General features: G+C 42.6%; 46 protein-coding genes and 3 pseudogenes. 35 read left to right on the top strand and 14 right to left on the bottom strand.

Annotation, left to right across the window (positions count from 1 at the left end):
* Positions 1 to 110: 110 nt before the first annotated feature.
* The 3 genes from ltrA to moaA form a co-directional block, all read right to left on the bottom strand.
* A complete protein-coding gene (gene ltrA / locus ACFFAP_RS04240) occupies positions 111 to 1,910 on the bottom strand; it encodes a group II intron reverse transcriptase/maturase (RefSeq protein ID WP_375510054.1) in 1,800 nt (599 codons plus the stop codon).
* Between the two features lie 1,137 nt (positions 1,911 to 3,047).
* Positions 3,048 to 3,542 (bottom strand): quercetin 2,3-dioxygenase, encoded by a 495-nt coding sequence (locus ACFFAP_RS04235; RefSeq protein ID WP_375510053.1) that lies wholly within the window; start codon positions 3,540 to 3,542, stop codon positions 3,048 to 3,050.
* A 434-nt stretch (positions 3,543 to 3,976) separates the two neighbouring features.
* Entirely contained in the window at positions 3,977 to 4,963 is a 987-nt protein-coding gene (moaA, locus tag ACFFAP_RS04230; protein WP_375510052.1) for a GTP 3',8-cyclase MoaA, read from the bottom strand.
* Between the two features lie 162 nt (positions 4,964 to 5,125).
* On the opposite strand from moaA, the gene ACFFAP_RS04225 reads away from it, so the two are divergent.
* Entirely contained in the window at positions 5,126 to 6,157 is a 1,032-nt protein-coding gene (locus tag ACFFAP_RS04225) for a hypothetical protein (RefSeq protein ID WP_375510051.1), read from the top strand.
* 631 nt (positions 6,158 to 6,788) lie between these two features.
* On the opposite strand, the gene ACFFAP_RS04220 is transcribed toward ACFFAP_RS04225, so the two are convergent.
* Positions 6,789 to 9,179, bottom strand: a complete 2,391-nt coding sequence (locus ACFFAP_RS04220) for a filamentous hemagglutinin N-terminal domain-containing protein (protein ID WP_375510050.1) — start codon at positions 9,177 to 9,179, stop codon at positions 6,789 to 6,791.
* Positions 9,180 to 10,172: 993 nt separating this feature from the next.
* Here ACFFAP_RS04220 and ACFFAP_RS04215 point away from each other — a divergent pair.
* Both ACFFAP_RS04215 and ACFFAP_RS04210 read left to right on the top strand, forming a co-directional pair.
* A complete protein-coding gene (locus ACFFAP_RS04215; protein WP_375510049.1) occupies positions 10,173 to 10,439 on the top strand; it encodes a hypothetical protein in 267 nt (88 codons plus the stop codon).
* A gap of 346 nt (positions 10,440 to 10,785) precedes the next feature.
* Complete coding sequence (locus ACFFAP_RS04210; RefSeq protein ID WP_375510048.1) at positions 10,786 to 10,914, top strand: hypothetical protein; 129 nt, start codon at positions 10,786 to 10,788, stop codon at positions 10,912 to 10,914.
* Positions 10,915 to 11,221: 307 nt separating this feature from the next.
* On the opposite strand, the gene ACFFAP_RS04205 is transcribed toward ACFFAP_RS04210, so the two are convergent.
* The 3 genes and pseudogenes from ACFFAP_RS04205 to ACFFAP_RS04195 form a co-directional block, all read right to left on the bottom strand.
* The gene (locus tag ACFFAP_RS04205) at positions 11,222 to 13,666 is read right to left on the bottom strand and encodes a filamentous hemagglutinin N-terminal domain-containing protein (protein ID WP_375510047.1); all 2,445 of its coding nucleotides are present in this window, start codon (positions 13,664 to 13,666) and stop codon (positions 11,222 to 11,224) included.
* A gap of 165 nt (positions 13,667 to 13,831) precedes the next feature.
* Positions 13,832 to 14,095: a hypothetical protein gene (locus ACFFAP_RS04200; protein WP_375510046.1), complete on the bottom strand. Its 264-nt coding sequence runs from the start codon at positions 14,093 to 14,095 to the stop codon at positions 13,832 to 13,834.
* Positions 14,096 to 14,522: 427 nt separating this feature from the next.
* Positions 14,523 to 15,350 (bottom strand): annotated as a pseudogene (locus ACFFAP_RS04195) (carbohydrate ABC transporter permease).
* 175 nt (positions 15,351 to 15,525) lie between these two features.
* Here ACFFAP_RS04195 and ACFFAP_RS04190 point away from each other — a divergent pair.
* The 5 genes from ACFFAP_RS04190 (at position 15,526) to folE (ending at position 20,387) form a co-directional block, all read left to right on the top strand.
* Entirely contained in the window at positions 15,526 to 16,224 is a 699-nt protein-coding gene (locus tag ACFFAP_RS04190) for an aldehyde oxygenase (deformylating) (protein WP_375510045.1), read from the top strand.
* A gap of 171 nt (positions 16,225 to 16,395) precedes the next feature.
* Positions 16,396 to 17,415, top strand: a complete 1,020-nt coding sequence (locus ACFFAP_RS04185; protein ID WP_375510044.1) for a long-chain acyl-[acyl-carrier-protein] reductase — start codon at positions 16,396 to 16,398, stop codon at positions 17,413 to 17,415.
* Between the two features lie 100 nt (positions 17,416 to 17,515).
* Positions 17,516 to 18,496 carry an acetyl-CoA carboxylase carboxyltransferase subunit alpha gene (locus tag ACFFAP_RS04180; protein WP_190895596.1) on the top strand — a complete coding sequence of 327 codons (981 nt, stop codon included), beginning with the start codon at positions 17,516 to 17,518 and terminating at the stop codon, positions 18,494 to 18,496.
* A gap of 352 nt (positions 18,497 to 18,848) precedes the next feature.
* Positions 18,849 to 19,574, top strand: a complete 726-nt coding sequence (locus ACFFAP_RS04175) for an SDR family oxidoreductase (RefSeq protein WP_375510043.1) — start codon at positions 18,849 to 18,851, stop codon at positions 19,572 to 19,574.
* Positions 19,575 to 19,679: 105 nt separating this feature from the next.
* Positions 19,680 to 20,387 carry a GTP cyclohydrolase I FolE gene (gene folE / locus ACFFAP_RS04170; RefSeq protein ID WP_375510042.1) on the top strand — a complete coding sequence of 236 codons (708 nt, stop codon included), beginning with the start codon at positions 19,680 to 19,682 and terminating at the stop codon, positions 20,385 to 20,387.
* 88 nt (positions 20,388 to 20,475) lie between these two features.
* Here the strand turns inward: folE and ACFFAP_RS04165 are convergent, their stop codons facing one another.
* A complete protein-coding gene (locus ACFFAP_RS04165) occupies positions 20,476 to 21,108 on the bottom strand; it encodes a phosphoribosylanthranilate isomerase (protein WP_375510041.1) in 633 nt (210 codons plus the stop codon).
* Positions 21,109 to 21,219: 111 nt separating this feature from the next.
* Here ACFFAP_RS04165 and psaK point away from each other — a divergent pair, with 111 nt between their 5' ends.
* From psaK to ACFFAP_RS04095, 14 genes and pseudogenes are all read left to right on the top strand, one after another.
* The gene (gene psaK, locus ACFFAP_RS04160; RefSeq protein WP_375510040.1) at positions 21,220 to 21,474 is read left to right on the top strand and encodes a photosystem I reaction center subunit PsaK; all 255 of its coding nucleotides are present in this window, start codon (positions 21,220 to 21,222) and stop codon (positions 21,472 to 21,474) included.
* A gap of 278 nt (positions 21,475 to 21,752) precedes the next feature.
* Positions 21,753 to 22,020 (top strand): annotated as a pseudogene (locus ACFFAP_RS04155) (photosystem I reaction center subunit PsaK).
* 309 nt (positions 22,021 to 22,329) lie between these two features.
* Entirely contained in the window at positions 22,330 to 23,526 is a 1,197-nt protein-coding gene (locus tag ACFFAP_RS04150; protein WP_375510039.1) for a site-2 protease family protein, read from the top strand.
* Positions 23,527 to 24,346: 820 nt separating this feature from the next.
* Complete coding sequence (gene der / locus ACFFAP_RS04145) at positions 24,347 to 25,717, top strand: ribosome biogenesis GTPase Der (RefSeq protein ID WP_375510038.1); 1,371 nt, start codon at positions 24,347 to 24,349, stop codon at positions 25,715 to 25,717.
* Between the two features lie 195 nt (positions 25,718 to 25,912).
* On the top strand, positions 25,913 to 26,830 hold the full coding sequence (locus tag ACFFAP_RS04140; RefSeq protein WP_375510037.1) for an energy-coupling factor transporter transmembrane component T family protein: 918 nt from the start codon (positions 25,913 to 25,915) through the stop codon (positions 26,828 to 26,830).
* Positions 26,831 to 26,954: 124 nt separating this feature from the next.
* Positions 26,955 to 28,475 (top strand): anthranilate synthase component I, encoded by a 1,521-nt coding sequence (locus ACFFAP_RS04135; RefSeq protein ID WP_375510036.1) that lies wholly within the window; start codon positions 26,955 to 26,957, stop codon positions 28,473 to 28,475.
* A gap of 593 nt (positions 28,476 to 29,068) precedes the next feature.
* Positions 29,069 to 29,347: a transcriptional coactivator PipX gene (gene pipX, locus ACFFAP_RS04130; protein WP_375510035.1), complete on the top strand. Its 279-nt coding sequence runs from the start codon at positions 29,069 to 29,071 to the stop codon at positions 29,345 to 29,347.
* Positions 29,344 to 30,012, top strand: coding sequence for a YggS family pyridoxal phosphate-dependent enzyme (locus ACFFAP_RS04125; RefSeq protein WP_375510034.1), 669 nt, complete (start codon positions 29,344 to 29,346; stop codon positions 30,010 to 30,012). Before pipX ends, ACFFAP_RS04125 begins: the two co-directional genes overlap by 4 nt.
* 361 nt (positions 30,013 to 30,373) lie before the next feature.
* Positions 30,374 to 30,976, top strand: a complete 603-nt coding sequence (locus ACFFAP_RS04120) for a cell division protein SepF (RefSeq protein WP_375510033.1) — start codon at positions 30,374 to 30,376, stop codon at positions 30,974 to 30,976.
* Positions 30,977 to 31,196: 220 nt separating this feature from the next.
* A complete protein-coding gene (proC, locus tag ACFFAP_RS04115; protein ID WP_375510032.1) occupies positions 31,197 to 32,015 on the top strand; it encodes a pyrroline-5-carboxylate reductase in 819 nt (272 codons plus the stop codon).
* A gap of 173 nt (positions 32,016 to 32,188) precedes the next feature.
* Positions 32,189 to 34,867: a DEAD/DEAH box helicase gene (locus tag ACFFAP_RS04110; RefSeq protein WP_375510031.1), complete on the top strand. Its 2,679-nt coding sequence runs from the start codon at positions 32,189 to 32,191 to the stop codon at positions 34,865 to 34,867.
* Between the two features lie 372 nt (positions 34,868 to 35,239).
* On the top strand, positions 35,240 to 35,470 hold the full coding sequence (locus tag ACFFAP_RS04105; RefSeq protein ID WP_375510030.1) for a hypothetical protein: 231 nt from the start codon (positions 35,240 to 35,242) through the stop codon (positions 35,468 to 35,470).
* Between the two features lie 164 nt (positions 35,471 to 35,634).
* Positions 35,635 to 36,573, top strand: coding sequence for a helix-turn-helix transcriptional regulator (locus ACFFAP_RS04100; protein WP_375510029.1), 939 nt, complete (start codon positions 35,635 to 35,637; stop codon positions 36,571 to 36,573).
* A gap of 129 nt (positions 36,574 to 36,702) precedes the next feature.
* The gene (locus ACFFAP_RS04095; RefSeq protein ID WP_375510028.1) at positions 36,703 to 39,423 is read left to right on the top strand and encodes a TonB-dependent siderophore receptor; all 2,721 of its coding nucleotides are present in this window, start codon (positions 36,703 to 36,705) and stop codon (positions 39,421 to 39,423) included.
* Positions 39,424 to 39,502: 79 nt separating this feature from the next.
* Here the strand turns inward: ACFFAP_RS04095 and ACFFAP_RS04090 are convergent, their stop codons facing one another.
* The 3 genes from ACFFAP_RS04090 to ACFFAP_RS04080 form a co-directional block, all read right to left on the bottom strand.
* Positions 39,503 to 39,763 carry a DUF4351 domain-containing protein gene (locus ACFFAP_RS04090; RefSeq protein WP_375510027.1) on the bottom strand — a complete coding sequence of 87 codons (261 nt, stop codon included), beginning with the start codon at positions 39,761 to 39,763 and terminating at the stop codon, positions 39,503 to 39,505.
* A gap of 44 nt (positions 39,764 to 39,807) precedes the next feature.
* Complete coding sequence (locus ACFFAP_RS04085) at positions 39,808 to 39,936, bottom strand: hypothetical protein (RefSeq protein ID WP_375510026.1); 129 nt, start codon at positions 39,934 to 39,936, stop codon at positions 39,808 to 39,810.
* A gap of 211 nt (positions 39,937 to 40,147) precedes the next feature.
* On the bottom strand, positions 40,148 to 40,528 hold the full coding sequence (locus tag ACFFAP_RS04080; protein WP_375510025.1) for a hypothetical protein: 381 nt from the start codon (positions 40,526 to 40,528) through the stop codon (positions 40,148 to 40,150).
* 574 nt (positions 40,529 to 41,102) lie between these two features.
* Between ACFFAP_RS04080 and ACFFAP_RS04075 the strand changes: the two genes are divergently transcribed.
* From ACFFAP_RS04075 to ACFFAP_RS04020, 12 genes and pseudogenes are all read left to right on the top strand, one after another.
* A complete protein-coding gene (locus ACFFAP_RS04075) occupies positions 41,103 to 43,097 on the top strand; it encodes a heavy metal translocating P-type ATPase (protein ID WP_375510024.1) in 1,995 nt (664 codons plus the stop codon).
* Between the two features lie 95 nt (positions 43,098 to 43,192).
* Positions 43,193 to 43,870, top strand: a complete 678-nt coding sequence (locus ACFFAP_RS04070) for a hypothetical protein (protein WP_375510023.1) — start codon at positions 43,193 to 43,195, stop codon at positions 43,868 to 43,870.
* A 200-nt stretch (positions 43,871 to 44,070) separates the two neighbouring features.
* On the top strand, positions 44,071 to 45,057 hold the full coding sequence (locus ACFFAP_RS04065; protein WP_375510022.1) for a hypothetical protein: 987 nt from the start codon (positions 44,071 to 44,073) through the stop codon (positions 45,055 to 45,057).
* Positions 45,042 to 45,356: pseudogene (locus ACFFAP_RS04060) on the top strand (AAA family ATPase); the annotation flags it as partial. The gene ACFFAP_RS04065 and the pseudogene ACFFAP_RS04060, both read left to right, overlap by 16 nt.
* 377 nt (positions 45,357 to 45,733) lie before the next feature.
* Positions 45,734 to 46,060, top strand: coding sequence for a hypothetical protein (locus ACFFAP_RS04055; protein WP_375510021.1), 327 nt, complete (start codon positions 45,734 to 45,736; stop codon positions 46,058 to 46,060).
* Between the two features lie 12 nt (positions 46,061 to 46,072).
* Positions 46,073 to 46,285 (top strand): hypothetical protein, encoded by a 213-nt coding sequence (locus ACFFAP_RS04050; protein ID WP_375510020.1) that lies wholly within the window; start codon positions 46,073 to 46,075, stop codon positions 46,283 to 46,285.
* 11 nt (positions 46,286 to 46,296) lie between these two features.
* A complete protein-coding gene (locus ACFFAP_RS04045; RefSeq protein ID WP_375510019.1) occupies positions 46,297 to 47,529 on the top strand; it encodes a CHASE2 domain-containing protein in 1,233 nt (410 codons plus the stop codon).
* A gap of 153 nt (positions 47,530 to 47,682) precedes the next feature.
* Positions 47,683 to 47,865, top strand: coding sequence for a hypothetical protein (locus tag ACFFAP_RS04040; RefSeq protein WP_375510018.1), 183 nt, complete (start codon positions 47,683 to 47,685; stop codon positions 47,863 to 47,865).
* A gap of 85 nt (positions 47,866 to 47,950) precedes the next feature.
* Entirely contained in the window at positions 47,951 to 48,196 is a 246-nt protein-coding gene (locus ACFFAP_RS04035) for a UPF0175 family protein (RefSeq protein WP_375510017.1), read from the top strand.
* On the top strand, positions 48,193 to 48,525 hold the full coding sequence (locus tag ACFFAP_RS04030) for a hypothetical protein (protein WP_375510016.1): 333 nt from the start codon (positions 48,193 to 48,195) through the stop codon (positions 48,523 to 48,525). Before ACFFAP_RS04035 ends, ACFFAP_RS04030 begins: the two co-directional genes overlap by 4 nt.
* A gap of 31 nt (positions 48,526 to 48,556) precedes the next feature.
* A complete protein-coding gene (locus ACFFAP_RS04025; RefSeq protein ID WP_375510015.1) occupies positions 48,557 to 48,685 on the top strand; it encodes a DUF3368 domain-containing protein in 129 nt (42 codons plus the stop codon).
* Positions 48,666 to 48,989 (top strand): hypothetical protein, encoded by a 324-nt coding sequence (locus ACFFAP_RS04020; RefSeq protein WP_375510014.1) that lies wholly within the window; start codon positions 48,666 to 48,668, stop codon positions 48,987 to 48,989. Before ACFFAP_RS04025 ends, ACFFAP_RS04020 begins: the two co-directional genes overlap by 20 nt.
* 426 nt (positions 48,990 to 49,415) lie before the next feature.
* Here ACFFAP_RS04020 and ACFFAP_RS04015 read toward each other — a convergent pair whose 3' ends face one another.
* Positions 49,416 to 50,504, bottom strand: a complete 1,089-nt coding sequence (locus ACFFAP_RS04015) for a Rieske 2Fe-2S domain-containing protein (protein ID WP_375510013.1) — start codon at positions 50,502 to 50,504, stop codon at positions 49,416 to 49,418.
* Between the two features lie 349 nt (positions 50,505 to 50,853).
* On the opposite strand from ACFFAP_RS04015, the gene ACFFAP_RS04010 reads away from it, so the two are divergent.
* On the top strand, positions 50,854 to 51,288 hold the full coding sequence (locus tag ACFFAP_RS04010) for a heavy metal-responsive transcriptional regulator (RefSeq protein ID WP_375510012.1): 435 nt from the start codon (positions 50,854 to 50,856) through the stop codon (positions 51,286 to 51,288).
* A 260-nt stretch (positions 51,289 to 51,548) separates the two neighbouring features.
* On the opposite strand, the gene ACFFAP_RS04005 is transcribed toward ACFFAP_RS04010, so the two are convergent.
* The gene (locus ACFFAP_RS04005; RefSeq protein WP_375510011.1) at positions 51,549 to 51,776 is read right to left on the bottom strand and encodes a hypothetical protein; all 228 of its coding nucleotides are present in this window, start codon (positions 51,774 to 51,776) and stop codon (positions 51,549 to 51,551) included.
* Between the two features lie 19 nt (positions 51,777 to 51,795).
* Positions 51,796 to 54,147, bottom strand: coding sequence for a heavy metal translocating P-type ATPase (locus ACFFAP_RS04000; protein WP_375510010.1), 2,352 nt, complete (start codon positions 54,145 to 54,147; stop codon positions 51,796 to 51,798).
* Positions 54,148 to 54,216: the final 69 nt, after the last annotated feature.

Here is a 54,216-nt window from a genome sequence, read left to right as displayed (position 1 = left end):
ATTCGCAATTTCTTTAGTAAACTCAACGAGGTTGTCACCAACCCCGTTGGTCTTCAAAACCGTGCTTAATAGTTTCCCATTACACGGCTCCTCAATGAATCGGCACATTGTCATGTGTACTTCACAACTGAACCATCCTCAGTTGTCTTTTCATCGTGGCAGTGTTTATGTAATATCTGAAGATTTTTGTATTCGTCTTTGCCTCCCAAACTTTTGGGGGCTATGTGGTCAATCTCCAGTACATCTTCTTCTCGAAAGTACAATCTGCAGTGGGTACACTTCCCTTTTTGTTTCTTTAAGAGTGTTGCCATTCTCGTAGTCGTTTCGGGGTGTTCTCCCATTCTTGAACTCCAGTAAATTAGGTTGCCATCGTAAGGACTGGCATCGCCTTTGACTTTCACATGACGGATGATCTTTGTTTCCGTGTGTGACCGTAACCGCATCGGGTTTTTACCCTCTTGTCTGGTTGCGAATACCCAATTATCATCGCCTATGGTTTGCCAATATTTCTTTGACACCCATCCCCTAGATTTCTTGGGGTGGCGGTGTTGCGCCCAAGCCTTTAGCTTTGAATACATGAGGTTATCTAAGTCAGCGAAGACAACCTTACTTACTGATGTTGAGTAGTAGTTAGACCATCCTGTTATTACCGGATTTAATCGGCTGATTAACGCCACTTGTGGCGCTGCTTTATGGTCATTGATGATACTTGCTACTCGGTCGTAATGTATCTTTTGCTTTTCCTTGCTTGGGGTGATGATTGTCTTGAAACCTTGTTTTGAGTCGTATTTACTGACTTTCCACTGTCTTATGTTAAAACCGAGAAAGTTGAACCCCGGTTTTTCTGACTCATACTCGTTTAGAGTGTGGGTTAGACGTGTTTTGGAAGGTTTCAATTCAAGACCCATGTCTATTAACCATTCAGAGATTATCTCCCTGCATCTTTGGACAACGGTTATGTCTTTGTGGAAAATCACAAAATCATCGGCGTATCGGATAACTTGAGGGCTTCTGAACTTTGTACCTTTTTTGTGATACCAAGTTTCCCTCATGGTTTGAGACATTTTTGGGAATGCCTTATTTATCCGTTCTTCCATCCCGTGAAGGGCGATATTGGCTAGTAATGGGGAAATTACCCCACCCTGCGGCGTACCCTCAGATGTTGGAAACAACTGCTTACCATCCATCACCCCCGCTTTTAACCATGCTCGAATTTGTCGGCGGATGGTGGGGGATGTATTTAATTTTCTTAGCAGTGCTTCCTGGTCGATGCGGTCAAAGCATTTGGCAATGTCGGCATCAAGCACATATTTGCTTTTCTGCACAATTGCATTAAATATTGCCTCTCTTGCATCATGACATGAGCGCCCAGGTCTGAACCCGTATGAATTAGGTTCAAATCGCGCTTCCCATTCTGGCTCTAATGCCAGCTTGACAAGTGCTTGCAAGGCTCGGTCGTTCATTACGGGAATACCTAAAGGTCGTTTTTCATCCGTTCCTGGCTTGGGAATCCAAACCCGTCGTGTCGGTTTTACCTTTGAGTTAGGTTTTAATTTGGCAACCAGTTCTAAACGTGCTTTTGGGGATAGTGATTTAATACCGTCCACTCCTGCCGTCTTTTTACCTTGGTTATCTTGTGTTACCCGACGAACCGATAAACACTTTGCTGCCCAGGAATTCATCAGCGTCTTTTGGAGTCTGCGAAATGCTTTAACATCACCACGACGAGATGCTTTGTAAATTCGTTTTTGCAACTTAAAAACACGTCTTTCTAACTTACGCCAGTTGATGTGTTTCCATTCCACCATCGATTCGTTACTCAAAACCTTCCTAATTGGATTAGTCTTAGCGGGAAGAAAACCGTTTTTATTGGGTTTGGGAGCAACTTGTCGTGTATTAGACTTTTGCATTGCTACTCATAACTTTACGTTCCAAATCATCGTAAGTCCGTCAGCATATCCCTGCCATTACAGCAAAGCATTAGCTTCTGACTCAATCTCTCCTAGTCGTTGCATACGGTTAGCACCTACTCAGTTATCGACCTTACTGAGAGCAAACGAAAGGTTACTTCGTTCCGAATAACCATTGTTAGAACCCTTAGAGTGATGCTTTCCACCGGGTTTATTGGGAGTGCAACTGGTCAAATGGGGATTTGCCAGCCCCTTTTATCCTTTGCCTTTTGGCTCCAACGCATTAAGCCTTATTTCGTTGGTTTTCAGTCACGATGGTTCGGCGCATCTTTGCTTTTGCTATTCATAGATTCATGCTCGGAGGGGAACCAGCTTAGGCTGCCAGTTGTTCCTCCTTTTCATCCCGCTTTACGGATTGATGGCTAGTCGCTGCCGTAGGGATGATGCTGTTACCGTTGCACCTACGGAGAGGGACTTCTCCTTAATTTTCCTTCGGAGTCACCCTCATGGTTATTCAGTTATCATCTGAGAGAGATTAAAGTGCGAACTCCACCCATTAAGGGTTATCTCTCAAATGTCACTCATCCCTGAATATTTCTATTCATTTCGAGTGAACGAATCGCACCCCCATGCCTAAAGGCAGGGGCTTGAATATAGGATTCATATTTGATTTTTGAAATACACGTAGGGTGCGTTATGCCTCTGGTTAACGCACCATCAGATAGTTTGGTGCCGTACTCTTGGCGATAACACACCCTACATATACTTAAATTTTTTCATAAATCAAATCAGATTCCTATATTGATAGTACGTGTTTTTATTTTTTCCTCAATTAATTTTGGGGCTTGTATCCTAAATGAATCAATTATCAATTATGTCCGCAATTGCGAATTGCGAATTGCGAATTGTTTGGTCACTGTAAAACCATCTATTACTTTCACATTATGACCACAAGATAAATCGTGTGTTGGTACTTTATCTTCTATATTTTGTGCAGATAAGTTAAATTTTTTTCAACAATACTTCTGGCAATATTAGACTGTGCTTGGCAATATGCACTCGTATCAGTTGAACAATTTCTACTTCTTGCCCTGCTAAATATCCAATTATTTTCGGTATTGAATCAAAGCCACAATTTTATGGAGAATTATCAGCTTCAGGAAGAACAATTGTAATTCCATATTCAGGAGCAGTTGCTAATATGCGGTCAATCACTTCTTGAGTTATGGGTAACGGTGGAACTGACGAATTTTCTACTTTAGTTCCGACTTGGGCAAAAAACTTTTCTATTCCACCGGGAGTAGCCCAAATCAGCATTTTGGCTGGTACAGAACCAATATTTTTAAAACTATGGAGTTGGCCTTTAGGAGAATGCAAGAATGTTCCAGGAGTTGCTACAACTGTTTGTTCATCAAGATAAAACTCAATCGAACCCTCTTGAATATAGAATGCTTCATCTTCTCGACTATGAATATGTGGCGGCGGGCCTAATTGGGGTGCAACTACTACGTCAAACAGTGCATATTTACCATCTGTTTGTTCACTGGTAGCTTTAAAGGTGGTTACATCGCCTGCTACTGAATAACTATCACCTTCACCTGGTTGCGATAATATTCCATGATTAATTGTCATTTTTATCATCTCCTGAGTTTCATGACAAAAAGATTGCGCTACTTGCACAAATCAACAAAACACAGTCCAACCATGATTATAAAAGTCCAGTAAAAAAGCTCCAATGGGCTTCTTACGAAAAATGATTCAATTTAAAGCGATCGCTCAAATTATTTCTTTATTTTTAGTGCTTGCTGACTCAATTGCACTACAATATCTTGGGATAATGGCTCGATAACACCATCAGTAGGCAGAGATTTAATAAAAGCTATTACCTCTTTTGTCCAAAATCCAAATTTTTAGCAAGAAGCTTTTTCACCAATTCTGAATCAATCCTAGCGTAGGCTAGCAAGAACCGCAGGCATCGCTGCTGGCCCTGGCGAGTTGAGCAAATCCATAATTTGACACCCCATATAGGAAAAGAGTTTCAGCCTTTAATTGAATATCACCAATGACTATCCGCCAATTTGCGACATCGTACGGGCGTATACACCCTTATTACCAGAATCGCGTGCTTTAAAATTAATTTCTGGCTTGATTGCTAGTAAACGCCTCACTTGCTCTTGTAATTGAGCAGTACTAGTGCCAGAACGCAAAGCAGTTTTCAAGTCGAGTTGACCTGTTTCATTCAATAAACACGGACGCAGCCAACCATCAGCACTCAGGCGCATCCGGTTACAACGATCGCAAAAACATTCCGACATTTGACTAATAAATCCCAGTGTCCCCTTCGCACCGGGAATTTGAAAGACATCAGCAGGGCCAGCACCACGAACTTGTGATTCTGTCAAGCCCCAGCGATCGCGGATAGATTCTCGTAATTCGGCTGAAGATACCCAACCGCGATCGCCAAACAAATGCACATTACCGATGGGCATAAATTCAATAAATCGAACGTGCCACTGTTTGTCAATTGTCAGCGCGGCTAAATCTAGAACTTCGTGGTCATTAACGCCAGGAATCACCACTACATTCAGCTTCAGTGGGTCGAATCCAGCCTGATGGGCAGCTTGAATCCCCTGCCAAACTTGTTGCCAACGAGAACGCCCCTGATTACCAATAATTTGATCAAAAATGTCGGGATCAAGAGAGTCTAGACTAATATTAATTCGTCGCAAACCTGCATTGTAGAGGTTTTGTGCTATCGGAGCTAGCAAAAACCCGTTGGTGGTCATTGAGAGGTCTTGAGTTTGGGGGAGAGTTGCGATCGCCCTTACCAAATCCACCACACGCGGACGCAACAAGGGTTCACCCCCAGTCAACCGAAACCGCTTAAAGCCAACTGGAATAAATACCTCTTGAATTAAAGTGAGTAATTCCTCATCACTCAACATCTGTTGCTTGAGAATATAGTCCAGTTCTACTCCCTCTGGCATACAGTATTGACAACGAAAATTGCAGCGATCAATTAAGCTAATTCGGAGGTAATCTACCTGGTTCATCGTTTTATTTTTATTGTCTCTGATTAATTAAAGACTTTACAAAGGTGGTTTACCTCTTCCTACTATATTTGTTGTAACTCAAAATACCGTACTCCCCCTTAAGTGATAGTCTACAGATTGTGGCATAATAAGCCGATCGCATCCACTAGTTAGTCATCAATCGTGCAAGACACCGACTCCATAAACAACCTTGCTGCTGCTTTACTACAGCCAGCAGATATCAGCTTTGAACTGCCCGATCCAGAAGATGAACAGATTCTAGAGTCAGATTTTCAACAGCAGCTAGAAGTAGCTTGGCAGGTATGCGATCGCTTTGATTTGCAAACTGAAATCTGGCGGGGGCGAATTTTACGGGCTATCCGCGACAGAGAAAAAGTGGGTGGTGACGGACGCGGTACTGGCTTTCTCCGATGGCTAAAAGAGCGGGAAATCAGCAAAAGTCAAGCATATTCCTGGATTCAACTGGCGAATAGTGCCGATACTCTCATCGAAGACGGTAAACTTGATCCCGGAACTGTGAACAACTTCAGCAAACGGGCTTTTGTTGAAACCTCCAAAGCAGTCCCAGAAGTGCAACAGATGGTGAGTGAAGCCGCCCAAAAAGGCGATCGCATCACCAGGCGGGAAGTGCGTCAACTCAACGATGAATGGACAGCCATGTCCTCAGATTTATTACCCGAAGCAGTCAAAGAAAAAGCAGCAGATAACACCCTTCCTCCACGCTACATCGCCCCACTGGTGAAGGAAATGGAAAAACTGCCAGAATCGCACCAAAAATTTATTCAAAAGGAAATAGCTGCTAATCCTGATATGGATACCCTGAGACAGGTAACTACAGAAGCGCGTAACTTGGCCAAATATCTCAAAGGGGCGGCTCAAGTTCAGGCGCTGACGAAAGAAGATATTGATATTGAAACAGCCTTAGAAGAAGCGCAAAGAGTCGGCTGTTTGAGCATAGCTGCTGATTTGGTAAATCAAGCATCGCAAATTGAACAAACGATCGCTAAACTCTACATGACTTGGAAACGCATCAGTAATTTAGCAGATCGATTATATGTAGATACTGGCGCAAGTACACCCAACTTGCGATCGCTCCTGACTTGCTTAGAACCTCTGGGTGGTGAAATCATGGAATTGCAACTTAGTGGTGCGACTGAACACACTATACGTCTGCAAATTCAGGAGACGAATTAGGGAGTCAAGAGTGGGGAGTTAGGAGTTAAGAGTTAGGAGTTAGGACTAGGACAAGAATTATTCTCCCCCTGCTTCCCCTGCTCTTTTCTTTTCCCTCACTGGGGATAAGTTTGGGTTTGTGGGTCAATACGCTTGGGTTAGCGTCAAAAACCTAAACTGTGTAGGTTGGGTTGAGGAAGGAAACCCAACATTATCGGGGGTTTGTTGGGTAACACTAAAGTTCAACCCAACCTACGATTATCCACAAAGCCAAGCGTATTGGTTTGTGGGTCATCAATAATAACATTCACTCATCGTCTGGCTGATCAAAAAGCGCATCTAAATCACGATAGCCAATCGCATTTGTTATATCGGTGATCGCATTTGTTACTTCGGCGACCACATTTGTTACTTCGGCGTTCGCATTTGTTATTTCGGCGTTCGCATTTGTTATTTCGGCGTACGCATTTGCTATATCGGCGATGCCTACATCTGGCTACGCCTACGCATTTGCTGATTGCGTTTATCCTAAAACAACTTAAAACAAAAACCTCTCCCTGGTTTTATTACGCAAAGCCTGTCCCTCTCCAGATCAAAGAGGGACAGGCTTGAACTTTAGTTCAAGGTAGGGAGAGGTTTGTTGAACTCACGTCTAATTAGCAGCGCAAGATGTAGCGGTGAGCAAGGAGTTATGAGGCGACGCAGTGGGTACTTGAGCAACCAGAACCACGTTCCCATTGGCATCTATAACCCATCCTTGGGCTTCCACAATTTGAGTAGGTTCATTGACAGAATTAACTTTCTGTGATTTTTCTTCTGTGTTTTGCTGTGGCTGAACAGCCACTTTTTTCTGAATAACGCCAGCACGATTTTTACTCTCTGGAGAGAGTGTGATCCAATCTGCCAAAACCGCATCATCAGCTATCAATGGCTGCGTAGGATCGGCTACTAGTCCTCCACGCCCAGTTGTAATAAATGAACTCCTTCCTATTTTTCCACCAGAATCACAAGCAGCAACAATTTGCTGCGAAGCATCAACCATATTTGTGGGTAGTTCTACTAATCCTTTACTGGGGTCAACATTTGGTGAGTTGATTTGTATAGTGCCATTTAATATAGGGTTTTGCTGAGAAAATGCGGTGATATCGCTGGTTGGAAGCTCAGTTGGTTTTAATTGATCTGGGTCTTTAGTGTTCAACAGCTTCTCTAGGTCTGTACGGGTGCGGGGCACAAACCCAAAGATGCTCTTAGCAGTGATTGTGATTTTACCACCAGAGCCAAAGTTGGCGTTAGCGGTGATATCGTTATTTTCTAAGGGAGTGGCTACCAGGAAGCCATTAGGTGCATTGATGGTGATATTACCGCCAGTTTTCTCACCTTCTGCATTAGTGGATATTTGACTATTGCCGCGCATCAATAATAAGTCCCGCACCTGTAGTGAAATATTCCCACCCTGACCGGACTGACTATCAGATGTGAGTTTTCCATTAGTGTCTAGAAGTATAAAGCCAGCGCTTACAGTTAGATTCCCTGCTGATCCTAGATTGGGTACACCCCCTTCGTACATTAATGACTTTAAAAGTTGACTGTTTACATTTATTACAGCTTTATCCTCTATAATCAATTTCTGTGTTGAGATGGTTATTTGTCCGGCATTTCCAGAACCTAAAGTCGAAGCAAAGATGCTACTAGGATCACCTATTTTTGGTTTTCCTTTTATCTCTACCGATTCGGAAGCATTTATAGTTAAATTTCCTGCGTTTCCTGTAGCTGCTCTAAATTGTGACATTGAGGGAGTTCCACTAGACTCTGTTGATATCGTTGCCCCATCTTGAATACGCAACCTCTTAGTGTTGATTGTTATATCGCCTGCTCTTCCGCCACCAGCTGTGGTACTAAAAATTCCACTAGAGAAAATAGTACCATCTGGAGTAGTAGAGTTACCAATCAGAGCCACTGACTCGGAGGCATTAATGCTTAAATTTCCCCCCTTACCCCTCTGACCTGTAGTAGAAGTGAGTACTTGTGCGCCATCTTGAACAATTAACTTCCCACTACTAATCGTTATGTCTTCACCATCTTGGTCGCCTGTAGTTTGACTTATCAGGCTCACACTATCGCCAATTAGTTCTATGGAATTTGCCTGCACTTGGATACTACCGCCACCCTTGCCACTAACATCTACAGTAGATGGAGATGAAATATCAGAACCGTTAACAGTCGGATGGAGCAGTTGAATGTTCTGGAATTTCTGAGTACCTTGATATCCCAAAACCCAACCTTGGTCTGTTGATTTAAGGCTGACCAGACTATTACTAGCAACACTTCCCAGCTCAATTCGTCCCGATGCTGCTGTTAAATTTCCGCCCTCCAGTGTTATGTCACCGCCTACAAGCGCTAAGGTTTTACCTTGCTGTACTTGTAGACCAACAGGTTGCTTGAAGATATTAATTGTGACATTAGTTTTGTCGCTATATAAACTAGATGCTTGAGATTTATTGCGGATGGGCGCAGCAGTTGTGCCGAATTGTAAGCCATTAGGAACGCTCACTGTCAGGAGGGGTGGGGTTTGGGGATCTGTAGCACTAAATTTAGTACCATTGGTAAAGTTCAGACTACTGGCAGTACTTGCTACAAATGAACCGCCGATTTCTAAAGAAGCATTGTTACCAAAAATTATCCCATTGGGATTAATGAGAAACAGATTGGCTTTGTATTTAGCTTTAATTATGCCTTCGATATTAGAAACAGACTTCCCTGTTACCCGGCTAATAATATTCTGAACACTTTCAGTATTTCTAAACTCAGCAGTAGTTCCAGGAAGTACGGAAAACTCTTTAAAACTATGGAAGAGATTGCTTCCATCTTGGGAAAGGGTTCCACCTGTAATAATTGTGATAGCATTCCCTTGCTTTTCAACTTGAGAATTAGTAGGTAGAGTAACATCCTCAGTGATTTGGGCAATAGCAGAGTTCCCAGAAAAAACTATTGCAGTAGCTGTTGCAAGTCCTAGCCCTTGGCACCAGATCCAAAGATTATTCATTCCAGATATTACACTCCTTCAAATATCATCTACACTCAAATTAAATAAGACTTACACAAAAAGTTTTGTGTAAGTCACGCTGAACATAGCGGAGTATATTGAAACATCATATTATATTAGAAACTTTTTGCTCCAATATTCCTATGCTCTAACATAAACTCCTTTTCGTTCCTATTAAAGCTTAATGACATTCACAAGGACGCCCATTACACAAGCAATTAAAACGTATAATAATAGGTCTATCTGAAACTGTTAGGAAGGAATTTACATCTGTTGATTCATTTGAAGTCAGGTGGACACTGCACTGAATTTTTAGAACCTTTTCACCCGATATACTACAATTTTCTAGTATCTTATTTAAGTTAGACTTATTTAGTATCTCAGACATTTCCTCCTTGATTTTATCTTCTAATTGCTTTAATGTTTCAGCATCTATGAGTGTTGGCTGTACTATTTTAGATTCCATGATTTTTGCTCTTTTTGTAATTGGTAGATGTATGAACTTATCTTGTGATGTACTCAGTTAACCTGGATTGGATTAGTACACACTGGTAACTAAGGAATCAAGGATACAGAGTCTAGAGTGGCACGAAAGCATTCGGTTTCTAAAGCTATTGCGAACTCCCATAATTATGACTTCAGCTAGGCTAGTAATAATTACGTATTGTGTAACAAAAATTCATATATTTTTGTTGTATTTCCTTAAAGCATTCATGAATCGGGCTACTGACCGTTGATCACTCAAGAAGATTGAGTAATTGATACTTCCTCAACTTTCACACTCTGCTTAAGGTTTGGATAAGACTATCGGCTAAAGCCTTACTATTACCCGTTTCATCTTTGTCATGCCGTCAGAAAATAAAATATAGCGTTTCTCAGTTGAGTCTAATAAAGACCTAACAAGAATAGACCCAACTCTTCAAGGGTTGGGGAGTAAGATTTAAAACCTCTGTCCTTAGTGAGCGCTATATGTTTTTTGTGTAGCTGTTGAGGATGATGGAAGGAACAATACCTTTAGTGGCCTACGCCAACGCACCTACATCTGAGTTGATTACAAGGAGCGATCGCTTATGTGAAGGTGATTGCGAAGAAGCGATGTCTACGACGGGCTACGCCAACGCACTGATACCTGAGTTTAGTAAAAGGTGCGATCGCTTGTGCGAAAGTCATAACGAAATCAGCGATGATGGAGGGGCAATTAACTTGACAATAATATTATGGCTTTGGGCAAGGACAATCAGTAATCTCACCCTTACATAAGCAAGCCCATTGCGTACCATCTTTACCTGAAATTACTTGTGAACAATTCGTATCGCTAACTTGAATTTTAGTTGGCTCAATATTTCTTTGGGCAATTAAAGAGTTTCCAGAGAAAACTATTGCACCACCTATTGCAATTCCTAAACCTTTAATCCAGTACCGAAGATTGTTCATGCAGAATATTGCTCCTTTTTAAATAAGTAACAGTTGCTGTATAGTAGGGAAGCTTTAAAAGATTGAAGCACTGTACACTGTACATCAATATTGGTAATCAATTTTTTATTTTTTATCGGAGTTTATAAAGTTTCACTTTTGCACACAATAATGTTCTGCCTCAACGCTGAACATGTATTCCATTACACGCTTGTATGAAGGTCATTGCGAATCAGCGATGTCTATGACGGGCTATGCCAACGCACCAACAGATGAGTTTAATACAAAGAGCGATCGCTTGTGTGAAGGTCATAGGAAATAAGCGATACCTTTCCTGCGGAACGCTACGCGATCAGTGGGCTACGCCAATGCACCGACACCTGAGTTAAGTAAAAGTAGCGATCACTTGTCTGAAGGTTATTGCAAAGAAGCGATACCTTTCATGCAGAACGCTACGCGTAGCAAGATCCCCGTAGGGGTACGGTGGGTTACGCCAACGCACCGACTAATTAGTTTAGTAAAAGTAGTGATCGCTTGTATCAAGGTTATTGCGAAGAAGCCAACGCACTGACACCTGAATTCAGTCAAAAGGGCGATCGCAGCAACAGAAATTACGAGAATCTCGATTTTTAATTAGCAGCGCAAGATGTAGCGACGAACGAGGATTTATGGGGCGAGGCAGTAGGTACTTGAGCAACCAGAACCACTTTCCCATTGGCATCTATAACCCACCCTTGGGCTTCCACAATTTGAGTAGGTTCATTGACAAAATTAACTTTCTCTGATTTTTTTCCTGTGTTTCGCTGCGCTTGAACAACTGCTCTTTTCTGAATACCGTCAGCACGATTTTGACTCTCTGGAGAGAGTGTGATCCAATCTGCTAGCATCGCATCAGCCATCAATGGCTCTGTGGGATCAGGTGCTAGTCCACCACGCCCAGTCGCAATAAATGAACTCCTAGCTATTTTTACACCAGAATTACAACCAGCAGTAATTTGCTGGGAAGCATCAACCAATTTTACGGGCAGTTCCACTAATCCTTTACTGGGGTCAGCATCTGGTGAGTTGATTTGGACTGTGCCATTTAATAAAGGGTTTTGCTGAGAAAATGCAGTGATGTCACTTGTTGGCAAGTTATTCGGGTTTATTTCTTCTGGATCAAGTCTCTCTACGTCTGCACGGGTACGCGGTACAAAACCAAAGATGTTTTTAGCGCTGATTGTGATTTTACCACCAGAGCCAGAGAAGGCATTGGCAGTGATATCGCTATTTCCAAAGGGAGGCGCGACGATGAAGCCATTAGGTGCATTGATGATGATATTACCACCATCTCCACCAAGCCCTGTTTTACCTGCGTCAGTGGTTATTTTACTTTCGCGGCGCATCAATAATAAGTTCTGCACCTGTAGCGTAATATTCCCGCCTTTACCAGACTCAGTATTAGATGTGAGTTTCCCTTTGTTGTCCAGAAGTATGGAGCGAGCGGTTATATTTAAATCGCCTGCTTTCCCTAAGTTATTTGAATCTCCGATATAGATTACATTTTTTCTAGCTTGGCTGCTCACAGTTATTGCAGCCCCATCCTTGATAATCAATTGCCCTGTAGTTAAAGTCAAGTTTCCGCCATCTCCAGGCCCTTCAGTTCCAGAAAACAAGCCACTGAGCCTAGAACCATTTGGTGAGGTTCCAATTAGTTCTACCGACTCAGACGCGTTCACCGTCAAGTTTCCTGCTTTTCCTGTATTTGCTGGTGTAAGTTCGTTAGAAATATATTTATATATGCCCTCAGAGCTTGTTGATATTCTTGCCCCTCCTTGGATACGCAACTTTCCAGTATTAATTGTGATGCTGCCAGCGTTTTTATCGCTATAAGTTGCACTAAATAATCCACTGGATATTAAATCACTACCATCTTGCAAGACAGGAATAGAGGTGCCGCCGATTAGTTCCACGGAATCTGAGGCGTTTATGGTCAATTGCCCGTACAATTGTGCTCCATCTCTGACCACCAAGTTTTTAGTAGTGACATTTATGTTTCCAGAGTTTCCGGTGGAGAAACTCTGAGCCAACAGTTGGGCATCTTGTTCAACTACTACAGACTCTGAGGCGTTCACTGTTAAATCCCCTGCTGATTGCCCTCCAGAGGGATCAACTACAAGCAAACTGCCAGCTACCCGCACAAGCCTGCCTTGCACGTGGATATTGCCGCCACCCTCTCCATGAGCATCTACAATAGATCGAATTTTATTTAACTGGATTAGTTCGACATTCTGGAAATCTTGAACACCTTCATATCCAAATGCCCAACCTTGGTTCGTTGGGCTTAAACTGACCAGACTATTATTAGTAACGCTTCCTAACTCAACTCTTCCGTCCTTTGCTGTGACATTTCCCCCCTCTAGGGTGATATCACCGCCTATAAGTGCCAAGGTTTTGCCTTGCTGCACCTGTAGACCAACGCCTTGTCCAAAGTTATTAATTGCGCCATCTGGTTTTGCTTGGGATTGATTGCGGATGGGAGCCGCAGTTGCTCCGAATTGTAAGCCAATGGGAACACTTACTGTTAGTAGGGGTGTAGTTTGAGGAGATGTAGCATTAAACTTTGTACCATCAGCAAAGTTCAAGCTACTCGCCGTACTTGCCACAAATGAACCGCCGATATTTAAAGAAGCATTGGGCCCAAAAATAATGCCGTTAGGATTAATCAGAAACAGGTTGGCTGTGCCGTTAGCTTTCAGAATGCCATCTATATTAGAAATCGAATTGCCACTCACCCGACTAATGATGTTTTGAATATTTATTGCATTGTTAAAGTGGGCTGTCCTTCCCGCAGAGACAGAAAACTGTTCAAAGCTGTGGAACAAGTTTGTACCACGAACTGCCCCACCATCAATCTGATCTATAGGCTGACCATCGATTAGCTTTGGTGTAATGATTGAACTTTCAGATCCAAGTGTGCCATCCTTTTGTATTTGGGCTAAGGTACAACTCTCAAAGAAAGTGAGCACTTCAGCAATTGCTAAAGTACTCACGATGCCTAACTTCCAGTACGAACTGCTTCGGTCTTGATACATTAAAAACTTGCACTCAAAAAAGTTAGAGTATATTAAGATACTGACCCTTGCTAATTTAGGTATAGTGAGACTTGAGATTACCTCTGTAGCCTAACTAATAAATGCAAAGTTCAGCATTTTTATACTCACTAGAATAAACTCTTTAGAGTACCAAGAGTAAATTATTTAGCAGTTACAGCCATAAGGGTTGCCAGTTGAAGGGCAAGGGATACACCATGAGTTTTGGGATACCACAATTTCCTGTTCTGTGCCTGCATTACCAGATTTGATTTTATTTGGATCAAGATTGCACTGCCACTGAACTATCAGAGCTCTAGCATCTGGTACCCCGTACTTTTCAAGCACTGCATATAAGCCGGCATTATTAACGCTTTCAAGCAGTTTCTGTTGAACTTCGTCTTGTAACTGCTGTAATGTTTCAGGGTTCATGACTGTTTCCATTTCCTACAGGATATGTATAATTTAGGATTTAGGCACTGGACAAAAAAACCATCTTGTGAATTCACGTAAATACGTTGTTTCAGCCTTTTACAAGCGATCCAATGTTTAGGCGCGATCGCAAAAGGATAGTTGAAAAATTTGGCTTTTAAGCCCTGAAAAGCATATCTGCTATTTGGGCTTTTCTGTCAATGCGTAAGTCCTATAATTGTTGTTTCAGCTTGGCTAAAAATGATTACGTATAGTGTTACAAAACTTAATATTTTACTGCTGGATTTCTTTTAGCCATTGGTGATCTATAAAAGACTTCCAAATAAAAAAATATCTAACTACTTCTTGCGGGGTAGAGAGAAGTCTGAGTGGCGGAAATCTTTGCTCAAACTTTCCGCAAAATCTAAAATTCGGACAGCTTCCCCGACTAATTCTTAATCCCCGTGGTAGCAATACCCTGAATAAACTGACGCTGACCGATAAGAAATAGTACCATCACTGGAACTGTCGCTATTGTCACCGTCGCCATCATCAACGGCCAATTATTCGTAAATTGCTCCTGAAACTCAGCCAAAGCCAGTTGCACCGTCCTTAATTCTGGTCGTGTCGTAAACACCAGAGGTTTAAACAAATCATTCCATTCACCAATGAAGGTGAACAGAAACAGCGTCACCAACGCCGGACGCGCTAAAGGTAACATCACCCGCCACAAAATTTGCAGTCGCTTCGCCCCATCTATGGCTGCGGCTTCCTCTAACTCCACGGGAATTGTCTGGAAATACTGACGTAACAAAAAAATCCCAAACCCGTTGACAGCAGTGGGTAAAATCAGCGCCCAGTATGTATTTATCAGGTGTCCCCACTTCAAAACCAAAAAGATGGGAATCACCAATAACTGAAAGGGAATCACCAAAGTTGCTAAAACTACCAATAGCAGTGCTTGGTGTCCCCGAAACTTCAGCCGTGCTAGGGCGTAACCCGCTAAAGCGGAAGTGCCAATCTGAAACGCCGTCACAGCGATCGCTACCAAGGTAGAATTAGCAAACGCCAGCAAAAATTTTCCCTGTTGCTATGCAATGCGGTAATTAGCTAAAGACCAGCTATTTTTGGACAAATTTTCCGGGCTGGGGGCTGTCGGTGCAAAGGAGGTGAGAAAGACCACAAACAGAGGTAGTAGAACGATAAATGCCCCTAGCAGTAACACTACTAGGCTCAAAAAATCGCCAGATTTCAGATTCGGGTTTGGTTTGGACATAACTTGAGCTGCAAAGCATTTTCGCTAGTACTAGAGCATCTCCCCCAGCAACAGTTAATCTATAAAGATAGTCTACTTGTTAAGTTAAATTAAACCACAGTGATTATTACCCTCAGTTCATGGGGTAAATTGAATCCTGGTGTCAAATAATCAAATTTACAGGAGTAAACATACCATGCAGCAGCTTACAGACCAATCTAAAGAATTAGATTTCAAGAGCGAAACATACAAAGATGCTTATAGCCGGATTAATGCGATCGTGATTGAAGGGGAACAAGAAGCCCATGAGAATTACATCACACTAGCCCAACTGCTGCCAGAATCTCATGATGAATTGATTCGCCTATCCAAGATGGAAAGTCGGCATAAGAAAGGATTTGAAGCTTGTGGGCGGAATTTGCAAGTAACCCCAGATTTGCAATTTGCCAAGGAATTTTTCTCTGGACTACACCAAAATTTCCAAACAGCCGCAGCATCCAAGAAGGTGGTCACTTGCTTGTTGATTCAGTCTTTGATTATTGAATGTTTTGCGATCGCAGCATATAACATTTACATCCCCGTCGCCGATGATTTTGCCCGTAAAATTACTGAAGGAGTAGTAAAAGAAGAATATAGCCACCTCAACTTTGGAGAAGTTTGGTTGAAAGAACATTTTACAGAAGCCAAAGCTGAACTTGAACTTGCCAATCGCCAAAACCTACCCATCGTCTGGAGAATGCTCAACCAAGTAGAGGGTGATGCCCACACAATGGCAATGGAAAAAGATGCTTTAGTAGAAGACTTTATGATTCAGTACGGTGAAGCATTGAGTAACATCGGTTTTACGACTCGCGATATTATGCGCTTGTCAGCCTACGGACTCATCGCCGCTTAAAAAGTGCTGAGTTATGAGTGCTGAGTTATGAGTTAAGAGTGAAGAAATTATCTGAAACTGATTCTTTCTTTTCTACTTAAATACTCTCTCAGCACTCCCTAATTTACACTCAGTACTGCTGAACCACTTAATTCCACCCTTTCGAGACAGCATAAGCCTAATAATCACTACATGTTTGGTCTAATTGGACATCTGACTAGTTTGGAACACGCTCAATCGGTAGCTCAAGAATTGGGATACCCAGAATATGCCGATCAAGGGCTAGACTTTTGGTGTAGCGCCCCACCGCAAATTGTTGATAGCATTATTGTCACCAGTGTAACTGGGCAACAAATTGAAGGACGGTATGTAGAATCTTGCTTTTTGCCAGAGATGCTAGCTAGTCGCCGCATCAAAGCCGCAACGCGCAAAATCCTCAACGCTATGGCCCATGCACAGAAGCACGGCATTAACATCACAGCTTTAGGCGGATTTTCCTCAATTATTTTTGAAAACTTTAAGTTAGAGCAGTTTAGCCAAGTCCGCAACATTAAACTAGAGTTTGAACGGTTTACCACCGGAAACACGCATACTGCCTACATTATTTGTAAGCAGGTGGAAGAAGCGTCCAAACAACTAGGAATTGATTTATCAAAAGCAACTGTTGCAATATGTGGAGCAACTGGGGATATTGGTAGTGCAGTTACACGCTGGCTAGATGCGAAAACAGATGTTAAAGAACTTCTGTTGATAGCCCGCGATCAAGAACGTCTCAAAGAGTTGCAGGGCGAACTGGGGCGAGGAAAAATCATGGGTTTGACAGAAGCACTGCCCCTAGCTGATGTTGTAGTTTGGGTTGCTAGTATGCCCAGAGGCGTGGAAATTGAACCCACGACTTTAAAACAACCCTGTTTGTTGATTGATGGTGGTTATCCTAAAAACTTAGCAACGAAAATTCAGCATCCTGGTGTACACGTGTTAAATGGTGGAATTGTAGAGCATTCCCTGGATATTGACTGGAAAATTATGAAAATCGTCAATATGGACGTACCAGCCCGCCAGTTGTTTGCTTGTTTTGCCGAATCAATGCTGCTGGAATTTGAGAAGTTATATACGAACTTTTCATGGGGACGGAATCAGATTACCGTAGACAAAATGGAGCAGATTGGTCGGGTATCAGTAAAACATGGATTTAGACCACTGCTGGTTTAGTCATTAGTCATTAGTCATTTGTCCTTGGTCATTACTATTAGGGCAAAGGACAAAGGACAAAGGATAGATAACTTATAACTCGTAATTGATAACCCCTACGATGGCAACTACCGAGCGTAAACCGCTACTGTTAGATTTTGAAAAGCCCCTAGCAGAACTCGCAACCCGAATTGATCAAATTCGCCAACTTGCAGAAGAAAATGGCGTCGATGTTTCTGGTCAAATTCGTCAACTAGAAGCACGCGCTATGCAACTGCGTGAGGAAATTTTTAGTAGTCTATCCCCGTCCCAGCGATTGCAAGTCGCTCGTCATCCGCGTCGCCCTAGTACTCTCGATTACATTCAGGCTATTAGTGATGAATGGATGGAATTGCATGGCGATCGCTGTGGTGGTGACGATCCGGCTTTAGTTGGTGGTGTCGGTCGTCTGAGTGGGCAACCTGTGGTGATGTTAGGTCATCAAAAAGGCCGTGATACCAAAGACAATATTGCCCGTAACTTTGGAATGCCTTACCCTGGCGGCTACCGCAAAGCGATGCGGTTGATGGAACACGCCAACAAGTTTAGTATGCCAATACTAACTTTTATCGATACACCAGGAGCTTGGTCTGGGGTAGAAGCAGAACACCAAGGTCAAGGAGAAGCGATCGCCTACAACTTACGGGAAATGTTCTGTTTAGATGTACCAATTATCTGCACAGTCATCGGTGAAGGCGGTTCCGGTGGCGCACTCGGTATTGGTGTAGGCGATCGCCTACTCATGTTTGAACACTCAGTTTATACTGTCGCCACTCCCGAAGCCTGCGCCGCCATTCTGTGGAAAGATGCTGGTAAGGCTCCCCAAGCCGCCGTTGCTCTGAAAATTATTTCCCATGACCTGAAAAAGTTGGGAATTATCGACCAAATACTGCCTGAACCCACTGGTGGCGCTCATTCCGATCCTTTAAAAGCCGCTACCACTCTCAAGCAAGTGTTGCTGGAAAATTTGGACGAACTCAATCGTTTAACCGCTCCAGAACGCCGTCAACTGCGCTATGAAAAATTCCGCAAAATTGGTGTTTTTACAGAAGTTGCCCACTAGCAGCACTGCATAGTAATTGATTAGCAGAGCAAAATGCTATAATTGCCTATGTGCTTAAAGATTTTTAATAATCTAGCCATAGGCATTTGTATGTTTGGTAAATCGACTCAATTTGATTAAGTGCTTTTGTGTTATTAACTAATCTAATTTGAGTGTACGGCGTGGTTTTCCAGGCGATGATTTGTTATTTTTACTAGTAAAACCCACAATATGTCCACTATTGCACTGCATCATAGCAGTTATTTAATGAAACTCATCAGATTTTTAGATTCCTTTAATGTATCTAAACCGAGAAGTGTGAATAATTAGGTGTTAATAGGCTTTGGGAACTGCCAAAAAATTGGGAGACACCATGAGTGTTGAGCAAAAACGACGTGCCCTGATTACTGGGGCAAGTAGTGGAATTGGGAAAGCAACGGTTTTAGCCTTTGCGAAAGCGGGAATAGATGTCGCTTTAGTCAGCCGTTCTTGGGATAAATTGGAGGCGGTAAGAGAAGCAGTCGAGCATACTGGGGTGGAAGCGAAAGCTTACGCTGTAGATTTAGCGCGGATCTTTGAAGTAAAAGAAAAGATCCAAGCGATCGCTCTAAACTTTGGTGATATAGACATTCTGGTAAACAGTGCAGGTATAGCCTATACAGGCACCTTAACCGAAACTCTCCTAGAGGACTGGCAGCAGGTAATTGACTTGAATCTGACGAGCGTGTTTCAGTGCATTGTGGGGATTTTGCCTTCAATGCGCGATCGGGGCACAGGCACAATTATCAACGTCGCCTCAATTGCCGCCAAGCAGCCGTTTCCCGGTTGGGGAGCATACAGCATCAGCAAAGCTGGTTTGATAGCCCTCTCTCAAACCCTGGCACAAGAAGAACGCACCCACGGCATTCGGGTCACAGCTATTTGTCCTGGCGCAGTCAATACCGAACTTTGGGACACAGAAACAGTCCATGCCAACTTAGACCGTTCCAAAATGTTAACCCCAGAAATTGTCGCTCAGTCAATTCTCTACACAGTTCTGTTACCACAAGAGGCAGTAATTGATGAATTGACCCTGATGCCCAGCGCCGGCGCACTTTAATTAGTCCTTTGCCCTTTGTCTTTTGCAAATGACTAATAACTAATGACTAATGACTAATGACCAATGACCAATGACTAATGACTAAACTATAACCAAGACTCAATCATGACTATTGCTAGTTCCAATGGTTCCAATTCCTCTCAATCGCCTCTGATTCCCGATTTGGCAGAAGCCATAACTCCTAGACCCGATCGCAACACCCACAACGGGCGACAAGCGGATGTGTTCCCGCCAACAGAGGAACAGATGGAAGAAATGAAGGACGCCGTGCGGACACTAATATTGGGAGTTGGCGAAGACCCCGAACGCGAAGGACTTCTCAAAACACCTAAGCGAGTCGCCGAGGCAATGCGATTTCTTACCAGTGGCTACACCCAATCCCTTGAAGAACTCGTTAACGATGCCATCTTTGATGAAGGGCATAACGAGATGGTACTAGTTAGAGATATTAGTTTCTTTAGTCTGTGCGAACACCATATGCTCCCATTTATGGGTAGAGCACACGTTGCTTATATCCCCAACCAAAAAGTTGTGGGACTGAGTAAGCTGGCCCGCATTGTTGAGATGTATTCTCGTCGCTTGCAAGTGCAGGAGAGATTAACCCGTCAAATTGCTGAAGCAATCCAGACCATTCTGGAACCTCAAGGGGTAGCCGTTGTGATGGAAGCTAGCCATATGTGTATGGTGATGCGCGGCGTCCAGAAACCAGGCTCTTGGACTGTCACTAGTGCAATGGTTGGTGCATTCCAAGACAATCACAAAACCCGCGAAGAATTTTTTAATTTGATTCGGCATCAACCAGCATTCTTTTAAGGAATGGGGAGTGGGGAGTGGGGAAGATCAGGGAGATGAGGGGAATAATTCTTTGTTTGCTTTGCCTTTCCTCATTTTCCCCTACTCCCTACTCCCTACTCCCCAATTTCCCAAACAACTTGGCTACTTTATCTAAATCTTTGTCTCCAGGTGTGCGTTCTACACCACTAGATAAATCAACGCCACTGGGATTAACCTGACTCAGGGCTTCGATAATATTATCTGCTGTTAGTCCCCCAGCTAAAAACCAAGGGCAAGTTGGGCTGAATTGCTCTAGCATTGTCCAATCTAAAGTTTTGCCTGTACCACCCAGTTGTTGGGGATGGTAGGCATCAAGTAGTAAAGTATCTACGTATTTTATGTAATCATCCGCTCTGTCAAGATGCTCAAGACTACGAATTCGCAGTGCTTTAATAATTTCGACATTGGGTAAAACTTGACGTAATTGGTAGCAAAAATCTGGTAACTCATCTCCGTGTAACTGCACACCAGTCAACCCAGAATCAACAACTATCTGACTGATTTCGGGGATACTAGCGTTGGCAAAAACACCAATTGTGTCAATATTAGCAGGGAGTTCTGCTACTGCTGCCCGAATTTGGGATGTAGTCACGTAGCGAGGTGAGGTTGGCACACAAATAAATCCTAATGCCGTTGCGCCCAGTGAGGCGATCGCTATAGACTGCTGTGGTTGAGTGATGCCGCAAATTTTAACGCGCATAAAAATTTAACAAATTTAAAATAATCATCAAGAAAGTCTAAACTATCCGAAAAACTTTTGTGCCTTGGTAATTTTATAATTTTGTAGGTCTACATTTTAGGAGACAAAAGCTTGATTTCATCTATTTTACTAGCAGCAGCTGCAAATGTTCCCGCAACACCTGCGTGGAATCCTACAGTGGGCATCATCATCAGCATCAGCAGCTTAGTAATGGTTTTACTAAGTACTAGGATTGAAAAACCCCTAGTTGGCCCCAAGTTCCCCATCCTGCCGATTAGTATTCCAACATTTGTTGCAGCGATGGCTTTTGGTCATATTGTTGGCGTTGGCATCGTTTTAGGACTGACTAACATCGGTCGTCTGTAGTTTTGCGATGATCGCGGCGTTACTTATAAGGCCGCCATCAATACAAAACTCCTAAAAACGATATTGGTTCTTTCTCCAGCAAAATAACTCATGAGCATTAGCCAGTCAGCCTCTGTGTAGTCACTCTAACTGAGGGCGGAGGTATTAACCTTACCCTTGAGAGACGATTCCAACTACTTCATCAACGGAGGATTTATATGGCTTTAGAGAGGGGATTAATCCCCTCTCTAAAGCTTAGTAAGTTAATTTATGCAGGAGAAAGAACCATGATGTCATGAATGTTATTAGTAGCCCAAGCAACTTTACCCAAAACTGGCACTACATCGAACTTGACTGAAGTGGCAACTATTACTGGTGCTTGTCTGTTATGTCTTTTGATTATTCCTCCGACAATTTGCTATCCTCACGTTGGTCTTTAAAATGCCTTTGCCCTTTCTGTCGGTGTTCAATAATCCCAGTACCGCTACATTTCTCGCGGCAATGAGCGCTGGTCACCTGATCGGTAGTGGTACCGTCTTAATATTGAGTAATCTCGGCATTATCTAAATTTTATTTTTTCTATCTAACACACTCAAGAAAACGGGCAGGGGGCAGGGGAGAATTGGGGACAAGGAGACAAGGGGACACGCGCACAAGAGGTGAGAACTTGCAACAGGTCTTTCCCCTTGTCCCCATTCCCCATTCTCCATTCCCCACTTCAGAGCTTTGCTCACAGGCATTAATTGTCTATCTTAGAAATAAGAGCATTTCGTAACTCGACACGATCAAATTGATGCTCAGAAATATATGTATAAGTATATACGCGAATATTGCAGTATAGGAACTACTGGTGATATCTAGTTTTAGGACAATGTAATGCAAACAAATTGGAAAATTGGGTCTTTATTTGGAATTCCCCTGTTTTTAGACCCGTTATGGTTTGTGATTTTAGGGTTGGCAACTCTTAACTTTGGGGTAGCTTATCAGGAATGGGGGCCTGTTATAGCTTGGAGTGCTGGAATAGTTATGGCACTGTTACTATTTGGTTCGGTGTTGCTACATGAGTTAGGTCACAGCTTGGTAGCCCGATCGCAAGGCATTAAAGTTAATTCAATTACTCTATTTCTGTTTGGTGGGATTGCTGCTATTGAAGAAGAATCTAAAACTCCTTTCAAAGCTTTTCAAGTAGCGATCGCTGGGCCTTTGGTGAGTATTGGACTATTTTTACTACTCCGGCTGGGAGCTATTGTGATACCTGATACTAGTCCACTCAGTGTCATGGTCGGAGATTTGGCGAGAATTAACTTGGTGGTGGCTCTATTTAACCTGATTCCTGGCTTACCTCTAGATGGAGGGCAAGTGTTAAAAGCAGCACTATGGCAAATAACAGGTAATCGTTTTCAAGCCGTACACTGGGCTGCAAAGACTGGGCAAATTTTGGGTTATGGTGCGATCGCTTTAGGATTTGTTGTAGATTTTGTGACCAGAGAGTTAGTAGCTGGTTTGTGGATTGCGCTGTTAGGTTGGTTTGCTGTCCGCAATGCTAACAGCTATGACAACATGACAACATTGCAAGAAAGCCTACTCAAGGTGGTGGCGGCTGATGCGATGACTCGTGATTTTCGGGTTGTCGATGCTGACCAGACATTGCGATCCTTTGCCGATTTATACCTGTTGGAAACCGCTCCCTCACAGGTTTATTTTGCTGCTTCTGATGGACGTTACCGGGGTCTAGTTTCCATTGACGATTTCCGTTTAACCCAAAGGAGTGAATGGGAAACCGAAACTTTACACAGCATAGTGCATCCCTTGACGGAAATACCCACTGTTGCTGAAGCAACAACGATAGCTGAGGTAATTAACAAATTAGAAAATGAGCAGTTACCTAGAATTACCGTCCTTTCTCCTGCTGGTGCTGTAGCTGGTGTAATTGACCGGGGAGATATTGTGAAAGTATTGGCACAAAAGTTAAATTTGCGGCTCACAGACGCTGAAATTAAGCGGATCAAAGAAGAAGGTAGCTATCCGCCTGGGTTGCAACTGGGAGCAATAGCGAAGTCAATTGCAAATTAACCGTCATACCCTCGTCATAGTTTTGCAATAGATTCGTCAAAAGCTTGTGTGATATTGAAATTGGTATTTGGTTACAAAATGCTTTTTTTGGGTAAAAGGTAGGATTTCCTACCTTTTTTATTTTTTAAACTGCCTAGAGTGATGGAAGAGGGTTACTTGAATGCCAGAAGTTGAATATTTACTTGTTGTAAACGCTCTTTGAGCCACTTATCAAAGATTATGTTCTGTAGCTCTTTTTTTAGAACATTATTTCCACTTACTTTCTAGATTAAATCCTGCAATGGGAGCTAGCTTTAATCCGAGAGAGAGAGGATTAGCCTTTTCAGTTAGCCAATTAAATGCTTTTCTAAAATTGGCCCAGAAATATTTTCATTTGGTTACGCCAAGCTTGAGCAGTTTAAAGTTGATTGGTACTTGTATAGGACTCATATTTGATTGCGTGAAAAAAACTCAGTACACCTTTATTCCTTCTTCCAAGTATTGAGCGATGCACTGAGCGCAGTCGTTGTGTCCCCAGTCTCTACGAGTAATTCAAGAATCAAATCGGATTGCTATAGAATATTAGCGATCGCTTCCCTGGAGTCCAAGGCTTTTCAGCCTGCCGTCCTTATAATAAAGTTGTTGATCGTGTTGCTTGAAAAAGTCAAAAATTTAACGGTAAGGCTTTTTTCAAGATATTTTTAACTTGAGCGTGTCTGCTGAAGCGCACAGTAGCACGGTAGTTCCCATTGTTCAGATCAGGAAATTATTAAAACTTCAAGTTTAAAGTGAGTAAAATGTAAGTACGTGATATACTACGTCTCTCACTTACCCTGGTTTTATGGCACTGCCAATTGTTGCAATTATCGGACGCCCAAATGTGGGCAAATCCACCCTGGTTAATCGACTCGCCGGGGAACAAACGGCGATTGTCCATGATGAACCAGGAGTGACACGCGATCGCACTTATCTACCAGCTTTCTGGAATGGCCGCGAATTTTTAATCGTAGACACTGGTGGTTTAGTTTTTAATGATGATACCGAATTTTTACCACTGATTCGCCAACAGGCAATGACAGCCCTTGCAGAAGCGTGTGGCGCTATTTTTGTCGTCGATGGTCAAACAGGCCCCACATCGGCAGATTTAGAAATCGCCGAATGGATGCGCCAACAACCCGTACCTGTGCTACTAGCTGTAAATAAATGTGAATCCCCAGAACAAGGCTTAATGCAAGCTGCCGAGTTTTGGGAATTAGGATTGGGCGAACCTTATCCTATCTCCGCAATTCATGGCAGTGGTACAGGAGAGTTACTCGACGAGTTAGTTAATCACATACCTGCGATTGAAGACATCCCAGATACTAACGAAATCAAAGTAGCAATTGTGGGACGCCCGAATGTGGGCAAATCGAGTTTACTCAATTCTTTTGTTGGGGAAGAGAGGGCAATTGTTAGCCCAATTTCTGGCACAACCCGCGATGCTATTGATACCGTCATTGAACGAGAGGGACAAACCTACCGTTTGATTGACACCGCAGGCATTCGCAAAAAGAAACACATAGAATACGGCACAGAATTCTTTAGTATTAATCGTGCTTTCAAAGCGATTCGCCGCGCTGATGTGGTTTTATTAGTAATAGATGCTGTTGATGGAGTCACTGAGCAAGACCAAAAATTAGCTGGGCGGATTATCGAAGAAGGTCGAGCTTGCATCATCGTCGTTAATAAGTGGGATGCTGTCGAAAAAGACTCTTACACAATCTACGACTACGAAAAAACTCTGCAATCACGCTTACATTTTACCGAATGGGCAGAAACAATTTTTGTGAGTGCCTTGTCAGGACAACGGGTAGAAAAGATTCTCGAATTGGTGAAAACGGCGGCTGAATCACACAAACGCCGTGTCAGCACATCAGTGATTAACGAAGTTTTAACAGACGCTGTAAGTTGGCATTCACCCCCAGCATCTCGTGGTGGGCGTCAGGGCAAGATTTATTATGGTACACAAGTAAGTAGTCAACCACCAACGATCGCTCTATTTGTCAATGATTCCAAACGCTTTAACGACAACTACCGCCGCTACATTGAACGCCAATTCCGGCAACAGCTAGGATTTAAAGGCACACCAATTATTTTGCTGTGGCGGAGTAAAAAAGTCCGTGATGCCGAAAGTGGTAATGTTAATAGAGCAACTCGCGTCAAAATAAGTTAGGAGTAGAGACGCGATTAATCGCGTCTGTACAGGAGTTATGAGTTAAAGTCAGAATTGCTTGCTAACTATAGAACCCTATCGACTTGAGTTTGATAGCGGTACAAGGTGAAAGTTATGAGTTAAAGTCAAAACTCCTAACTGTACAGACGCGATTAATCGGGTCTGTACCCCTAACTCCTCACTCCTAACTCTAAAATGGATTTATTGCGATCGCTGCCACTTGGACTTTATTTAGAACAACCTCAAACTTGGCTGCATAAAATCGATCCGCGAGTCAAGTTCGCCTGGTTGATGAGCTTTTTAACAAGCTATATTTTAGCTAACAACTTTTGGCGCGTGTTGCTGGTGGTACTATTAATTCTTGCCACCTTGATTGCTAGGATTCCCCGCCGAGTATGGCAGCAGCAAATGGGTTGGCTATTAATGCTATCGTTTTTTGTCTTAGTGATCGGAGCCATCAGTCCTGATGGATTGGGTGTAGATTATCAGCCACGCCTCGCAGCTAATGAACAAATATTAACCCAGCAAGCAAACTCCAATAATATTATTCAAGAGTCAGTAAGTAATAACAAATACAGCTATGTGCTATTTCACAAAGGGCCAGTCAAAGTAACTCGCTATTCCTTGGATTTGGCTGTACGTCTGAGTACAATTATATTTACCGTAATTTACAGCACCAACCTGTATCTGCTGACAACTGCACCAGAAGAAATCACATCTGGCATAGAAAGCCTAATGCAACCCCTGCGACGCTTCAAGTGGCCTGTCACCGAAATTGCTTTAACTTTAACCTTGTCCTTGCGCTTTATTCCCCTGGTTTTAGAAGAAGTGCAAAACTTATTTCGCTCCGTGATGACAAGGGCAATTAATTGGAAAAAGCTGGGATTGAAAGGAGGATTCAAAGTTTGGATGACAGTTGCAGAGAGACTGTTAGAAAATCTGCTCTTACGAGCCGATCAAATGGCGAATGCAATGATGGTGCGAGGTTTTACCAGTCCCAACGAGCATCGAGTACAGTGGCACGATTTACGATTTAAAGGGCTTGACTGGCTTGCTATTGCGACTTTAATCTTATTCTGGGGAATACGGCTAGCGATAGGAACTCAGGTCTGATTTTGCACCGAGAAAGTGGTAATAGGTAATAGGTAATTGCATTTTGTCAGTGGTAAGTAGTTCTAGTTATTTCTACTCACTGCTAAAAACTGTTAACTAATTATTCACAACGCTTTTAAACAGTATGCTCAAGGCTTGGTATTGGCGATCGCTACCCCTAGAAAAGCGCACAGGTTCGGAAGTTTTTGCTGCTCTTTTTCACCCCACCGCCACACCGGGAATTGCTACCCTACTGGAAAGTCCCTACCCAACGCCTATCGATCATCCCCAACTCAGCCGATATTCTATCTGTGCAGGCGCTCCTCGCCTAGTCGATGGCATCCCCCAGATGTGGACGCCAGAAGTAGGAGAGGTTTTTCCCTTCTTAGAAAAGTTGTTACAGCAAGAGGTAGAGATAGGTAAGGGGGACAAGCAGACAAGGGGACAAGCAGACAAGGAAGATAACCAATGTCCCACGCCCAATGCTCTCCCCTTTATCGGCGGTTGGTTGGGTTGGCTAGGCTACGATGTGGCATGTGAAATTGAACAGTTACCACATGATAAAATTGATCCCCTACCATTTCCCGTAGCTTTTTGGTATGAGCCAGATTGTTTTGCTGTTTTGGATCACGCGCAACAAATTCTTTGGCTAGCCGCCAGTGATGCAAGTGGACTTGATGAGTTACAAAAGAAGTTAGTGAAGAAAGACGTGGTGAAAGAATTTTCCGTGTCTCCCCGTTCCCCCGTCCCCGTGTCTTCTTCGCCTCCTGTGTTTTTGACATCGCAAGCAGATTATGAAACAGCCGTAAACCAGGCGAAAAAATATATTCAAGCTGGAGATATCTTTCAGGCAAATCTTTCATTGCGATTTCAAGCGTCTACATCGGCTTCTGGTTGGGAAATTTATCAAGCCTTACAAAAAATTAATCCTTCTCCTTTTGCCAGCTATTGGCAGACGCCTTGGGGGGAAGTGATTAGTTGTTCGCCGGAACGGTTAGTAATATTGCAAAATCGGCAAGCCGAAACCAGACCGATCGCTGGGACGCGATCGCGTGGTGTCACTCCAGAACAAGATATGCAACTGGCACAAGATTTACTCAGCAACACCAAAGAACGTGCGGAACACATCATGCTGGTGGACTTGGAACGCAATGATTTAGGGCGAGTTTGTGAATGGGGAACGGTTACTGTTGACGAATTGCTGACAATTGAGCGATATAGCCATGTGATGCATCTTGTCAGCAACATCAAAGGTACTTTAAAAAGCGAATACACTGCCATTGATTTGATTCGCGCCACGTTTCCAGGTGGCACAATCACAGGTTGTCCCAAAGTCCGTTGCATGGAAATTATCGATGAACTAGAACCCGTGCGGCGCAGCTTGTTCTACGGTTCCTGTGGCTATTTAGATTGGCGTGGTCATTTAGATTTAAATATCTTAATCCGCACCCTGCTACTAGCCCCCGCGTCTCAAAAAGCAGGGGGAGTAAATTCTTCTTCATTTCCCCACTCAAGACTCATCCCCCAGCACTCAGCACTCAACATTGTCTGGGGACAAGTTGGTGCAGGAATTGTTGCAGACAGCGATCCTGAGAAAGAATGGTATGAATCTCTGCACAAAGCCCAGGCACAACTGGCAGCGCTGAAAATGCTAGATAATCAATAGGCAATAGGGAATAGGAGGCAGAAGGCAGAAGTTCTCTAATTTTTAATTTTTAATTTTTAATTGATTTCTCCCCACTCCCAAATTTTGTGCCATTCAGCCACACTTGTGGCAGTATGGAAAGAAGTTGAAAAGTTAGCTGTTGCCGTTGGGAGTTTCAAAGGGTGTTTTGCCTCGCTACGTTAAACTTTCAATAAGAGGGTCACGACTGTTTTGTGCCTTGTGCCGCCAGGTTGGTGTATTTGAGTCACCAAAGCATAGGGTGAAATCTATCGACAAGCCTCTACTCTTCGAGTCTACGCTTCGCGTTTCATGTTGTACCATTGCGCTTCACTACCACTAGTAGAGGTCGGCAAAAATCAGCCTACCATTTCATTACAGCCAGAAAGCCCAAAATTAAAGCAAGCGTGAATGCGTGACTTCCGCCTTGCGGTACTAGCTTCATCTGCCCATTAGAAACTAGATCAAGGTCTTCGCAACCGCAGTTTTGCATTTTAAGAAAATATTCTGACGAATGTTGGTATTATCGTCTGAATGTTTGGAATTCACTGCGAAAAGATATATATACTCCACCTTGACTACACCTTGACTCTTAAATGAATCCAGAAAACGCAGAAACTTACATAAACCATCCAACTTGGGGTTTACTCTACAAAATCTGTATGGTTGATGAGAACCAGGATTTGTTCACCACACTTTATGCCCAGCGCTTGTTTTTTTTGGTCGCAAATGACGTTAAAGGTGTTAAGTTCCAGTCTCTAGGACGTACTGAGGCTAGAATGATGTTGGAAAATCGCTTACGTACCCTGCGGCGCGGTGGACAATCTCAGGAGTACGATCAGCTTCAGAGTGTTTTCCAACGCACCTTCCAATGAATAGTTCGATTTCCGAACGTATTGTTTCCATTCGCTCCTCACTGCCAACTTCAGTCAAATTGATTGCTGTTAGCAAGCAAGTTTCTGCCCAGGCCATTCGGTCTGCCTATGCCGCAGGAATTCGTGATTTTGCAGAGAGTCGTATCCAAGAAGCCGCCAGCAAACAAGCCGAGTTGCAAGACTTACCGGATATTACCTGGCACTTTATTGGACATTTGCAAAGCAATAAAGCCAAAAAAGCCATTGAACAATTCCCTTGGATTCACTCCGTCGATAACTTGAAGCTGGCACAGCGCTTAGATCAATTGGCGCAACAGCTAGGAGTGAGTCCCCAGGTTTGCCTGCAAGTGAAAATTCTCCCCGATCCCAATAAGTCTGGTTGGAGTGTGCCAGAACTTTTGGCTGATTTACCCACACTCGATCAATACAAAAGTTTACAAATTCAAGGTTTGATGACAATTCCGCCTTCAGGATTAAATGATCCAGAAATTTTGAATGTATTTAATCTCAATCGTGAGCTAGCAAAGAAAATCCAGGAGCAAAACTGGTCGCACATTAAAATGCAGCACCTGTCTATGGGTATGTCAGGCGACTACGAACTGGCAGTGCAAGCAGGTGCAACGATGGTACGATTAGGAACAATATTGTTTGGCGATCGCTCTTAGCCTTTGATTATCAGCCTTGCTCTTTAGTATTAATAGAGATCAGGATTTGATGACAAGAATCTTGTAACAAACTGGTGCAATTATAAACAAAGGATATAGTATTGACAAAAGCAATCGCTAAAGAAAAATGGGGTAAAAAGAGCTTTCCTTCGGACACACCTTAGGATATAATCTTGACTCATTATTATGTTTAGGCGATGCACAGACCTTTGCAAGAAGTGTCACTTCATCGCCAGAATTAATATGGGGTACTAATAGCAGTATACTTGCTGTAGTATCCATTAATGTAGCGATCGCTCCTACTCAATCAATCCTAAGCCAAGTCAATAAAGGCTATTCGCACCAGGAGAGTACATACGCAATGAACAATATCTTTTCCAAACTCAGAGACTTTGTGGGTCTAAATGAGCAAGTGGAATACGAGTATTACGAAGAAGAACCAGAAACAGATAATAATTACCAAAATCTGTATCAACAAGAAAATCCCCAACCACCGGCACCACAGGAAAGCACGACCGCTCAAAATCGACGCTGGCGGGAACCAGTGCCTACAATGGGAGATGATATCGCAGCAGGTTCAAAGCCAATGGGGAATGTGATTGGTATGCCAGGAGCAATTAACGGAATTTCAGAAGTTTTAGTACTCGAACCACGCACCTTTGAAGAAATGCCCCAGGCAATTCAAGCGTTGCGAGAACGCAAGTCAGTGGTATTAAATCTGACAATCATGGATCCAGATCAAGCTCAACGAGCAGTAGATTTTGTTGCAGGTGGTACTTACGCACTAGATGGACATCAAGAGCGCATCGGTGAGAGCATCTTCTTGTTTACGCCAAGCTGTGTTCAAGTTAGCACCCAAGGTGGTGTTCTTCATGAAGTACCACAACCGCCAGCCCGTTCCTCTCGTCCTACAGGTTCTCCGAATCAAACCTGGGGCAACGAAACTAACCGGATGGCACAATAAAGTTAAATTAGTTGTTAGTCCTTTGTCCTCTGTGATTAGTCCTGGGTTTTGATAATAGTGACAAATGACAAAGGACAACCGACTAATGACCCTTACGGGTGACGCTCGTTCCGACGCTCGTTCCTCGCTAACGCTGCGCTATCACTAACGCTGCGCTAATGCCAGTCACTCATGGGGGAAACCCCCAAGACCGCGCTGGCTCACAAATGACAAATGATAAATGACTATAAAATTTGGTTTAATTGGTGGTGGGGTAATGGGAGAAGCGCTCTTATCCCGCCTTATCGCGCTTGGAATTTATCAATCATCAGAAGTCATAGTTAGCGAACCGCTATCTTCGCGCCTAGATTTTTTAAAACAGCAATACGATGTTGCTGTGACGACAGATAATAGCGAGGTTTTCGCCCAAGTAAAAGAAGTTGTCTTTTTGGCAGTGAAACCGCAGGTGTTTAGTGCGATCACTCAAGAATTAACAAATATTGATATTATTAATAGAGAACATTCACCCCTGATAATTTCCATATTGGCGGGTGTGCCTTTAAGCCAGCTAGAAGCTGCATTTGTGCAATTGCCAATTATTAGAGCAATGCCCAACACCCCAGCAACAGTGGGAGCGGGAATTACCGCCATTTGTTCAGGTGCATATACTAGCCCCAAGCATCACCAAATAGCACAGCGAGTTTTTTCTGCTGTGGGGGAAGTCGTGGAAGTCTCAGAAGGGCTGATGGATGCAGTCACAGGGCTATCTGGTAGCGGACCAGCTTACGTGGCGCTCTTGGTAGAAGCACTTGCTGATGGCGGAGTATCCGCAGGTTTACCTAGAGCAATTGCCAATCAACTAGCCTTGCAAACCGTACTAGGAACAGCGAAACTGTTACATGAAACCAAAATGCACCCAGCAGAACTCAAAGATCGCGTTACTAGTCCCGGTGGTACAACGATTGCGGGGATTGCCAAGCTAGAACAGGCAGGATTTCGTTCAGCTTTAATTGAAGCAGTCAAAGCTGCCACACAGCGCTCGCAAGAACTGGGAAAATGAGAGACTCTTTACTGGGGACTAGGGACTGGGGACTGGGGAACTCGGGGCCCCCACGGAGTGGGGATTAGGGGCATGGGGACTGGGTGCTGAAATTCTTCTCTATCCCCAATCCCTAACGAAGTTGACAAAAGACTCGTTAATATAGTAAACAATCTGGTTGCAAATGTGATTGAGTGAATTATCCTGCACCGTCTCCAGAACTTGACTTAGGGTCTATATTTCCCTTTGATCTGGATCAGTTTCAAAAAGAAGCGATCGCGTCCCTAAACGCCGGACGCTCCGTAGTCGTATGTGCGCCCACAGGTTCGGGCAAAACATTAGTCGGGGAATACGCCATTTATCGCGCCCTGGCGCGAGGAAAACGTGTATTTTATACTACTCCCCTAAAGGCGCTGTCGAATCAAAAATTGCGTGACTTTCGAGAAAAATTCGGGTTTAATCAAGTCGGACTGTTAACTGGAGATGCCTCCATTAACAGAGATGCACCGATTTTGGTGATGACTACAGAAATTTTCCGAAATATGCTCTATGGCACACCCATTGGGCAAGTCGGCATCTCATTAGTAGACGTTGAAGCGGTGATACTTGATGAGTGCCACTACATGAACGATCGCCAGCGCGGTACTGTTTGGGAAGAATCAATCATCTATTGTCCCCGTGAAGTGCAACTGGCAGCCCTCTCAGCAACGGTTGCCAACAGCGATCAACTCACCGATTGGCTAAATCGCGTTCACGGCCCAACTGACCTGATTTACTCCGATTTTCGCCCAGTCCCCTTAGAATTTCACTTTTGCAATCCTAAAGGGTTATTTCCCCTGCTGAATGATAGCAAAACCAAAATTAATCCCCGCCTTCTTCAGAAGAAGAAGGCCAGAGGCGGAGAAAGGGAGAGGGGGAGAAGTGGTAGACCAGAGGCTCCGGGTATAATTTTTACCCTCAGCCAGTTAGAGCAACGGGATATGCTACCAGCAATTTACTTTATCTTCAGCCGCCGGGGATGTGATAAAGCCGTGGCGGAAGTGGGGGATTTATGGCTGGTAAATAATGAAGAGTCTCAGATTTTACGGCAACAGATTGATGACTTTTTAGCCCGCAATCCCGAAGCTGGGCGTTCTGGACAAATTGCACCCTTGTATCGAGGAATCGCTGCCCACCACGCTGGAATTTTGCCTGCCTGGAAAGCACTGGTTGAAGAACTATTTCAACAGGGGCTAATTAAAGTCGTATTTGCCACTGAGACACTAGCGGCGGGAATTAATATGCCCGCCCGGACAACGGTAATTTCTACCCTTTCCAAACGTACCGATACTGGACACCGCCTGTTGAACGCTTCCGAATTCTTGCAAATGGCTGGACGGGCAGGCCGGCGGGGGATGGATAAACAAGGTCATGTGGTGACAGTCCAAACTCCCTTTGAAGGAGCCAAAGAAGCGGCGTATTTGGGAACATCCAAGCCAGATCCCCTTGTAAGCCAGTTTACCCCCAGTTATGGCATGGTACTCAACTTACTGCAAACACACACCCTAGAGCAAACCAGGGAACTAATAGAGCGCAGTTTTGGGCAGTACATGGCTACCTTGCATTTAAGACCAGAATACGATGAGATTGCGGAGCTGCAAACACAATTAGCTCAACTACACGAGCAAATTGCCGCAGTAGATGAAAATGAACTGGCTGTTTATGAAAAATTGCGGCAACGCCTGAAGGTGGAACGCCAGATATTGAAAACCTTGCAAGAGCAAGCACAATCAGACCGCCAAGAAGAATTGGGGATGATGTTGGGCTTTGCAGTGTCAGGAACTCTGTTGAGTCTCAAAGGCAAAAATATCACAGTGTCTTCACCCGTAACCGCAGTGTTAGTGGGAAAATCACCTGGTTCTGGTCAAGCTCCTTACTTGGTATGCTTGGGGCTTGATAATCGGTGGTATGTGGCAACCACAGGGGATGTAGTTGATTTGTATGCCGAACTGCCGCGAATTGAAGTGCCACCTGATGTATTACCACCGCCAGAGATGCCTTTGAAGCCAGGACAATCGCGCCGTGGTAACGAAGAAAGCTTTGCGATCGCCGGGCGTATTCCCGATCCGGTAGAATCTTTGAATCTGGCACCAGAAGTTGCGGAACAACTCAGTCGCACTACCGCCGTCCAAGAGCAATTAGATGCTCATCCCCTACATCAATCAGGCAATGCTGCAACGCTTTTCAAGCGCCGCGCCCGCTATGTCGAACTAGAAGCCGAACTCGAACAGTTGCAAGGGCAAGTAGAGCAACACTCACAACGTCATTGGGAAGAGTTTCTCAATTTAATCGCCATTCTGCAACATTTTGATGCTTTGGATAACTTAGTTCCGACGCAATTAGGGCGAATTGCTGCCGCCATTCGCGGTGAAAATGAATTGTGGTTGGGTTTAGTATTCGCTAGTGGTGAATTAGACAACTTAGATCCGCACCATTTAGCAGCAGCAGCAGCGGCTTTGGTGATGGAAACGCCCCGTCCAGATAGTAAGGTTAACTTTGACCTTAGTAATGAAGTCACAGAAGCCTTGGCAAAATTGCGGGGAATTCGCCGCCAAATGTTCCAACTACAACGGCGGTATAACGTAGCGCTGCCAATATGGTTGGAATTTGAGTTAATTGCGATAGTCGAACAATGGGCGCTGGGAATGGAGTGGATAGAACTCTGCGAAAACACCACCTTGGATGAAGGCGACGTGGTGAGAATTTTACGGCGGACGTTGGATTTGTTATCGCAGATACCTCACGTTCCTCATTTGCCAGATTCTTTCCAACGTAATGCCTATCGGGCGATGCAGTTGATTGATAGATTCCCTGTGAATGAGGTGGTTGAATAAACAGGACGCTCTTACGCTTTTACACGGGGCGCACAGAGAGTATTTAGGGAGCATCCCAAATGTGCAAGTTTATTTTTATACGGTATTTGGACTTAGGTGGAGAATGAAATAACGAACCGCATAGACGCAAAGCGGCTTCTTGCAGGGTAAGACGCAAAGAACGCAAAGCAAAGAGGTTTGTACACAGTTTTTGTACCAGTCCTGTGTCTTTTTACAAAATTGGGATGCTCCCAGTATTTAAAATAATTCGTAATTGATAATGATCCTTGCGGACTCACTAACGTAATTCGTAATTGAATTCTTCACTACGAATTACAAATTAGCAATTAGCGCTCTTTTATGACTCAAATAAAAGAAAAAATCTAGGTTGGATTGAACATTCGTGTTACCCAACAAAACCAAGGATTTTTTGTGTTGGGTTTCGTTCCTCAAACGCCACTTGCTTCTCCCTACAGCCCTTCGGGCATCCTACGGCAGGCGCTAGCCTCTCCCTTTGGGATTCGGGGAGACGCTGCGCGTAGCTTGCTTCCCCGTAGGAGTACAAGTCGGGAAACCGCAAGGGCGCAGTGGCTCCCCAACCTACCCCTACTAATTACGAATTAGTACTTGTCTCCCCCTGCCCTTGTCCTATAAAGGTCACTAGTTCAACTTGTATGAGTTTAAGAAACAAGTAATAATTAATCTCAATAAGTTTTGGTTTGATTAATCTCTACCACCTACCATGACTATTACCATGACAGCGCCGGAAGGAGGAGGCAGAAGCTGAAATGAACAACCTGCAAAACCCAGAGTCAGATGAGTTTATTTATCAAGTGCCTAGTTGGGAGGGTAAAGGATATGAGCGAGAGATTAAAGTGCATCCCAATCTCTCGCTTTGTATTACAGACATAGAATTTCACCATGACTTGCTAAGAAAAATTACTGAATGGGATCATCCCGTGCAATTTAAAGTTACCCTTTCAGGCAAAAGTCTAGACGAGTACGGAGGACAGGTTGGGGAAGGCTACACACTCATTTCTGGTAGCGGCGTGCAACGAACAATGTTAGTGGCGACTCCAAAAGGTCAGTACACAAGTGTTGACATCGAGATGACACCTAATTTACTCAGAACCTTTTTCCCCACAGAGGATGGAGATATTTCCCCCCAGTTGAAGTTTCTCATAAAGGGTAATGATTGGCAGACATTAATTTACCCGGAAATTACAACCGCTATTCAAGGAGTAGCACAGCAAATCGTTAACTGTCCCTACCAAGGGATGATAAAGCGGATGTATTTGCAGGGAAAGATCCAAGAATTAATCGCATTGCAGTTAGCTCCCATTCTCGCACAGTCGGATGGACTGCAACCATACCCACGACTAAAGGCTCAAACCATTGTCCGTATTCACCACGCTAGGGATATCTTGCTTTCCCGTCTGGAGAATCCGCCATTGATACCGGAATTGGCACAACTTGTGGGAGTGAGCGACCGCACTCTCGGTAATGGATTTAGAGAACTCTTTGGTACAACGGTGTTTGGTTATCTTACCAGTAAACGTATGGAACAAGCAGAGCAACTACTACGCTCTGGTAAGTTAACTGTGACTCAGGTTGCCAATTTAGTGGGTTATGCCCAACAGGGACACTTTGCGATCGCCTTCAAACGCAAGTTCGGCATTACACCCAGTGAATGTTTGTCAGGGAAAAAGAATACTTCCGACTCTTAATGCCGTTTTGCGACTGTAATGCCGTTTTGGATATAGACCCACCCGCGATCGCTTCTCTATACTCAGCCAATATTGCAATTAATAACTATATGCAATAAGCATTTTAATCAAAACGGTGTGGGGAGCGGTATGAAAAGTTGGCAGCCCAATATCTATCTATGGCTAGCAGCAAGTGTGGTCGGAATTATCAGCACCGTGGTAACTCAACCTGCTTGGGCAGAAACGAAACTTGAGAATAGAGATAAATTGTCTCAAAAAGCTATTGATAGTTTACTTCAACCAATAGATTCTTCAGCACTGGGCGATCGCCTTACAAACCGAGGGTATCAAAAAATCCGGCAACTGAGCGACTTAGAAACCTCCATCACCAGCGCTCAACAATTACTAGTTCAGTCGCCCACACTGCAAACTGTCCCCCCTTACCAAGGGGGGAAACAGGGGGGTGTTGTACAAATAACAGGGGTGAAAGCAAACCCTACAGAAAAAGGTGTGGAGGTAATTTTACAAACCACTCAAGGGGAAAAATTACAACTCATAAACCGCAGTGCTGGTAATAATTTTATTACCGATATTCCTAACACCCAATTGAGTTTACCATCGGGCGAGGGTTTCACCTTCCGATCGGAAAAACCTCTTACGGGAATTATTGAAATAACAGTCACAAACATTGATGCAAATACTGTGCGAGTGACGGTGGTGGGTGAGAAAGCTTTGCCTACGGTTGAGTTATTTGATGATAATGCAGGGCTGGTTTTTGCCGTAGCATCTGCTGCAACAGCGACACAGCCACCGCAGCAACCCCAAACACCTCAAGATCAACAAAAGCCAGCAAGCGAGACACCGCCAGAAGAACCAACAGCACAGCAGGATGAGCCGATTGAGTTGGTGGTGACGGGGGAGCAAGATACATATAACGTACCAGATTCGTCAACTGCCACTAAAACCGACACACCATTACGTGATATTCCCCAATCGATTCAAGTGGTGCCGCAACAGGTGCTGGAAGATCGCAATGTGAGAAGTGTAAATCAGGCAGTGGAAACAGTCAGTGGCATTGTTAGTGGCGGAAGCAACTTCGGTGCGCCTTCAGGAGACAGAGTCATTAGAGGATTTAATCAAAGCGGAAATTTCCGCAATGGCTATCGAGATGCAAGTGAAAGCTTTACGCTGACAGGTGTTGGGACGATTGAACAAGTAGAAGTTCTCAAAGGACCCGCCTCAGTTCTATTTGGAGCTGTAGAACCGGGTGGAATCGTCAACGTTATCACCAAACAACCCTTGAGTGAACCCTACTACAGTCTCGGATTTGAGGCGGGGAATTTTGGATTTTATCAGCCCAGCATCGATCTCTCTGGCCCATTGAATGCCGATAAAACTGTACTCTATCGCTTTATTGCGAGCTATCAAAATTCGCAGGGGTTTCAAGATTTCGTCAAAACAAATATAACCACGATCGCACCCTCAATCACTCTCAAATTGGGGGATAGAACAGAACTGAATCTATACTATGAATACACTAACTATAATGGATATCCTAATGAGTCTGGCAGTTGGTTTTTCAGTGATGGTAGCTTCCTGCCTCAGAGTGTCTTTCTCGGCTATCCTGATTTAATCTTTATTGATGCCAAGACTCAAAAATTTGGCTACACCCTGAATCAAAAGTTGAGCGAAAACTGGCAGATTCGTAACCATTTTTCAGTAGCTACTACTAGAAGTAGAGACGCACTTGCTGGGGGAGAAAATCTAGTCGATGATAGTTTGCTAGTAGGTATTAGCGCTTTAAGACGTGGATACTCAATAGATAACTATTTTGGACAGATCGACTTGCTTGGAAAGTTTAAGACGGGATCGATTTCGCACCAACTCTTAGTGGGTTTTGATTTTAATCGCAATGTTCAGATTTTTGAGGCTTTTATTTCCGATTCTCCTCTTCCTAATCTAAATATCTTCAACCCAGACTACAATGTTCCAAAACCCTCATATATTCCAGATTATGGTTTTAATAGCACTACCCAATCTTACGGTGCTTACCTTCAGGATCAAATCAGTATTTTAAATAAGCTGAAGTTATTAATTGGCGGGCGCTTAGATTGGGTTACAGATCAGTCAGCAGAGAGTAGAAGTGCTTTTAGTCCGCGAATCGGGTTGGTGTATCAGCCCAGCAACTCTGTTTCTCTCTACACCAGCTACAGTAAATCTTTCGTCCCTGACTTTGGATTAAACCCTGATGGTGCAGCTTTTGAGCCAACCAAAGGAACACAATATGAAGCAGGCATTAAAGCTGACTTTCTAGAGGGTAGACTTTCGGCAACGTTAGCCGCCTATCAGATCACCAAGACGAATATTCTAACAACCGATCCTGATCCGGAAAGAGGTAGGCTTGGTTATTCCATTCAGGTAGGGGAGCAAAGGAGTCAAGGAATTGAGTTGGATATCGCGGGTGAGATTCTACCAGGGTGGAAGGTGATCGCTTCTTATGCCTATACCAATGCAGAAGTTACCGAGGATAATACCATTGGTGTAGGCAATAAATTGCAGGGTGCGCCGGAAAATCAAGCTAGCCTTTGGACAACCTATGAGATCCAAAAGGGCAATCTGAAGGGTTTGGGATTTGGTCTGGGGCTTTTTTATGTAGGCACGCGGGCAGGAGATGTGAATAACTCGTTTGAACTACCCGATTACTTGCGTACCGATGCAGCAATTTACTACCGTAGAGATGGTTTTAATGCTGGAATCAATATTAGTAATCTATTTAATACGGACTATTTTAGCTCCTCCTATGGTTACACCTTAGGTCTTGAAAGAGGTGCGCCCTTCACAATCATCGGCTCTATTCGTTGGGAGCTTTAACTCGCTGTTGTGTTGGCAATCAGCTCAACAACGTGTTGCAATGTTTGAAAGGACTAGGACTTGCCTTAAAGCTATTTGATCATCGCGCTTCTAGCCAAGCCTGCACATCAGCAATACTAGTAAAATCTAACAGTGCTTCGCTCAAATCTTCGAGAACAGGTAAAGGTAGACTGGAAATGTGCGATCGCATTTCCTGAAAAAGTTCTCCAAATCGCTTACTTAGCAGTCGAATTACAAGATTAGCAGCCTCTTGCTGTCGTCCTTGTCCTCGTCCCTCTTCCTTAATTCCCTGTAAACTCGTGTTTCCTTGAGTATACACCGGAGGGGTTGCCAAAGACATCGCACAATATATGGCACAATAGTTAAGGTGCTACATAGCTAAATTTAATAAACTACATTACCTTTATTTTTAATAGAAAGTCGGCGGAAAACTCCATCTCCTTCTAAGTGGAGAGGGATAGCCACCCGCCGACATTGGGCATTGGTGATTATTCTCCATGCCTCATTACCCATACCCAAAAACTCCACTGACAAGGGGATGCAGTTTTTGATTTGAGGGGTTTGAAGTAGTACTACAAACCGCCCCAAGAATCGATTTACATTTGACCAAATATATAGTAGTGGTACGTAGTTAAAAATGCTTTTTTGGTTTCGTATATTTTCTATACGTGATTAATCACGTATATCTAACAGAAGTTATAGTCGCTATCAGCGCTATTCAATCTTAGTACACCAAGTTTCCAGTACCCTGCAACTGACGCAAAGAATTTATACATAATGGACAGTCGCAGCCAAATACCCTAATTGCAGCGTCGCTTTCCTCTTCAGTAAAGTTCAACATGGCAACATTCTGATCTGATACTGATGTGACAATAGTTGAGGAACTTGTAGAGGTATACGGACGTTTTCTCTCTGAATCTCGAATGCACACAAAATCTTTTCCACCATGTGGGTTAGTGATACAGGTACGACCGTCTTGTGTGTGCAGTAATCTCTGTGTAATACTACCACTAGCATGAGCAGGATGAAATGTCACCAGCGTAGACATCATTGATACAAAAATTGAGGAACTGGAAAGCAAATTCAGAAGAATTTTTTTGTTCATAGATTTCCTTGAGAAAATTGTCTACTAAATCAGGGTATTCGATTAGCTTTCAAACTTCAAGTGAATTTTCCCTGAGAATAGCTAGATAGACACTTGTTACCCAAGAAAGTTCCATCTCTACACCAGTTCGATCGGAAATTATTTACTACATCATAATTCAGCAATCAAACAGGCTTGATGTCTAGCTTCTTGACACAACATTATGTAATTCAGCAAATTTAAATCCTCTGTATATTCCCAAGACGGTTATTATTTGCTTGATGTAAGTATAAGAGCTTAATTAAATTAAAGCTCGTAATTAGCGGCTCTAGCCTTTTAAATTATTATACAAAGCGATAAATCACTCACTACGAACAAAAGTTATATCTTACATAATTTTATACAATTAAAATTCAGTATAGCTATCCTTACAAAATTATAAATATTAATTTTCATGAAAAGATAGTGTATATATTTAGCAATAATTTTGAGATAGATTCTCATTCTAAAAATATCAACTTGTAAAAAATTCTTTTTTTCATTACATTTAAAAAAGGCTCATATCTCAATTAATTTACTAGCCTACATAGAAAAAATGAAGCAGAAAATACATTCGGAATCTTCAGATTGTTGCAGCTATAAACATGAGCATCACGAGAATCATAACCATGTTCATAATCACAATCATGATGAGAATCATAACCATGACCACAATCACGATCACGGTGGAGAATTCAATCTGAAAAATGAGGTATTGCCTTTAATAGCGATTTTAAGTTTATATGCGCCTGGTGTAATTTTTGAAAATCAATTACACAATACATTCTACTCAATAGGTGAATATCTGCTTTTTATCCCTGCCTATTTATTAAGTGGATGGAGTGTTTTAAAAACTGCTGGGCGCAATATCCTTAAAGCTAGAATATTTGATGAAACATTTTTGATGACAGTTGCGACACTAGGGGCGATCGCAATTCATAAGTTACCCGAAGCTGTCGGAGTCATGTTATTTTATAAAATTGGGGAATTGTTTCAGGATATTGCCGTTAGTCGTTCCCGTAATTCCATCAAAGCTTTATTAGAAGTACGTCCAGATTATGCCAATATTCAAACAGAGGGAGAATTAAAAAAAGTATCTCCAAATACAGTAAATATTGGAGATATTATCGTTATAAAGCCTGGGGAAAAGATTCCCTTAGATGGTGAGATTATAGATGGGAATTCGCAAGTCGATACATCTGCATTAACTGGAGAATCTGTACCGCGAACAGTGAGGTTGGGAGAGACAGTTTTGGCTGGGATGATCAATAAAATGGGTGTTCTCAGCATTAGAGTAACAAAACTATTTGATGAATCTTCCATTGCCAAGATTTTAGACTTGGTGCAAAATGCCAAAAGTAAAAAAGCAGAAACAGAAAAGTTTATTACTAAATTCGCCCGATATTATACACCAATAGTAGTTTTTACATCTCTAGCAGTTGCATTATTCCCTCCTTTATTGATTGCTGGCGCAACTTCTTCAGAATGGGTTTATCGGGCTTTAGTTTTACTAGTTATCTCCTGTCCCTGTGGACTGGTTATTAGTATTCCGTTAGGTTACTTTGGAGGTGTGGGAGGTGCAGCTAAACGTGGTATTTTGGTTAAAGGGTCTACTTTTTTAGATGTTTTAAATGCAGTGAATACAGTTGTTTTTGATAAAACTGGAACGTTAACTCACGGTGTATTTAAAGTAGCAAAAATAGTACCATCAAATGGCTACGCTGAACAGGAATTGCTGCAATTAGCCGCCAAAGTAGAATTGCACTCAAATCATCCCATCGCTCAATCTATCCGCAAAGCTTATGGTGGTAAAATTGATGAATTTGAGGTGAGAGATTATGAAGAGATAGCAGGCTATGGAATTAAAGCCAAGGTTGAAAATAGGGTAGTGATAGCGGGAAGCGATCGCCTATTACATAAAGAGAATATTGCTCATGATAATTGCCAGTTAGAAGGAACAGTTATTCATCTAGCAGTGGATAATATTTACGCTGGGTATATTGTCATTGCTGATGAACTTAAAGAAGATGCCAGACAGGCTATTAAAGCACTCAAAGGAATGGGTGTAAAAAGAACAGTAATGTTGACAGGAGATAATGAAGCGATCGCTTCCCGCATTGCTGAACAGCTAGGTATAGATGCTTACGAAGCAGAGTTATTACCAGAAGAAAAAGTCAATGCCATTGAGAAGTTACTCAGCACCGTTGGTAAGCATAGTAAAGTTGCCTTTGTTGGGGATGGCATTAATGATGCGCCAGTGATTGCTAGAGCAGATGTTGGTATAGCAATGGGTGGGTTAGGCTCAGATGCGGCAATCGAAACTGCCGATATTGTGATTATGACTGATGCGCCCTCAAAAGTGGCAGAAGCAATACAAATTGCCAGAAAAACAAGGCAAATTGTTTGGCAAAATATCGGTTTTGCGTTAGCAATTAAAGCTGTATTTATTGGGTTGGGTATTTTAGGCGTAGCAACAATGTGGGAAGCTGTATTTGCTGATGTTGGAGTAGCAATGCTGGCAATTTTGAACGCAACTAGAGTGATGAAATAAAAAATTTTCAAAATTGGGAATCTGTAATTGGAAAATTGTAGTAGTTAAACTATGAGTACTTCTGACTCATATTCTGCTACCCAATAGTCAAACCTATGAATTCATCAATCAAAGGTATTGCTACAGCTACTTTAGCTTTACTACTAAACTATTCAGAAAACTCAGTCTTTGCACTACCCCAGAAAATAAATCACCCAATTACTTTTGCTAAATCGCAACCATTAATAGACACTTTAATCATTCCTGGGGAAAGAGTGGGGCCAATCACAGGCAAAACCACCAAGCAAGATTTAGTCAAACTGTTTGGTGCATCCCATCTTGTTGATAAAACTATCTCTGGTGCTGAAGGAATTGGTAGTTTTGCAGCTACTCAGTTAAATCTAAATCAGGGGCGATCGCTCTTAGTAGTTTGGAGTGATAATACTCGTACCAAACCTCTAGATGTGCGTAACTTGGGTTCAGCTTGGAAAACCCGCGAAGGTATCGGTGTTGGAACCCCTTTGAGCGAATTACGTAAAAAATTAGGTGATTTTAAACTTTATGGATTGGCGTGGGATTACGGGGGCACGATTTTGTTGGATAATAGTAAATTATCTCGTTATCAAGGCAAACTCATCCTACGAGTAGACACGGCTCCCAATGCTTCTGAAAAGTTCCCCAATGACTACCAAGCAGTGTCTGGGGATAGTACTTTTTCCTCTACCAATCCCCACTGGAAACCTTTGGGAATTAGGTTAGCAGTAATTATCGTTGTACTGAACCCAAGTCAGTAGTGGTATGCTAAACATCAGTTTGCTTGCTAGGGCGTAGAGGGACTATGGAGACGACGTTCTCATACTAAGTCTGGAACTGGTGACATTTCGTGTCGCAATGATGTTTCAGCTATTGAAACCAAACACAGTAAACCAGATTGCTAGATCGATAATCTGGCTAGTCGTCTTGAGTAAAGATTATTGACTCAAAAAGTACCTGGATGTCCTCCGAGCAGCATCTACAGCACAAACGCCATGCACTACAGGAACATTATGACCTGCTAGCCGAGAAGTTAAAAAGGTTGCGTCGTGATTATGCGATCGCAGCAAATACTCTCATTCGCTTCCAATTAGAAAAGCAAATTGAACAAACTGAAGCTGAACTAAACCAATTGGATCAGCAGCTTGGTGATCTGGAACTAGCTCTATCTAGTGGAAGAGTGTATCGTGCTTTGTTGAAATTGGGTTATCGAGAGCAGACGCGAGCATTTCGGAGAATTATTGAGACTCATTCAGTAGCAGCTTTTCTAATCCACGGTTCACTTTACTATGGTCAACGCTGGTTGTTAAATCGGTTAGTAGTACAAAATGTCCCCAATATCATGACGGGAAAAGTTGTACGAATTGAACTCAGTCGCATTGCTCGGAGAAGTGACAGTGCTGCATTGTGGCGTGAACTTGGTGGTAGAGTTGGTCTGGGTAGACAAAGCTCAATTCCTGAAATTGCCGAACGAGTTTCTCAATGGTGGCGAACTCAGAATGTCCTGTTAATTTTGTACGATGTCGATTGTCTTTCGGAAACTCTTTTGCACGAGCTGATCCGAGATTTCTGGTTACTATTAGCGACTAAAGTTAAGACGGCTAGCCCGCAAGCGAGTCAATTCAAATTATTAATGTTCCTGGTAGATTATGATGGCTGCGTAGGTAGTTGGAATATTCCTTTTGGAGAACGGCTCGACCCTACCTGGAAGCCAGATAACCCTGTGAAACTACCTGAGATCAACCAATTTTCTGGCGATGAACTGACTAACTGGCTAGAGTATGCAGCAGACGAATTGCCGACTAAACTGATAGATCAGTTAGATGAAACAGTACAAACAATACTGAATAACAGTGATAATGGCATTCCAGAACCCGCATTGGGCGAAATTTGTCACCTGTCTGGCTGTAATTGGTATGACGAAGAGGAAAAATGGTTAAGGCTGTAAGTGGAAAAATATTGGAATATACAGGTAAAGTGCAGCCCCAGCTAGGAAAAAGGGGGGCGAATGGACAGCTGTTATATCCCTATTTGCCTAATCCTGAACTGGTAGAAGCAGTAAACTTAGCGATTTACTTAGAACGCCCCTTACTGTTGAAGGGAGAACCAGGATGTGGTAAAACTCAACTTGCAAGTGCAGTTGCCTACGAGCTAGGTTTGAACTTGGAAGCCTGGTATGTCAAATCTACCAGTCGGGCAAGGGATGGCTTGTATAACTACGATGCCGTTGGACGTTTGGGTAAAGCTGGCATTTACTACTTTCATAATTGCCCTATTGATTATCTCTATCACGACCCCCATCATCAACAAGCAGTTTTATTCAGTCATATCGTTACCCATGTTTGCTCTGAGCGCACGGCTGTATTAATTTTTAGTGATGCTGGTGCTGCTCGTGGTGGCTTTAGTGAGGAACGCTACCGTTTAACTGAGGCATTTCTTCAAAGCTTGAAACAACAGGTGCGTTACATTTCTTGGCTGAATCCTATGCCAAGAAAGCGTTGGCTTGGGACAACAGCAGGTGAAATTTCCCTTTTAGTGCCAATGTTTGAAGTTAGCCGCCGAGGTTTACAAGATGCTATTGGTGTATTACGCGGACACCCAACAAACTTTGAGAATCGCAGAATATGAACAAAGTTAGACCTGAAGTTACCAACCGCCGCATCGAGTCTTTTAGTAAACGCTTTGGCAAGGCGCACCTATATTTGGCTTATCATGCTGCTTTTCCATTGGCACTCACACCCGATTTGTTATATCGTTTATGGGCTAATTTCCAGCAAGATATTCATGGTGAGATGCTAGGCATTCCTTGGGTAGCAGTAGCAGATTTACTGCTTTCTAATCTGTGCGATGAAGTTGGGCATGAACTTTATGAGATAGATTTGGCAGTGCGAAATGAGCTACTGAACCGATTCAAGGAAGATGAAAAGTTTGGTCAACAGCGCATTCAATAACTTTCAAACTTCATGCTCTATTATGTGCAACAGCAGATTCCAAGTGATGACCTTGACGTTAGAGATTTTGCCCAAACTCAAAGGTGGATGGCTTTAGCATATATTCAACCTAGTCAGGTTGCTAAAGAGATAGCATTAGAATTCTCAAAATTAAGAGAACAAGATACATCTGAATTAGTACGAATGGCATCATTGACTGAAACACTGACCGAACAATTGGCTTAGGTTTAACTACTTTGGTAGTAACTATGCGCTTGTTAGGAGTGTTTCAAGCATCAGAGCTTTTGCTTTTCGATTGGATGATGCGACTTACACCATCTGAGAAGCCGGATGAGCGCTTACTGCTCGTTAAGATTACTCCTGAAGACATTGAATATTATGCTAAAAATTCTCCTCCTAAAAATGGCGCCTCCTTATCAGACGAAATTATTCATAAACTACTATCGGAACTGCTTAAAAAAAGTCCACGAGTAATAGGCATGGATATTTATCGTTATGCTAATGCTGAAGGAAAATTAGCTGATCTAATTCGTAAAAATCAAACAGATAAACGTTTAATTTTTATTTGCAAATTTCCAGATAATAATTCAAATCCAAATGGTGGACGCCATAATCGTCCGCCTGATGTTCCATTAGAGCAAGTAGGTTTAAGCGATTTTATTTTAGATAGTGATGGAGTTATTCGTAGACAACTTATTCAAATGGGAACTCCGACTACTGAAAAAACTCAAAAGTCAACTTGTAGAAATCCAAATCCAGATAGTTTAATGAATTCCTTCAGCTTACAAGTAGCTCAAAAATACCTAAATAATATTGAGTCTGGCTTCAGTGTTTTAAAACCATTTGACACTATCTTAGAACCACTTGATATAACTACACAAGGTGGATACAGGTTAAAGATTTTAGATGGCTTTCAAATTATGTTGAATTATCGTTATCCTTATGCAGAAGATAACCAAAATAGTCATTCTGTTAATAACATTGCTCGACAATTTACTGTTCAGCAGGTATTGGAGAATGATGGTATTAATGAAAGTTTTGTAAAAGATAAAATTGTTTTAATTGGAACAACGGCTGAGGGATATGACAGTAGCTTCTCGACTCCCTTTTCTAAGGCAGGGACAGATCAAGTTATGCAGGGATTATTTATTCAGGCACAAATGGTTAGTCAGCTTGTAAGTGCAGTATTAGACAATCGGCCTTTAATAAAAGTTTGCTCTATTGAATGGGAAATCCTCTGGATTTTGTTTTGGTCATTAATTGGTGCTAGCTTACCTCAGTTGTGCAAACAACCTCGAAAACTAATCATACTAGGAGTATTTTGTATTGGGGGTTTATATCTTATCTGTGTACTCTTATTTATTTCCCCAATCAAATTTTGGATATCATTTTATTCTCCTGCTTTGTCATTCCTAGCTACTGGCGGAGCAGTAGTGTATATCAAATTTAAAAAACAGAAATCTTTGTAACTTTCTAGAAGTAACATTTTGTACCCACATTAGATTGTGGAGCAGTGAAAAGCGATCGCCTGATTATTGAAACTAGCACATCAGTTAGCTAGAGTGCGATCGCACTTCTCCACAAGTTATAGAGTATAGGCGATCGCATTCCTCACCCACCGCATGACAAACCAAACTTTTACTGAGGGTTATGCATTACTTATTGGCGTAGGTGCAGATTTACCTGTCACTGTTAAAGATGCAACGGCTATACAAGATATGCTGATTGATAGCGATCGCGCCGCCTATCGTCACACTGCTAACCGAAACTTCTGCAACTTGGCAAAATATCCTCGCAGCTTTTGACCAAATCATCGCCCAGGTCAATCAGATCCTAAAGCATCATGCAAACCCCAATGCTACGATGCAATCATGAGTTAATAAAACTTTTATGAGCTTAGTTATTCCAGACGAATTTCTCAAAATCAGTGGTCTTTCAGAAGAAGAATTATGGCAGGAAATCGTAATTTTGCTTTTTCAGCAAGATAAAATTAGCATCGGCAAAGCCAGCAAATTAGTTGGAATGAATCAACTAAAATTTCAAAAAATACTAGCTAATCGCGGTATTTGCGTACACTATGATGTGGCTGAATTTGAAGAAGACCTCCAGCATTTGCGTGAAAAAGGCTGGCTATGATTGTAGTCAGTGACACATCACCATTGAGCAGTTTAGCCATAGTTGGGTATATATCTATTTTGCAAGACATATACAATACAGTAATAATTCCTGAAGCAGTTGCTAATGAATTAGCAAACACAAGTGATGAAGATGAACGAGTAACAGCCGTACTTTCTTTGGATTGGATTGAAATTCGACAGGCTACTGATCAAGAAGCAGTTGCAAGACTTCAAAATGAACAAAGACTTGATTTAGGTGAATCGGAAGCAATAGCCCTGGCGCTCGAACTTAATGCAGACGAGTTACTTATTGACGAACGGCTTGGTAGAAGAGAGCCACTAAATTAGGAGCCCAATAACCGGATTATTAGGGATTCTCTTGGTAGCCAAACATAGAGGTTTAATTCCTATTGTTAAACCAGTGATAGATGATTTAATGACTGAAGCGGGTTTTCGAGTCAGCATTCAGCTTTATACTAAGATTTTGAATGCAGCTGGAGAATATTAGTAGCATACAAATCAAATGCGATGTCTGGCGACAAGCCCTGCCGCAGCGCTGCCTCACCGTTTCACGTTTACACACTACTCACAAGTATATAAAGTATAAAAGGCGATCGCAACAAAAACTAGATGCGCTTCAAGCAGAATTTGACATCCGCAGCGAGAAGTTTAAGCAGATGACGAAAGCTATAGCTATTGAGGCTGGTACGGCAGTTAAGTTTCAATTAGAACAGCAACTTCTTGATGCAGAGGCAAAACTGGCACATCTTAGCGATGAATTGGATAAAATTGAGTCTGCATTGCAATTATGAGACTTATGTAAATATACAGTTATTTAGCGCATGTAAATCAGGATTTCCCCACCCAGAAAACAAGGAAAACACAGATATTAAGTTAATTGGTGTTTGTTTATACTATTTCAAATTTTTCTAGTGGTTATACTCATAACTTAGGTTCTACCTGGGAATTAGGAAGTGGCTTTGCCACTTCTTTTTATTTATCTGGTAGCCCAGTAAAACATAAATTAAAAGTTAAAAGTAATTTCGTTGAACTTTTAACCTTTATGAATTGTTATACCATTTGACAAAATATCTGCTATATCTACATTCTTAGGGGAGTACAGCTGTACACCCCTATAGCCGATTCATTTGTTGCAAAGATTGTTGACAATGGCATGATTTGGTGTACGTTTAATTGACCACGCAGCCTGACGGAATTCTGGTCATATAGACATGATATTAGTCATTACTCATTGTATCTTGCCATCTCTCACGCTTGGGCTTGCTATCCACATCGCGCGATCGCGCTTCTTGCCAAGTCCCCCACATTAAGGATTGCTGTTTTTCAACATGGTTAATAAACTGCATGATTGGCTGATCTACTTTGATAGGTGTTTTCAAATCAAACTGAATTGTTTGAAGAATCTTGATGTCACCCATGAGAAAGTACTTAGCTGCAATCTTAGTCAGCCATAGCACAACTCGATTATATAACCAACCAAAAATTCCTTTACCTTTTTTAGTCATCAACAGAACTTGACCTTCAGTTTTTCCCCCTTCGTGGAGGCGAACTGCAACCATCATGTGGACATGGAAGAAATCAGGGCCAAGTGTCACAATGCCAATGCTACCATACCAATAGCAAATACTGTAAGTTATGGCATTTTTGTAGAAAATACGAATTAGCTTAATGAAAAAGAAATTGTCTTTGATAGGTGTAGTATTACTGAAGATAATCGCATTCTCGTTCAGTTCTTGTCTTTCAAAAATAATTTCTATTGGCAGCTTGTGAACTGTATTGAGGTGTTGAGCATCAATCGCATTAATCATTACCACGCTGGGGTGACAGTTCATCACAAAGTGAGAATGGATGGCGACATCACACTCTTTTTGTTCCAACTCTGGAACAAAAGGTAAGGGTTGTTGTGGTATTTCTCCAGTCCAAACCCAAATCATGCCGTATTTCTCAGCAGTGGGCCAAGTTTGTAACTTTAGGGAAGACGGTGTATCTAAACATGGGATATCGATACACATCCCTTCAGCATCAAACTTCCAGTGGTGGAAAAAACAACGTAGTGCATTACCCTCAACTTTGCCTTCAGCAAGGTGAGCGCCCATGTGTGGACAGTAGGCATCAAAGGTAACTACTCTTCTGTCTTTAGCACGGTAAATTACTAGTTCTCTGCCCAAAATCGTGACAGGTTTTACTTCACCCACCCGCAGATTTCGAGAGGGTATTACCCAATACCATCCCTCAATAAAATGCTCTGGATTATTGAAGTTTTTAGGTTTACGGGTTGAACTAAAAGTCTGCGAGTTGAGATTCATTTTTATGGTTTCACTTGAGGTGAAGCTGTTGATCTAGAAGTAACATGAGGACTAGAAAAAAACAGTTACTTTCAGTACCATGACAAACAGTTACCCAATAAATAGAGCAAATTATATAGGTAAAATATTGAGTGGATTTTATTATAATTGTTAAAATTAGGCTAGTTCAATATCAGCTGATGTAAGCTAATATGCATTCAGACTAAATATTTGAAAAATCACAACTTAGTAATATCTCTAATTAGATAAAGAACTAAACTACTGACACCAACATTTTGCTAAACTCTCGAAGAAGTTAATAAACTAGAAAAATATGTAATAATAATTACAATAGTTGGGAAAATCTGCCGTGTTAACTCAGGAGACAAAACTGCTTTTAATTGGTCAGGTAACAGATATAAGCAAAATCCCCATCAGGACAATTCGCTATTACGAGAGTTTAGGCTTAATTAAATCATCAAGACGAACAGAGGGAGGCTTCCGCCAGTTTTCATTGGATGTGCTGACTCGTCTAGCGTTCATTAAAAGGGCACAAAATCTTGGTCTTAGCTTAGAGGAAATTGGAAATATTCTTCAGGTTTATGACCAAGGACAAGCTCCCTGTGGTGAAATTCAAGAAAAGCTTGAGGAGAAGCTCTTGCAAATTGATCACCAAATTGATCAGTTGTTAACTTTACGGTCTGAAATAAGTGGATTACTTTCAGGCTGGAAGAATGTGGACGGACAGCATGAGGATACAATTTGCCCTATCATTCAAAACACTAGTACCGCAGGGCGGAATTAAAAATTAAAAATTAAAAATTAAAAATGAGTACAGCGTAAGCATTTCATTAATTTGGAATGGGTGCTTTATTTATGCCATGCTGTACTAGTACTTTGTCAAACTAGTTTTTAGTGTTTGTAGTAAGCATTTTAGTGCTTAGAAAATAAGGACTAAAGTGCTTACTACGAACTTATTTACCCATCAATTTAAACTTGAAAAACTACTAGTACGGCAAGACGGAATTAAAAATTAAAAAATAAAGCAATTTCTTTGTTCCTCATCTAGGAATCAGAACTTTTATAGAGAAGAAACCACCAAAACTCTAGCCCAATCAAAGCTAAACCTGCGATCGCAACCCCAACTTTCAAGCCCAAAGGTTGCTCGATACGGTGAAATTGGCTGGTTTGCTCTGGCGAGTGGGCTGGTATTTCTGCTAATGCTACACCTGATGTTCCAGTCAGAAGCACTAAAGCTGTAAGGCTTCCCCAAAGCATTTTTTTACTGAACATTTCCTAAATTATCCTGAAATTATGAGATAGTTTTTGGTTGAAAGTTACGCAATCTAAGGGCATTACTAACAACAGAAAGCGAAGAAAGAGCCATCGCTGCTCCGGCGATAATTGGATTGAGTAACCAACCAAAGATGGGGAACAGAATTCCAGCCGCAATGGGAATACCAATAACGTTGTAAATAAAGGCAAAGAAGAGATTTTGCCTGATATTGTTGATGGTGGCGCGACTAAGTTGAATAGCCGTAACAATTCCTTGTAAATCGCCAGAAATTAGGGTGATATCGCTAGCTGCGATCGCTACATCTGTTCCCGTACCAATAGCAATTCCCACATCAGCCTGTGCTAGGGCTGGCGCATCATTTATACCATCACCAACCATTGCGACAAGGGATTGGGGATTGGGTACTGGGGATTGGGGATTGGGAAGAATTTTCCCTAGTCCCCAGCGATGCACTGAGCCGGTCATTGTGTCCCTAGTCCCCAGTCTCCCTTTCTGAAGAGATTGGATAATCGCCGCTTTTTGATCTGGACGCACTTCCGCAAAGATTCGTTGGATGCCAACTTGTCTTGCGATCGCATCAGCAGTTTTACGATTATCTCCGGTAAGCATTACTACTTCTAAACCTAACTTCTGTAAAGCTTTCACTACTGCTGTTGAGGAAGGTTTCAGGGCATCGGCAATACCCATTATCCCTTGTAGTTCACAATCTACAGCAATCAAAATGACTGTTTTACCAGCCGCTTCCCAGGTATCTTTATACTGCTGGAGAGGTATGGTGTCAATTCCAAGTTCTGTTAACCAGCGTTGTGTACCAATTTGCACAAGTTGATTTGAAACAACTCCTTGAACACCACTACCTGCATTAGCCTGAAAGTTCTTTACCTCTGTTAAACTCACTTCTTGAGACTGGGCATATTTTACCACTGCTGCCGCTAAAGGATGCTCAGAATTGTGTTCTACCGTTGCTGCTAACTGTAAAAGCTTGATTTCATTGCCATTAGCTGTGCCGTTGACAGTTACAAAGTCTGTAACCGTAGCTTTACCCTGAGTCAAAGTGCCAGTTTTATCTAGAACGATGATTTGAATTTTGTGTGCTAGTTCTAAGCTGTCTGCACCTTTAATCAAGATGCCATTTTCTGCACCTTTGCCCGTCCCCACCATTACAGAAGTGGGGGTAGCTAAACCCAAAGCACAAGGACAAGCGATAATCAATACACCCACCGTTGTGATTGTTGCTAGGGTAAGGTTGCCAGTGAAATTAAACCAAATGACGAAAGTGGCGATCGCGATCGCAATCACAGCTGGTACAAACCATCCTGTAACCTGATCTGCCAAACGTTGAATTGGTGCTTTAGAACCTTGGGCTTGTTGCACTAGTTTGACGATTTGAGCCAAAAACGTATCATTTCCAACTCGTGTCACCCGAAACTGAAATGCACCCGCACCGTTAATCGTCGCCCCAATCACCTCATCTCCTGGCTGCTTTTTGACTGGCAAACTTTCACCCGTCACCATCGCTTCATCTACCGTCGAAGCGCCTGTAATCACTTCACCATCTACTGGAATCTTTTCACCAGGACGCACCAAAATTACATCGTTGATTCTGACTTCAGCGATGGGAACATCAATTTCTATTCCATCACGGATAACTCTAGCATCTCTAGCTTGCAATCCGATGAGTTTGCGGATGGCTTCAGAAGTTTGCCCCCTAGCGCGATTTTCCAGCAACCGCCCCAACAAAATTAAGGTAATGACAATCGCGGCAACTTCATAATAAATATGAGCTATCAAGCCCTGAGCAATAAAAAATTTCCGGAAAACAGTGACAAACAATGAATATAGATACGCTGCACTTGTACCCAAAGCAATCAGCGTGTCCATCGTCGCCGTATGGCGCTTGAGGGATTTCCAGCCATTGCGGTAAAAAGATCCACCACACCAGAACACGACGGGTGTTGTCAGCACTAACTGTATCCAAGGATTTTGCACGAAACTTGGAATTAGGGGCAAGTTCAACCCAGTCATCATGGGCAACGACCCCAAAAATAGGAAAATGCTGATTACACCTCCCACCGCTATCTTGAGGGAGAGTTGGCGTTGTAATGCTTGCCTACTCGCAATCTCTGCATCATCTTCTTCTGTGAGCAATTCTTCCTGGAGTGAGTAAGAAGAGTATCCCGCCGATGCGATCGCACTTTGGATTTTCTCTAAATTAGTTAGAGAGCGATCGTATTTGATGGTAGCTTGCTCTGCTCCAAAGTTAACGTTGCAGTCTTTTACCCCAGGAACAGAGCGAATTGCCTTTTCGATGTTGTTGGCGCAAGCGGCGCAACTCATGCCTCGAAGTTTGAGTGTGAGAGTATCCATGCTGGGGATTGGGGATTGGGGATTGGGGATTAGGGATTAGGGATTAGGGATTAGGGATTGGGGATTAGG

Source organism: uncultured Nostoc sp. (assembly GCF_964245575.1).
Taxonomy (GTDB): domain Bacteria; phylum Cyanobacteriota; class Cyanobacteriia; order Cyanobacteriales; family Nostocaceae; genus Nostoc.
This window is presented reverse-complemented; position numbering and strand designations above follow the sequence as displayed.

Coding starts and splice junctions, on each gene's coding strand:
- ltrA (WP_375510054.1), bottom strand. CDS start 1,910: ATGCAAAAGTCTAATACACGACAAGTTGCTCCCAAACCCAATAAAAAC.
- ACFFAP_RS04235 (WP_375510053.1), bottom strand. CDS start 3,542: ATGACAATTAATCATGGAATATTATCGCAACCAGGTGAAGGTGATAGT.
- moaA (WP_375510052.1), bottom strand. CDS start 4,963: ATGAACCAGGTAGATTACCTCCGAATTAGCTTAATTGATCGCTGCAAT.
- ACFFAP_RS04220 (WP_375510050.1), bottom strand. CDS start 9,179: ATGAATAATCTTTGGATCTGGTGCCAAGGGCTAGGACTTGCAACAGCT.
- ACFFAP_RS04215 (WP_375510049.1), top strand. CDS start 10,173: ATGATGGAAGGAACAATACCTTTAGTGGCCTACGCCAACGCACCTACA.
- ACFFAP_RS04210 (WP_375510048.1), top strand. CDS start 10,786: ATGTATTCCATTACACGCTTGTATGAAGGTCATTGCGAATCAGCGATG.
- ACFFAP_RS04205 (WP_375510047.1), bottom strand. CDS start 13,666: ATGTATCAAGACCGAAGCAGTTCGTACTGGAAGTTAGGCATCGTGAGT.
- ACFFAP_RS04200 (WP_375510046.1), bottom strand. CDS start 14,095: ATGAACCCTGAAACATTACAGCAGTTACAAGACGAAGTTCAACAGAAA.
- ACFFAP_RS04190 (WP_375510045.1), top strand. CDS start 15,526: ATGCAGCAGCTTACAGACCAATCTAAAGAATTAGATTTCAAGAGCGAA.
- ACFFAP_RS04185 (WP_375510044.1), top strand. CDS start 16,396: ATGTTTGGTCTAATTGGACATCTGACTAGTTTGGAACACGCTCAATCG.
- ACFFAP_RS04180 (WP_190895596.1), top strand. CDS start 17,516: ATGGCAACTACCGAGCGTAAACCGCTACTGTTAGATTTTGAAAAGCCC.
- ACFFAP_RS04175 (WP_375510043.1), top strand. CDS start 18,849: ATGAGTGTTGAGCAAAAACGACGTGCCCTGATTACTGGGGCAAGTAGT.
- folE (WP_375510042.1), top strand. CDS start 19,680: ATGACTATTGCTAGTTCCAATGGTTCCAATTCCTCTCAATCGCCTCTG.
- ACFFAP_RS04165 (WP_375510041.1), bottom strand. CDS start 21,108: ATGCGCGTTAAAATTTGCGGCATCACTCAACCACAGCAGTCTATAGCG.
- ACFFAP_RS04150 (WP_375510039.1), top strand. CDS start 22,330: ATGCAAACAAATTGGAAAATTGGGTCTTTATTTGGAATTCCCCTGTTT.
- der (WP_375510038.1), top strand. CDS start 24,347: ATGGCACTGCCAATTGTTGCAATTATCGGACGCCCAAATGTGGGCAAA.
- ACFFAP_RS04140 (WP_375510037.1), top strand. CDS start 25,913: ATGGATTTATTGCGATCGCTGCCACTTGGACTTTATTTAGAACAACCT.
- ACFFAP_RS04135 (WP_375510036.1), top strand. CDS start 26,955: ATGCTCAAGGCTTGGTATTGGCGATCGCTACCCCTAGAAAAGCGCACA.
- pipX (WP_375510035.1), top strand. CDS start 29,069: ATGAATCCAGAAAACGCAGAAACTTACATAAACCATCCAACTTGGGGT.
- ACFFAP_RS04125 (WP_375510034.1), top strand. CDS start 29,344: ATGAATAGTTCGATTTCCGAACGTATTGTTTCCATTCGCTCCTCACTG.
- ACFFAP_RS04120 (WP_375510033.1), top strand. CDS start 30,374: ATGAACAATATCTTTTCCAAACTCAGAGACTTTGTGGGTCTAAATGAG.
- proC (WP_375510032.1), top strand. CDS start 31,197: ATGACTATAAAATTTGGTTTAATTGGTGGTGGGGTAATGGGAGAAGCG.
- ACFFAP_RS04100 (WP_375510029.1), top strand. CDS start 35,635: ATGAACAACCTGCAAAACCCAGAGTCAGATGAGTTTATTTATCAAGTG.
- ACFFAP_RS04095 (WP_375510028.1), top strand. CDS start 36,703: ATGAAAAGTTGGCAGCCCAATATCTATCTATGGCTAGCAGCAAGTGTG.
- ACFFAP_RS04090 (WP_375510027.1), bottom strand. CDS start 39,763: ATGTCTTTGGCAACCCCTCCGGTGTATACTCAAGGAAACACGAGTTTA.
- ACFFAP_RS04085 (WP_375510026.1), bottom strand. CDS start 39,936: ATGGGTAATGAGGCATGGAGAATAATCACCAATGCCCAATGTCGGCGG.
- ACFFAP_RS04080 (WP_375510025.1), bottom strand. CDS start 40,528: ATGAACAAAAAAATTCTTCTGAATTTGCTTTCCAGTTCCTCAATTTTT.
- ACFFAP_RS04075 (WP_375510024.1), top strand. CDS start 41,103: ATGAAGCAGAAAATACATTCGGAATCTTCAGATTGTTGCAGCTATAAA.
- ACFFAP_RS04070 (WP_375510023.1), top strand. CDS start 43,193: ATGAATTCATCAATCAAAGGTATTGCTACAGCTACTTTAGCTTTACTA.
- ACFFAP_RS04065 (WP_375510022.1), top strand. CDS start 44,071: ATGTCCTCCGAGCAGCATCTACAGCACAAACGCCATGCACTACAGGAA.
- ACFFAP_RS04055 (WP_375510021.1), top strand. CDS start 45,734: ATGAACAAAGTTAGACCTGAAGTTACCAACCGCCGCATCGAGTCTTTT.
- ACFFAP_RS04050 (WP_375510020.1), top strand. CDS start 46,073: ATGCTCTATTATGTGCAACAGCAGATTCCAAGTGATGACCTTGACGTT.
- ACFFAP_RS04040 (WP_375510018.1), top strand. CDS start 47,683: ATGACAAACCAAACTTTTACTGAGGGTTATGCATTACTTATTGGCGTA.
- ACFFAP_RS04035 (WP_375510017.1), top strand. CDS start 47,951: ATGAGCTTAGTTATTCCAGACGAATTTCTCAAAATCAGTGGTCTTTCA.
- ACFFAP_RS04030 (WP_375510016.1), top strand. CDS start 48,193: ATGATTGTAGTCAGTGACACATCACCATTGAGCAGTTTAGCCATAGTT.
- ACFFAP_RS04020 (WP_375510014.1), top strand. CDS start 48,666: ATGCAGCTGGAGAATATTAGTAGCATACAAATCAAATGCGATGTCTGG.
- ACFFAP_RS04015 (WP_375510013.1), bottom strand. CDS start 50,504: ATGAATCTCAACTCGCAGACTTTTAGTTCAACCCGTAAACCTAAAAAC.
- ACFFAP_RS04005 (WP_375510011.1), bottom strand. CDS start 51,776: ATGTTCAGTAAAAAAATGCTTTGGGGAAGCCTTACAGCTTTAGTGCTT.
- ACFFAP_RS04000 (WP_375510010.1), bottom strand. CDS start 54,147: ATGGATACTCTCACACTCAAACTTCGAGGCATGAGTTGCGCCGCTTGC.